This window comes from Metallosphaera yellowstonensis MK1, from assembly GCF_000243315.1.
GTDB lineage: Archaea > Thermoproteota > Thermoprotei_A > Sulfolobales > Sulfolobaceae > Metallosphaera > Metallosphaera yellowstonensis.
This window is the reverse complement of record NZ_JH597770.1, coordinates 244,217-292,639: the sequence shown is the minus strand read 5'-3', so window position 1 is coordinate 292,639 and position 48,423 is coordinate 244,217. Positions and strand designations below refer to the sequence as shown.

54 protein-coding genes, 4 tRNA genes and 3 pseudogenes (1 of these 61 running past the window's edge) are annotated in these 48,423 nt (G+C 44.6%); 15 read left to right on the top strand and 46 right to left on the bottom strand.

Annotated elements, in window-relative coordinates:
- The first annotated feature begins 87 nt into the window (after positions 1–87).
- Positions 88–176 (top strand) — tRNA-Thr (locus tag METMK1DRAFT_RS12325).
- On the opposite strand, the gene ccr1 is transcribed toward METMK1DRAFT_RS12325, so the two are convergent.
- Positions 158–295: an aCcr1 family cell cycle regulator gene (gene ccr1 / locus METMK1DRAFT_RS12320; RefSeq protein WP_048088102.1), complete on the bottom strand. Its 138-nt coding sequence runs from the start codon at positions 293–295 to the stop codon at positions 158–160. The two genes, METMK1DRAFT_RS12325 and ccr1, sit on opposite strands and share 19 nt — an antisense overlap.
- Positions 296–601: 306 nt before the next feature.
- Positions 602–674, bottom strand: a tRNA-Gln gene (locus tag METMK1DRAFT_RS12315).
- Positions 675–737: 63 nt separating this feature from the next.
- Here METMK1DRAFT_RS12315 and METMK1DRAFT_RS12310 point away from each other — a divergent pair.
- From METMK1DRAFT_RS12310 to METMK1DRAFT_RS12295, 4 genes are read left to right on the top strand one after another with little or no spacing between them, the layout of a single operon-like run.
- A complete protein-coding gene (locus METMK1DRAFT_RS12310) occupies positions 738–1,490 on the top strand; it encodes a hypothetical protein (protein ID WP_009074641.1) in 753 nt (250 codons plus the stop codon).
- Between the two features lie 42 nt (positions 1,491–1,532).
- Positions 1,533–2,774, top strand: a complete 1,242-nt coding sequence (locus METMK1DRAFT_RS12305) for a phosphoglycerate kinase (protein ID WP_172634159.1) — start codon at positions 1,533–1,535, stop codon at positions 2,772–2,774.
- Positions 2,771–3,793 (top strand): phosphorylating glyceraldehyde-3-phosphate dehydrogenase, encoded by a 1,023-nt coding sequence (locus tag METMK1DRAFT_RS12300; RefSeq protein ID WP_009074638.1) that lies wholly within the window; start codon positions 2,771–2,773, stop codon positions 3,791–3,793. Before METMK1DRAFT_RS12305 ends, METMK1DRAFT_RS12300 begins: the two co-directional genes overlap by 4 nt.
- A gap of 18 nt (positions 3,794–3,811) precedes the next feature.
- Positions 3,812–4,219 carry a universal stress protein gene (locus METMK1DRAFT_RS12295; RefSeq protein ID WP_082230067.1) on the top strand — a complete coding sequence of 136 codons (408 nt, stop codon included), beginning with the start codon at positions 3,812–3,814 and terminating at the stop codon, positions 4,217–4,219.
- On the opposite strand, the gene glyA is transcribed toward METMK1DRAFT_RS12295, so the two are convergent.
- From glyA to METMK1DRAFT_RS12260, 7 genes are all read right to left on the bottom strand, one after another.
- Entirely contained in the window at positions 4,212–5,507 is a 1,296-nt protein-coding gene (glyA, locus tag METMK1DRAFT_RS12290) for a serine hydroxymethyltransferase (RefSeq protein WP_009074634.1), read from the bottom strand. The genes METMK1DRAFT_RS12295 and glyA overlap by 8 nt on opposite strands.
- A gap of 25 nt (positions 5,508–5,532) precedes the next feature.
- Positions 5,533–6,768 carry a hydroxymethylglutaryl-CoA reductase (NADPH) gene (hmgA, locus tag METMK1DRAFT_RS12285; RefSeq protein WP_009074632.1) on the bottom strand — a complete coding sequence of 412 codons (1,236 nt, stop codon included), beginning with the start codon at positions 6,766–6,768 and terminating at the stop codon, positions 5,533–5,535.
- Entirely contained in the window at positions 6,752–7,162 is a 411-nt protein-coding gene (locus METMK1DRAFT_RS12280; protein ID WP_009074630.1) for a Zn-ribbon domain-containing OB-fold protein, read from the bottom strand. Before METMK1DRAFT_RS12280 ends, hmgA begins: the two co-directional genes overlap by 17 nt.
- Positions 7,163–7,167: 5 nt before the next feature.
- Positions 7,168–8,253: a thiolase family protein gene (locus METMK1DRAFT_RS12275; RefSeq protein ID WP_009074628.1), complete on the bottom strand. Its 1,086-nt coding sequence runs from the start codon at positions 8,251–8,253 to the stop codon at positions 7,168–7,170.
- Positions 8,254–8,263: 10 nt separating this feature from the next.
- Positions 8,264–9,310: a hydroxymethylglutaryl-CoA synthase gene (locus METMK1DRAFT_RS12270; RefSeq protein ID WP_009074626.1), complete on the bottom strand. Its 1,047-nt coding sequence runs from the start codon at positions 9,308–9,310 to the stop codon at positions 8,264–8,266.
- A gap of 90 nt (positions 9,311–9,400) precedes the next feature.
- Complete coding sequence (speD, locus tag METMK1DRAFT_RS12265) at positions 9,401–9,787, bottom strand: adenosylmethionine decarboxylase (RefSeq protein ID WP_048088101.1); 387 nt, start codon at positions 9,785–9,787, stop codon at positions 9,401–9,403.
- A 391-nt stretch (positions 9,788–10,178) separates the two neighbouring features.
- Positions 10,179–10,266: transfer RNA gene (locus METMK1DRAFT_RS12260), tRNA-Arg, on the bottom strand.
- 240 nt (positions 10,267–10,506) lie between these two features.
- Here METMK1DRAFT_RS12260 and METMK1DRAFT_RS17875 point away from each other — a divergent pair.
- Positions 10,507–11,531: pseudogene (locus METMK1DRAFT_RS17875) on the top strand (IS701 family transposase).
- 166 nt (positions 11,532–11,697) lie between these two features.
- Here the strand turns inward: METMK1DRAFT_RS17875 and METMK1DRAFT_RS12245 are convergent.
- From METMK1DRAFT_RS12245 to METMK1DRAFT_RS12170, 17 genes and pseudogenes are all read right to left on the bottom strand, one after another.
- Positions 11,698–12,144 carry a DUF5616 domain-containing protein gene (locus METMK1DRAFT_RS12245; protein WP_425357388.1) on the bottom strand — a complete coding sequence of 149 codons (447 nt, stop codon included), beginning with the start codon at positions 12,142–12,144 and terminating at the stop codon, positions 11,698–11,700.
- A gap of 48 nt (positions 12,145–12,192) precedes the next feature.
- Positions 12,193–12,264, bottom strand: a pseudogene (locus METMK1DRAFT_RS20160) (DUF434 domain-containing protein); the annotation flags it as partial.
- Between the two features lie 13 nt (positions 12,265–12,277).
- The gene (gene alaS, locus METMK1DRAFT_RS12240; protein ID WP_009074614.1) at positions 12,278–14,995 is read right to left on the bottom strand and encodes an alanine--tRNA ligase; all 2,718 of its coding nucleotides are present in this window, start codon (positions 14,993–14,995) and stop codon (positions 12,278–12,280) included.
- A gap of 53 nt (positions 14,996–15,048) precedes the next feature.
- Positions 15,049–15,363, bottom strand: coding sequence for a 50S ribosomal protein P1 (gene rpl12p, locus METMK1DRAFT_RS12235; protein ID WP_009074612.1), 315 nt, complete (start codon positions 15,361–15,363; stop codon positions 15,049–15,051).
- Between the two features lie 43 nt (positions 15,364–15,406).
- Entirely contained in the window at positions 15,407–16,411 is a 1,005-nt protein-coding gene (locus tag METMK1DRAFT_RS12230; protein WP_048088000.1) for a 50S ribosomal protein L10, read from the bottom strand.
- Positions 16,408–17,061 (bottom strand): annotated as a pseudogene (locus METMK1DRAFT_RS12225) (50S ribosomal protein L1); the annotation flags it as partial. The pseudogene METMK1DRAFT_RS12225 and the gene METMK1DRAFT_RS12230, both read right to left, overlap by 4 nt.
- A 14-nt stretch (positions 17,062–17,075) precedes the next feature.
- Positions 17,076–17,582, bottom strand: a complete 507-nt coding sequence (locus METMK1DRAFT_RS12220; protein WP_009074606.1) for a 50S ribosomal protein L11 — start codon at positions 17,580–17,582, stop codon at positions 17,076–17,078.
- A gap of 11 nt (positions 17,583–17,593) precedes the next feature.
- Positions 17,594–18,055 (bottom strand): transcription elongation factor Spt5, encoded by a 462-nt coding sequence (locus METMK1DRAFT_RS12215; RefSeq protein ID WP_009074604.1) that lies wholly within the window; start codon positions 18,053–18,055, stop codon positions 17,594–17,596.
- Between the two features lie 11 nt (positions 18,056–18,066).
- Positions 18,067–18,246, bottom strand: a complete 180-nt coding sequence (locus METMK1DRAFT_RS12210; RefSeq protein ID WP_009074602.1) for a SecE/sec61-gamma family protein translocase subunit — start codon at positions 18,244–18,246, stop codon at positions 18,067–18,069.
- Between the two features lie 31 nt (positions 18,247–18,277).
- Positions 18,278–19,183 (bottom strand): signal recognition particle-docking protein FtsY, encoded by a 906-nt coding sequence (ftsY, locus tag METMK1DRAFT_RS12205; protein WP_245544668.1) that lies wholly within the window; start codon positions 19,181–19,183, stop codon positions 18,278–18,280.
- A 182-nt stretch (positions 19,184–19,365) separates the two neighbouring features.
- The gene (pfdA, locus tag METMK1DRAFT_RS12200; RefSeq protein ID WP_009074599.1) at positions 19,366–19,809 is read right to left on the bottom strand and encodes a prefoldin subunit alpha; all 444 of its coding nucleotides are present in this window, start codon (positions 19,807–19,809) and stop codon (positions 19,366–19,368) included.
- 5 nt (positions 19,810–19,814) lie between these two features.
- Positions 19,815–20,075 (bottom strand): 50S ribosomal protein L18Ae, encoded by a 261-nt coding sequence (gene rpl18a, locus METMK1DRAFT_RS12195; RefSeq protein ID WP_009074597.1) that lies wholly within the window; start codon positions 20,073–20,075, stop codon positions 19,815–19,817.
- A 1-nt stretch (position 20,076) separates the two neighbouring features.
- Positions 20,077–20,748 carry a translation initiation factor IF-6 gene (locus METMK1DRAFT_RS12190; RefSeq protein WP_009074596.1) on the bottom strand — a complete coding sequence of 224 codons (672 nt, stop codon included), beginning with the start codon at positions 20,746–20,748 and terminating at the stop codon, positions 20,077–20,079.
- Positions 20,745–21,011: a 50S ribosomal protein L31e gene (locus METMK1DRAFT_RS12185; protein WP_009074593.1), complete on the bottom strand. Its 267-nt coding sequence runs from the start codon at positions 21,009–21,011 to the stop codon at positions 20,745–20,747. The genes METMK1DRAFT_RS12190 and METMK1DRAFT_RS12185 overlap by 4 nt, the downstream gene beginning before the upstream one ends.
- A gap of 5 nt (positions 21,012–21,016) precedes the next feature.
- The gene (locus tag METMK1DRAFT_RS12180) at positions 21,017–21,172 is read right to left on the bottom strand and encodes a 50S ribosomal protein L39e (protein ID WP_009074590.1); all 156 of its coding nucleotides are present in this window, start codon (positions 21,170–21,172) and stop codon (positions 21,017–21,019) included.
- Positions 21,169–21,522, bottom strand: coding sequence for a DNA-binding protein (locus METMK1DRAFT_RS12175; RefSeq protein WP_009074588.1), 354 nt, complete (start codon positions 21,520–21,522; stop codon positions 21,169–21,171). Before METMK1DRAFT_RS12175 ends, METMK1DRAFT_RS12180 begins: the two co-directional genes overlap by 4 nt.
- A gap of 6 nt (positions 21,523–21,528) precedes the next feature.
- Complete coding sequence (locus METMK1DRAFT_RS12170) at positions 21,529–21,999, bottom strand: 30S ribosomal protein S19e (protein WP_009074585.1); 471 nt, start codon at positions 21,997–21,999, stop codon at positions 21,529–21,531.
- Positions 22,000–22,057: 58 nt separating this feature from the next.
- Here METMK1DRAFT_RS12170 and METMK1DRAFT_RS12165 point away from each other — a divergent pair, with 58 nt between their 5' ends.
- Complete coding sequence (locus METMK1DRAFT_RS12165; RefSeq protein WP_009074582.1) at positions 22,058–23,230, top strand: nicotinate phosphoribosyltransferase; 1,173 nt, start codon at positions 22,058–22,060, stop codon at positions 23,228–23,230.
- Here METMK1DRAFT_RS12165 and METMK1DRAFT_RS12160 read toward each other — a convergent pair.
- The 7 genes from METMK1DRAFT_RS12160 to METMK1DRAFT_RS12130 form a co-directional block, all read right to left on the bottom strand.
- Positions 23,220–24,269, bottom strand: a complete 1,050-nt coding sequence (locus tag METMK1DRAFT_RS12160; protein WP_009074578.1) for a phosphate signaling complex PhoU family protein — start codon at positions 24,267–24,269, stop codon at positions 23,220–23,222. The genes METMK1DRAFT_RS12165 and METMK1DRAFT_RS12160 overlap by 11 nt on opposite strands.
- Before the next feature lie 49 nt (positions 24,270–24,318).
- Positions 24,319–25,317: a DUF711 family protein gene (locus METMK1DRAFT_RS12155; RefSeq protein ID WP_009074576.1), complete on the bottom strand. Its 999-nt coding sequence runs from the start codon at positions 25,315–25,317 to the stop codon at positions 24,319–24,321.
- Between the two features lie 70 nt (positions 25,318–25,387).
- Positions 25,388–26,239, bottom strand: a complete 852-nt coding sequence (gene xerA / locus METMK1DRAFT_RS12150) for a site-specific tyrosine recombinase/integron integrase (protein ID WP_048087997.1) — start codon at positions 26,237–26,239, stop codon at positions 25,388–25,390.
- A gap of 301 nt (positions 26,240–26,540) precedes the next feature.
- Positions 26,541–28,199, bottom strand: coding sequence for a hypothetical protein (locus METMK1DRAFT_RS12145; RefSeq protein ID WP_048087996.1), 1,659 nt, complete (start codon positions 28,197–28,199; stop codon positions 26,541–26,543).
- 47 nt (positions 28,200–28,246) lie between these two features.
- Positions 28,247–28,762, bottom strand: coding sequence for a gamma carbonic anhydrase family protein (locus tag METMK1DRAFT_RS12140; RefSeq protein ID WP_009074569.1), 516 nt, complete (start codon positions 28,760–28,762; stop codon positions 28,247–28,249).
- Between the two features lies 1 nt (position 28,763).
- Complete coding sequence (locus METMK1DRAFT_RS12135) at positions 28,764–29,762, bottom strand: RsmB/NOP family class I SAM-dependent RNA methyltransferase (RefSeq protein ID WP_172634158.1); 999 nt, start codon at positions 29,760–29,762, stop codon at positions 28,764–28,766.
- Positions 29,763–29,793: 31 nt separating this feature from the next.
- Complete coding sequence (locus METMK1DRAFT_RS12130; RefSeq protein ID WP_009074565.1) at positions 29,794–30,654, bottom strand: beta-ribofuranosylaminobenzene 5'-phosphate synthase family protein; 861 nt, start codon at positions 30,652–30,654, stop codon at positions 29,794–29,796.
- A gap of 47 nt (positions 30,655–30,701) precedes the next feature.
- Between METMK1DRAFT_RS12130 and METMK1DRAFT_RS12125 the strand changes: the two genes are divergently transcribed.
- From METMK1DRAFT_RS12125 to glnA, 4 genes are all read left to right on the top strand, one after another.
- Entirely contained in the window at positions 30,702–32,054 is a 1,353-nt protein-coding gene (locus METMK1DRAFT_RS12125) for a class I adenylate-forming enzyme family protein (RefSeq protein ID WP_009074564.1), read from the top strand.
- A complete protein-coding gene (trxA, locus tag METMK1DRAFT_RS12120; RefSeq protein WP_009074561.1) occupies positions 32,047–32,445 on the top strand; it encodes a thioredoxin in 399 nt (132 codons plus the stop codon). The genes METMK1DRAFT_RS12125 and trxA overlap by 8 nt, the downstream gene beginning before the upstream one ends.
- Positions 32,446–32,463: 18 nt before the next feature.
- A complete protein-coding gene (locus METMK1DRAFT_RS12115) occupies positions 32,464–33,081 on the top strand; it encodes an ATP-binding cassette domain-containing protein (RefSeq protein WP_009074559.1) in 618 nt (205 codons plus the stop codon).
- A gap of 121 nt (positions 33,082–33,202) precedes the next feature.
- Entirely contained in the window at positions 33,203–34,615 is a 1,413-nt protein-coding gene (glnA, locus tag METMK1DRAFT_RS12110) for a type I glutamate--ammonia ligase (RefSeq protein ID WP_009074557.1), read from the top strand.
- A gap of 32 nt (positions 34,616–34,647) precedes the next feature.
- Here glnA and folE read toward each other — a convergent pair whose 3' ends face one another.
- The 3 genes from folE to moaA are packed head-to-tail and all read right to left on the bottom strand — an operon-like array spanning position 34,648 to position 37,340.
- Positions 34,648–35,280: a GTP cyclohydrolase I gene (gene folE, locus METMK1DRAFT_RS12105; RefSeq protein WP_009074555.1), complete on the bottom strand. Its 633-nt coding sequence runs from the start codon at positions 35,278–35,280 to the stop codon at positions 34,648–34,650.
- A 55-nt stretch (positions 35,281–35,335) separates the two neighbouring features.
- A complete protein-coding gene (locus METMK1DRAFT_RS12100; RefSeq protein ID WP_245544667.1) occupies positions 35,336–36,346 on the bottom strand; it encodes an aminopeptidase P family protein in 1,011 nt (336 codons plus the stop codon).
- 46 nt (positions 36,347–36,392) lie between these two features.
- A complete protein-coding gene (gene moaA / locus METMK1DRAFT_RS12095; protein ID WP_009074552.1) occupies positions 36,393–37,340 on the bottom strand; it encodes a GTP 3',8-cyclase MoaA in 948 nt (315 codons plus the stop codon).
- A 37-nt stretch (positions 37,341–37,377) separates the two neighbouring features.
- On the opposite strand from moaA, the gene METMK1DRAFT_RS12090 reads away from it, so the two are divergent.
- Positions 37,378–37,563: a hypothetical protein gene (locus tag METMK1DRAFT_RS12090; protein ID WP_009074550.1), complete on the top strand. Its 186-nt coding sequence runs from the start codon at positions 37,378–37,380 to the stop codon at positions 37,561–37,563.
- Here the strand turns inward: METMK1DRAFT_RS12090 and METMK1DRAFT_RS12085 are convergent.
- From METMK1DRAFT_RS12085 to METMK1DRAFT_RS12045, 9 genes are all read right to left on the bottom strand, one after another.
- Entirely contained in the window at positions 37,547–38,209 is a 663-nt protein-coding gene (locus tag METMK1DRAFT_RS12085; RefSeq protein WP_009074549.1) for a BUD32 family EKC/KEOPS complex subunit, read from the bottom strand. The two genes, METMK1DRAFT_RS12090 and METMK1DRAFT_RS12085, sit on opposite strands and share 17 nt — an antisense overlap.
- A gap of 49 nt (positions 38,210–38,258) precedes the next feature.
- On the bottom strand, positions 38,259–39,164 hold the full coding sequence (locus METMK1DRAFT_RS12080; protein ID WP_009074547.1) for a cysteine synthase family protein: 906 nt from the start codon (positions 39,162–39,164) through the stop codon (positions 38,259–38,261).
- A 37-nt stretch (positions 39,165–39,201) separates the two neighbouring features.
- The gene (locus METMK1DRAFT_RS12075; protein WP_009074545.1) at positions 39,202–39,426 is read right to left on the bottom strand and encodes a sulfurtransferase TusA family protein; all 225 of its coding nucleotides are present in this window, start codon (positions 39,424–39,426) and stop codon (positions 39,202–39,204) included.
- A complete protein-coding gene (locus tag METMK1DRAFT_RS12070) occupies positions 39,423–39,824 on the bottom strand; it encodes a DsrE family protein (RefSeq protein ID WP_009074544.1) in 402 nt (133 codons plus the stop codon). Before METMK1DRAFT_RS12070 ends, METMK1DRAFT_RS12075 begins: the two co-directional genes overlap by 4 nt.
- Before the next feature lie 131 nt (positions 39,825–39,955).
- Positions 39,956–41,014 carry a nucleotidyltransferase family protein gene (locus METMK1DRAFT_RS12065; RefSeq protein WP_009074542.1) on the bottom strand — a complete coding sequence of 353 codons (1,059 nt, stop codon included), beginning with the start codon at positions 41,012–41,014 and terminating at the stop codon, positions 39,956–39,958.
- The gene (glmS, locus tag METMK1DRAFT_RS12060) at positions 41,011–42,804 is read right to left on the bottom strand and encodes a glutamine--fructose-6-phosphate transaminase (isomerizing) (RefSeq protein ID WP_009074540.1); all 1,794 of its coding nucleotides are present in this window, start codon (positions 42,802–42,804) and stop codon (positions 41,011–41,013) included. Before glmS ends, METMK1DRAFT_RS12065 begins: the two co-directional genes overlap by 4 nt.
- Positions 42,805–42,823: 19 nt before the next feature.
- Positions 42,824–43,771: a mevalonate kinase gene (mvk, locus tag METMK1DRAFT_RS12055; RefSeq protein ID WP_009074538.1), complete on the bottom strand. Its 948-nt coding sequence runs from the start codon at positions 43,769–43,771 to the stop codon at positions 42,824–42,826.
- A 7-nt stretch (positions 43,772–43,778) separates the two neighbouring features.
- Positions 43,779–44,930, bottom strand: a complete 1,152-nt coding sequence (locus tag METMK1DRAFT_RS12050) for a threonyl-tRNA synthetase editing domain-containing protein (protein WP_009074534.1) — start codon at positions 44,928–44,930, stop codon at positions 43,779–43,781.
- Positions 44,927–46,192, bottom strand: a complete 1,266-nt coding sequence (locus METMK1DRAFT_RS12045) for an MBL fold metallo-hydrolase (RefSeq protein ID WP_009074532.1) — start codon at positions 46,190–46,192, stop codon at positions 44,927–44,929. Before METMK1DRAFT_RS12045 ends, METMK1DRAFT_RS12050 begins: the two co-directional genes overlap by 4 nt.
- 55 nt (positions 46,193–46,247) lie before the next feature.
- Between METMK1DRAFT_RS12045 and METMK1DRAFT_RS12040 the strand changes: the two genes are divergently transcribed.
- Complete coding sequence (locus tag METMK1DRAFT_RS12040; RefSeq protein WP_048087995.1) at positions 46,248–46,592, top strand: nascent polypeptide-associated complex protein; 345 nt, start codon at positions 46,248–46,250, stop codon at positions 46,590–46,592.
- Here METMK1DRAFT_RS12040 and METMK1DRAFT_RS12035 read toward each other — a convergent pair.
- Positions 46,558–47,277: a helix-turn-helix domain-containing protein gene (locus METMK1DRAFT_RS12035; RefSeq protein WP_009074528.1), complete on the bottom strand. Its 720-nt coding sequence runs from the start codon at positions 47,275–47,277 to the stop codon at positions 46,558–46,560. The genes METMK1DRAFT_RS12040 and METMK1DRAFT_RS12035 overlap by 35 nt on opposite strands.
- Before the next feature lie 40 nt (positions 47,278–47,317).
- Here METMK1DRAFT_RS12035 and METMK1DRAFT_RS12030 point away from each other — a divergent pair.
- Together METMK1DRAFT_RS12030 and METMK1DRAFT_RS12025 are read left to right on the top strand one after the other, a co-directional pair.
- Positions 47,318–47,393, top strand: a tRNA-Pro gene (locus METMK1DRAFT_RS12030).
- 141 nt (positions 47,394–47,534) lie between these two features.
- On the top strand, positions 47,535–48,423 hold the 5' end (the start) of the coding sequence (locus METMK1DRAFT_RS12025; RefSeq protein WP_048088096.1) for a thiamine pyrophosphate-dependent enzyme. 929 nt of this gene lie beyond the right edge of the window; the window shows 889 of its 1,818 coding nt (coding positions 1–889); its start codon is at positions 47,535–47,537; its stop codon lies off the right edge, out of view.

Here is a 48,423-nt window from a genome sequence, read left to right as displayed (position 1 = left end):
CCTAGGATAACATCATCAGGAAGTTTGGGCACATCTATGTGAATCTTCTGGGAAAGACTTTAATGGCATATTTTCGATGATTATAACGCCGCTGTAGCTCAGCCTGGCCAGAGCGCCGGCCTTGTAAGGATCTCCTGGAGAGCCGGCGGTCGCGGGTTCAAATCCCGCCAGCGGCTTCTAAATATTTCTTAAGGGCATCCCTGATGATCTCGCTTCTGGAGACCTTCTTATTGGCAGCATAGAGGTCAAGCCTAAAGAGCAAATCCTCTTCTGCCTTGAATGTTATTACCCTCATGATCTCGGTATTACCTTTTTAACAGAATATATATGTTAAGATACTTCCGCAACTCCGTAGAGAGAGGGGTAAACGAAAGTAATATGTTACAACTCCTCTATTGTAGTCCGATGTAAAACAAAAGGGTTTTCTCAGATAACTCGCCTACAGTCTCAAAGTTTCCCCCAGAGAGTTTCCTTATGTATCGCTATAAAACCCTTTTAGATTAAATTTTTAATATAAATACTAATGTGTGTTTGTCATCTACGTCTTCAGACTCCTTTGTAATAATTCTGTTCGATATTTAGAGAACGGGACCATAAGAGGTAGCCGGGCTGGGATTCGAACCCAGGTCCCAGGGGCCAAAGCCCTGGATCCTTGGCCGCTAGACTACCCGGCTGATAATTGTTTCATCAGACGTCATTTTAAAGTTTTTATTGTGCCGAACGCTTATACCAATTAGATGTTCTGGCGTTTCTTCAGAGATTCTAGTGACGGTCCTAGCGTCATTAGGGACAGATATGGGGAGTGGATGCTCGTCAAGGGTAATAAGGAGCTATCCTTTGTAGCAGATCTCCTAGACAAGTCCTTATCCAAAGTGAAGGCTAAAAGGGGCGAGGTTTACGTACTCCAGTTCACTAAGGACGAGCTAGTTCCGAATTTGTTTTCAATAAAAGGAATGGTGCAGTTCCGAGAGAACGTGATTGAAGCTAACTTCCAAGAGGCCCTAAAGAAGGTGTTTGACGATGTCGGACACTTAGGTGAGATAAAGACGGTAAGACTCAGGCTCTGTAACGAATTGGTTATGTTCTTCTATTTTAACCTGGTTTTAAAGAGGACTAAGAAAGCTAGAGCAGGGGTGAAGCTTCTCCTTCCCCCCCTAGGAGTATCAGTTTCAGGGATACCTTACACGTTAGGGGGATTGTTTAACGCCATGGCGGGATCTGAGGGAAGGGAGCCCTGCATCGTCGAGGCCGACTTATCTGATTCCAGACTAGTGAAAGTTCTCCTGGCGTGCAGAAAGTTCAGCGTAGACAGTTTCAGGCTTAAGGAAGCTCTGCTTTACTTCCTGGAGGGAGACGACGATTTACGGCTCAGTAGGAGGACAGGAGATGGAGGAACAACTGAGTTAGAAATAACACTACTCAACTTCAAAAGAGATATGATGATACCACTCCTTTGGGACAACTACTTGAGTACCTACTCGTCCTGCTAAAGTTTAATTTGTGAGAGTTAGAAAGTCACACGGGGAGTCAGACTGATTAAGGTAAATGAGATGGTTATTCCCACACTGGATGACGTAAATTTCACCAACAGTAAAGTTCTCGTTAGAATAGACATCAACTCTCCTGTGGATTCGAAATCTGGCAAACTTTTGGACGACTCTAGAATAAGGGCCCATGTGGAGACCGTAAAGGAATTGGTGGAGAAGGGAAACGGAGTTGTCCTAGTTTCGCATCAGGGAAGACCTGGAGACAGTGACTTCATCGACTTGGAGGAGCACTCTAGGCTACTTCAAAAACACTTGGACATGGAGGTGGAGTTCGTGGGGGACGTGATGGGGCCTTACGCCAGGGAGAAGATAAAGAACATGAAGTTGGGGTCCGTTATACTTCTAGATAACGTAAGGTTCGTCTCTGAGGAATTGATCGAAGCTTCACCATTACAACACGCTAAAAGTTACCTAGTCAGACGACTTTCACCCTTGTTTCAAGGCTATGTGAACGATGCCTTTGCAGCATCTCACAGGAGTCAAGCTAGCCTCGTTGGGTTTCCTCTGGTTCTTAAGTCCAGTGCGGGAAGAGTGATGGAAAGGGAGGTATCAGCGTTAGCTAAGGTCTTCAATCCTGAAGACTCACCTAAGATATTCATAATGGGAGGTGGAAAGGTTCTGGATAGCCTGAGGATAATAGAGAATCTAGTGAAAAGGAGGCTAGCCGACAGAATCCTCACTGGCGGTCTTATCGCTGAACTCTTTGCAGTTGCCAAAGGTCTTGATCTGGGTAAGGAGAACCTGCAGGTGTTAGAGAAGGCAGGAGTTTTGGGTCTAATAAGTAGAGCAAGGAAGCTACTTCTTTCAGGTGCACCGGTGGAGATACCTGTAGACTTCAAGGTGGAGAAAGGGGGCCAGGTCCATGAGGAACCAGCAAATAAAGTAACGGGGATTATAAAGGATGTAGGCTCCACAACAGTGAACATTTACTCGTCATTCGTTAGAGACGCTAAGGTTATAGTGATGCGTGGGCCTATGGGTGTAATAGAGGACGAGAGGTTCAGGGAGTCCAGCAGAGCACTACTAAAGAACGCCCTTGAGAATCAAGGGTACGTGATAATAGGTGGAGGTCATATGATAAGCCTACTTGGAGGAGAGGGGCAGATAGATAAATCCAAGGTTCACGTTTCTACTGGGGGAGGTGCACTTCTGCTATTTTTGGCAGGAGAGAAGTTACCCGCACTTGAAGCACTGGACATGTCCGCAAAGGAGGCGATGAAGGCTTGATAAAAGTTTCTATTAACGGCTATGGTACGATAGGTAAGAGAGTAACCGATGCCGTACTCAATCAAGCCGATATGGCTCTAGTAGGAGTCTCTAAAACTACTCCCAACTTCGAGGCCTTCCAGGCTTATAAAAAGGGGATAAGGATATATGTCCCCAAGGAGTCTCAGAAAGAGTTTGAGGAGGCAGGAATAACCCCTTCGGGCTTCATTGAGGACATGATAAAGGAGTCTGATGTGGTTGTCGACGCGACTCCAAACGGAGTTGGAGCTCAATACAAGCAGCTCTACACTTCCATGAGGAAGAAGGCGATCTTTCAGGGTGGGGAGAAACCCAACGTCGCTGACGTCTCCTTTTCCGCTCTCTGTAATTACGATGAGGCTGTGGGAAAGAATTACGTTAGGGTAGTATCCTGCAACACTACATCCATGTTGAGGACGCTCTGCACACTAAACAAGGTAAGTAAAATACAGAAGGTCAGGGGAACTATAGTTAGGAGGGCTGCAGATCCCAAGGAAGTTAAGAGAGGTCCAATAAACGCCATAGTACCCGATCCACCAAGCGTCCCGAGCCACCACGCTAAAGACGTCAATACGGTGCTGAAGGACTTAGATATAGTGACCATGGCTGTCATCGCTCCTACAACTCTTATGCACGTTCATCTATTAGATGTGACTGTCTCTGATCCAGTGTCGAAAGAACAGGTTCTTGAAGTCCTCAGGAACACACCTAGGTTATCTCTGGTTAGCGGTAAATCTAAGGTAACGTCTACCGCAGAGATCATTGAACTATCAAGGGATATGGGAAGATATAGGAACGATATCTATGAGGTAGTCATATTCGAAGATTCAGTATCTACTAGGGGAAACGAGATATTCATTATGTACGCAGTTCATCAAGAGGCGGTGGTGGTTCCAGAGAACATAGATGCTATACGAGCTGTATCAGGGTTTTCAGACAAGACAAAATCCACAGAAATGACAAATGCTTCCTTAGGGATAAGGCCTGGCTATCTGGTGTAAACCCGAGGTGAGATGGATTTGGGCTCTCCAACCTATACAGTGAGCATGTGGTTTAGGAGAATATTGGTCCCCGTTGACGGATCTGAGAATAGCATGAGGGCGTTGGAGTTGGCTCTGGACTTCAGCATGAGGTATGGTTCCAAAGTGACAGTGATCTACGCGTGTAACAGATGTAGTGATGCAGAAGAAGTTAAGGCGAGGGTTAAGGAAAAACTTAACGAAAAGATAGAGTATGAGTACAGGACCGTAGACGTTCCTCAGGACAGTAGCATTTCCAACGAGATATTGAGAACACTTTCGGAGGGAGTGTTCGACGCAGTAATAATGGGAGCTAGAGGAAACACAACTAACAGCGACATAAACACCGGTTCCAATGCGCTTTCGATTGTAGTCAACGCTCCAATTACAGTCATTGTGGTTAGATGAGCATTGGAATTCTCTTTGACGAGATCGCGGAGAGGTCGTAGTCTAGGGCATATTTTATCTCGAGGAATTCGGACCTAATCTCAATAACTTTTTTCTTCACTTCCTTTATATCCTTCTTATCGACTAAAAGTTCCTTCATTAAGAGGGCTATTTCCTGCATTTCCCCCTCCTTCATTCCATATCTGGTCATCTCTTGAACTCCTATTCTGATACCGCTTGGATCTCCAACAGCCTCTGGCGGATCATCGGGTAAAAGGTTCTTGTTCACTATTATGTTAGCTTCCTCAAGGGTCTTAGCTACAAGTGTACCTCCACCTAAGTTCCTCACGTTGACTGCCACTTGGTGACTCTTAGTGTATCCTAGGTGTTCTCCAACCACATTGAATCCATAAGAAGCCAAACTGTTAGCGAGAGCCTTCGCGTTCTTAACGATCTGTGAGGCATATTCCTCCCCGTAAACTTTCATCTCCAGTGCAGTTAAAGCGGTGGATGGAAGCCTATGGAGGTGATGATTACTCACGAACCAGGGAAATATAGTCCTAGATACCATCTTAAATTCGGCCTCCTGGTTTGAGAAAACGGCTCCACCTTGAGGTCCGGGGAACGTCTTATGGGTTGATACGTTTAGAAAATCAGCTCCTTCAGCAAGCGGATTACTCCAGGCTTTTCCAACTATCAGACCATAGACGTGAGCCGCGTCGTAAACGAGCTTGGCGCCAACGGAGTGGGCCAATTCAGCTATTTCTTTAGTAGGATGAGGAAACAAGTAAAGACTTCCTCCAAGTACCACGAACTTGGGCCTAATAGTCTCCATCATCTTGGACGCTTTATCAATGTCTACATTCATGTTCTCCTTGTCGTAAGGCATCTCTATGTGTTCTATACCTAGAGCACCTAAAGTCCCAAACTTAGTGTGACTGACGTGGGCACCAGCCTGAACCGGTGCAATGAGAGCCTTATCTCCTGGATTTGCAAGGACCCTGAAAACTGCAGCGTTAGCTATTGTGCCACTGGTGGGCCTTAGGTCACAGAATTTGCTTTGGGTTATCTCGTTCATGAGCTCCATGGCCAATGTTTCAATTTCGTCCACATATTTCGTCCCCTGGTAGAATCTCTTGTAAGGCTTCCCCTCAGCATACCTGGACATGAAATCGCTCATGTATAAGGCCTCAGCGAGGGGACTCATCACGTTTTCCGAGGCTATCAGGTTTATCGTTTCAGTCCTTCTCCACTTGTTCTGGGTTTTAGTTATCTCGATTATCTTTTCTAGATCCTTTTGCACATCCATGCTCTACTAACGTCTCTGGTAAGAATTAAGTCTTTATGCCACGACCCAACTTTTTATGAGCCTTTCCTAGTTCTCTAGACGCCAGAGCCGCGAGAAGGTTCAATTCTCCTGCAAGCACGGCTGCGGCTATTATTTCTGCGAACTTTTTAGAGTTAGCTCCTGGTTTATCGGAGTTCCCATCCAGGCCCATTATACTTAACGCTTCTCTTTGTGTGGGAAGCCTTGTCCCTCCACCCACTGTACCTATCTCTAATGACGGGAGAGTGACAGAGATGTACAAATCTCCATTCCGGTTCTCCGTCCAAGTATACCCTGTGCTGCTCTCCACCACCTGCGCTACGTCCTGGCCGGTGGCAATGAAAATAGCGGCTATCACATTAGCGAAGTGTGCATTGAATTGAAAATGCGTCCCTGCTCTAGCCCCTCCCAACCAGTTCTTCCTCAGGTTAACCTCATGAATTGACTCGGAGTCGGTCTTCAGGTATTTTCTGATCACATCTCTAGGGATTACAGCTTCAGCTATAACGGTCTTTCCTCTCCCCATGAGCTCGTTGACCATAGATTGCTTCTTATCGCTACATACGTTTCCGCTTACAGCAACGAGTCTGGCTTCGGGAAACTGGCTCTCGATAAGCTCACACGCAGCTTCAGTGGCTATGGTTACCATATTCATCCCCATCGCATCTCCAGTTTCGAATTCGAACCTGAGCCATACGTTGTTACCCAGGATAAACGGGACTATTTGCTTCAATCTTGCGTGAGACGACGTGGACTCTGCTACCCTCTTTATTTCCTCAAAGTTCTTAGTGGCCCAATTTAAGAACTCCATAGCAGACTTAATTGACTGGAACTTAAAGACAGGGGCTCTAGTCATTCCGTCTCTCAAAACTCTACTTATTATAGGACCGGACTCCCTTAGTATCTTCATACCCCTGTTCACACTAGCTATCAACGCGCCTTCAGTTGTGGCCAAGGGAACATAAAACATGCCCTTAGCGTACTCACCCTCAATTCTGAGCGGTCCTGCTACCCCCAGCGGTATTTGGACAGCGCCTATAACGTTCTCAGCGTTTCTGTTCTTTATCTCCTCGTAATCTATTATCGTGGAGCCTATAGAGGGAAGTCCTTTACCAGTTATCTTTTCGATGGCTAGCCTCCTGGCCACCATGGCCGCATTAGCTTCCAAAATCTCGTCGATCTTATGAAGCTCTAGTTCACCTCTTGCCACCTTTTCCGCTACTTCCTCAATTTCGTTGTTCATTGTCTATCAGCCTAAATTTCGTTCCGTACTCTATGAGACCGTTATGAGAGTCTACCCTTAGCTTTCTAAATACAGCTTCGACTCTAGCTCCCTCCTTAGGTTCTTCGTCCACATCTACTAGTGGGGCTACTATCTCTATTCCCTCATCAAGCCGTATGAGACCGAAGTATATGGGAGCGTCTCTTTCGAATCCAGTCCTGACCTGGTGGGTATACGTGAATGTTATTAACGTTCCCTTTCCACTTAGCTTCTTTTTTGTGACTTTGAAGGAGCCACACTTATTACATACATGTCTAGGGGGAAACGTGTACGCTCCGCAGCTCTGGCACTGGGTTGCAGTGAGAGAATACTGGGTTTCCTTATTCCTCCATATTTTGGGTGGAAGGATCTTCACTTATATCACCTCGAAAGGCCTATAGTGTAAGCCACTTTTCCTAGGTCGTCTGTGGACACTACAGCTCCCCTCTCCGCGTTCTTAGCCCTCTTCCCCTTGAAGGTTCCAGTCAGTTGCATGTAGGCTTCAGCTAACTGATATACCCCTGTTGCCCCTCCTGGATAGCCACGCGCCTTAAGTCCTCCTGAGAGATTAACTTGAGAGTCCGCTATGTTATATAGAGATTTCCCTCTCTCGAAGCCTATCTCGTCAAGAATCATGGCAGCAATGACACTGTAAGAGTCGTGTATTTCAATGAAGTTTGGCTTAAAGTCCCTCCAGGGGAGCCACGCTTCTCTTACTGCAACAAGTTCTCTCATGCTATATCCAAAGGAAGAACCGTACACGTTCTCCACCTTCACTTTTGATTCGGAAAATTTCCTGGCTAGTTCACCGTTGGTAAGAAGGATCGCAGCTGCTCCATCAGCCCTTGCCGCTGTATCGAATAATCTAATTGGATCAGATATTATTTGAGATTTCATTATTGTATCCTTATCGACTTGAAACTTCAAATACGCGTAGTGATTCTCTGAGGCATTCTTATGCATTTGGTAGGGCCACTCCGCGAAATAGTCGTATCCAACACCATAGGTCTTCATGTAGAGTTTCATCTGAAGTGCAGCATAGCTGGACTGTGTCATCCCTATTCTATAGGAGTACTCCTCGTCCAAGTTCTCCGCTAAAATGTCGTTGAGATGGTTCGTCGGAAAGTCTGATAGCTTCTCTGCACCTACAATTAACACGCTTTTCGCTATTCCAGATTTCAGGAACGAATATGCAGTAAATATCGCAGATCCTCCGCTAGCGTCTCCTTGTTCTGTCCTAATTGCAGGAACCCTGAGGCCTAAGCTACTGGCTATTTTTTCGCTGAGTAAGACCTGCTCAGTAGTGCTCTCGCTGTACGCGTTAGCCAATATGAGAATATCAGGATGAACAATAGATATTTCTTCTGCAAGGCCGGAGATTGCGCCAATGGCCAAGTCGATAATGTTATTCTCGTAATACCTATCCACTTTCAGAATGGAGGCTCCAGTTACAAAGACTTCACTCATTCCATGACACCTAGTCGTATACCTTGAATTTATTTGTGGTCTTTGCGTAGTAAGCGTAACTCACATATTTCTTTCTCCCTATGTAGTAGTCAACTGTATGCGCTAGTTTCTGTCTCTCTACGATACTATCAGTGACTATGAAGCTATAGGCGTCACTTCCTGCACCGCTACCGAAGGGCGCGACCAATATTCTCTGTCCAGGTTTGGCCACGTCGAGGACTCTGGCAAATCCTAGGAGTGCCGAAGCATTATACGGATTTCCTATGAATGGGGAAATTAACCCCTGCTTTATTTTCTCAGTCGGTATGCCGAACTTCTTAGCAATCTGAAAGGGGAATTTGCCGTTGGGTTGGTGGAATATAAAATAATCAAAATCTGATACTCTAAGGCCTGTATCTTGCAGTAGCCTATCCACAGCTGCACTTATGTGGGCGAAGTAGGCGGGCTCTCCAGTGAAGGCTTCTCCGTGAAGGGGATAAGGGGATCCATCCCTCCTCCAAAAATCAGGAGTGTCCGTAACGAATGAAGTAGAGGCTTCTACAACGGCAGCTGACTCTTCAGCTCTTCCTACAACGAAGGCAACTGCTGCGGCTGCAGAACTGAGTTCTAATACGTCTCCTGGGTTAGACTGGGCTGTATCAGATCCAACTATGAGGGCATATGAAACTTGACCTGCATCTACCATGGAGAATGCCATCCGAAGGCCCGCAGAGGCAGCCCTACACGCGAACTCTAAGTCCGCTGTAAGGGAGTACTTAGACAGGCCCAATGCATCTATCAATATGGTAGAGGTGGACTTTACGGCATAAACTTTTGACTCAGAACCGAAGAGGGCCATCTCTATCTCTCTAGGATCTATCATAGCTCGTGCTATGGCGTCCCTGGAGGCCTCAATCGCCATTGTAGTCGAGTCCTCATCTGATGCTGGGACAGACTTCTCGCTTAGTCCCAATGATTTGACTATGCCCTCCTCCTTCCCCCAAAGTTTGGCTATCTCATCAACCTTTATTCTATATTTAGGAACATATGATCCCCAACCTATGATACCGCTTTGCATCTTACACATCTAATATGTCATCACTTAAAAGTTTTCGGTGATTGTCTATGGCATTATAGACAAAGAGCTATAGAATTAAAAAATTCAAAATTATCCAGAACTCCTGTCTGCGAAGAACATCTGATATCTCTTAGGCTTTAAGTTCTCTACAATATGATTGAAAGCCGCTTGAGGGTCGCTATCCTCGCCACACGTATACACATCTAGTGTAGCGTAGTTGTATTCGTTCCAGGTGTGCAAAGCGATGTGACTTTCCTCCACTAGTGCTATCACCGAAACCCCGCCTTTCTTCCCTCCGAAACTCCAAGATTTAGCCTCGACTAAGTTCATCTTAGCTATCCTCACCGCCTCTAGGACTATCTGTTTGAGTTTGGCCTCGTTCTTAAGATCCTCGGGGTTTATATCATATAAATTTCCAAAAACATGCTTACCTATAATTTTATCATCCGAGGATTGAAAGACAGCCTGTCTGGACATCTCTTTTTCTGGTGCCCTCCGGTTACACATAATCCCCTTTGAATTTATAAATGTAACTAGTCTATTCTCCTCCTCATTTCCCTTCTGGATACGGAAAGGAAGACGAAAATAGTGGTTTGGCTCTCATAGGGTTTCCCTGAATTCGTAATTAACGTCTGGCTCTCATAACTCTTCTACTCCCTATCCGGACACGAGAGCCCACTTCCTCGCACTGTTCATCGGGTTAACGGTGATACTCTTCAATACTAGTTCAATAGTGAATTTAATTATGATTAACTAGAAAATCTTTATATAATAGCTATATTATTGAATTTTATATTCTCTAGAGAATAATCAGCAAAACTTCCACAACTTCAATAATTGAAATTTTTCTGCTCGCTTAAGGATGTAGCGGACCCGGGGGGATTCGGACCCCCGACCCTCGGCTCACTCTGCCTCCTTAGGAGGCCGGCGCTCTATCCTGGCTGAGCTACGGGTCCACAACAAGTTCACGCAAATATTACTTAAAGAGTTTTCGGGGATAGGACTTCATGAATCTTTCATAATTTTACGCTCCTCTCTCGGTGGCTATTACCCAAAAGTTAAGATCATTATTAGCGATACACGGGAGATCGTTAGTCGATTTTAAGCCTCAGAATCTTATAATCAGAAGTTATGGGAATCTTAGGGAGGTAATACGAAAAGCCCGTATTAGCGAGAAGTTTTTCAGCGTCGTCCTGCTGAAAAGGTGCGGAAAGAGACAAATCGAGTTCGCTAGGGAGAGGCTGGTCAAGGCGGTAAACAGGCTGGGAGTGGTGAGGAGGAACGGGAGGAGCAGGAAGGTTAACTGACACTTATCCTGATGGCCTTGGTAGGTGGGAGGGCCAGCGTGAGGAACGCGGCCGAGACGTTCGGGTTGGACTACGCAAACCTGCTGGAGGCGTTGGGAGAACTCCACGACGCGTGGAGGGACTGGAGGTCCTGTCAGACTGGTGAAGGGTCGGGTCGTCATCGTGGACGACACCGTGGACCACGACGCTCCGGGTAGACGTGAGCCCCTGAGAACCACTGGACCTACTGCCACACCCAAGGGAGGTTCGAGAGGGCCAAGCTCCTCACGGTCGTGATAGTGGACCTCAAGCAGGACGTTCACGGTTTCCCCTACGCCGTGAGGAAGATGTTGGATTTGTGAGAGTCAACGAGTTCAAGACCAAGATCGACGTGGCCAGACGTTGGACGTGCTCAAGGAGCGCTTCCGCGTGTCCAGGGTCGTCTTCGACTCCCGTACCGTCCGAGAAGCTCGTGACGGACAACATGGTGTCAAGGCTCAAGTCCAACCGAGCTCAGGGTCTGCCCAGGACACCCTCTAGGAGGGGCACCTCCCAGTGGGATACCCCCGGAGTCTACTACGCCGACCTGACCCTGGGAGGCCGAGTGGTCATGGTGAAGTTGCTAGTCCGGGAACGTAAACGTGACTCCTCCGGGACACATGTGAGGTACCTCTACACCACCGACCTCTCGCTCAGCGAGGAGGAGGCCTGTCTGGCCGGAGATCGAGGAGCTCCACAGAGACGTCAAGGCCCTGGGACTCGTCCTTCTGGAGGAGGGAGAGGCTTCAGGGTTACCTCACGACCTTCACCATCAACAACGTCGTCAGGGAGCTGGTAGTGGAGCTAAACCTGAGGAGCGTGGAGGCGTTCCTCAGGCTCTCGAACGTAATTTAGGCGGACCGCCGGGGCTGATGAAAATCTTTAAGTTACGTTAAAATCCCATAACTGCTACTGCTTATTAGGTTTCGCATAGTGTTGAGGCTTATAGGATAAATTTCGGCAGTTAGTTTGACCCAAATGTGGAAAAATGAATTAACAAATTACTAATTAAAGTGAAGATTTTCCAGATGAGTATTGATATTATGGATTATTGTTACTGACTCAGGATATATCATCAGGCATTTTTATGGCCTTGAGGTTTGGGAACATCGCCTGGACAACATCATATACCCTTGATGCCTTCATGAGTACTACAAAATCACTAGTGACTGCAGTACCAGAGGATATAATCACCTCCTTGTCTGCCCTCTCTACAACTCTTACTGTTACTCTCTCTCCTGCAAGGGTTCTCTTGAGCTCTCCACTCTTGCTTATCTGAGAATCCAGTATAACGATAAAGTCTACCCCTTTTTCTTTAAGATAACTAGAAAGTAAGAGGAGCGCATCTATGATTCTAGGACTAGACTTCTTGGAGCCTGCATTCATATCCCTTATGAATCCATCATCGCATAGGAAAACTTGATCCTTCTCTAGAACGGATAAAACGGTCAATCCGACGTTATAACCATCGATGATCAAGGGCTCCTTTAGTTCCACCTTCTTTCTCACCTTCTCCACGTCACTATCTGAATGAACACATCTGTATAGGAGCGTCCTCTCCTCTCTGTTCAGTTTGTATCTTCCAGAGATCAGGTCTAGGGAGGATTTACTAGTGTATCCTCTGTTCAACAGATATTTGTAATCATAGGCCGCCTCTTTCAATTGTTTCCTTAATATAATCAATTATTTCTTCCCTCGACTTATTGGCTACAACCATAGACCCGAACGTACCTCTACCTCCCCCTTTCCCGCCCATTTCCTTCAATCTCTCAACGACTCCCTTTACGTCAATATCCCTAGAGGTTCCTAGGTCCACTCGCAATTCACCGTTGGTTTGAGTTATATGTACAACTAGAGTTTTAGATTGAGATGTAAGTCTTCTCATCAACTCTTTTTCCAGTTCCTGATCTTTTATTTGTGGAAGGATAATTAATCTTATCCCATTTATGCTTCTCTCCTGGATGCTCCTAGACAACAACTCTAGAGCCTCCTTCCTATAGTAGGCAATGAGGTTCTTGGCCTCTTGATGTTCCCTGAGGAGTTTCTCTACCTTCATTTCTAGTTGATCTGATGAAGTCTCAAGCTTCGATGAGACATTAACCAACTTATCCTCGAGTTCTCTGGCGTATCTTGACACCATGTCGCCTGCTACATACTCGAGCCTTATTATTCCGTCCTGGATCTTTTCCGTCTTTACTATCTTTATTGCCCCTATATCTCCAGTGTTCCATACGTGCGTACCGCCGCAACTCTCCACGTCCCATCCCTCGATCTCTAGAAGTCTTATGTTTGCCTTGTTGGGAACACCCCCTTCATAAATGGAGACCCCATATTTCATCTCAGCTTCTACTCTGTTGATTTCGAACGGCCTAACTGGTCTCCTGTCATTTATAACAGAGTTTGCCATATCCTCTATTTTTCTTATTTCCTCGGCAGTTAGCGGTTTGTAATGAGTTATATCTAGTCTCGCCTTTTGAGGCGTCTTTTCAGCTCCAGCTTGCCACACATGATCTCCCAGTAATTTCTTGGCAGCAGCAAGAACAACGTGAGTAGCGGTGTGATGTCTCATTAACCTAAAGCGCCTCTCCCAATCAATTTCTCCCTCGATCCTCATTCCCTTTTCAAGGTTTATTTCTCTATCTAGGATATGGACCACTATGTCCCCTACTTTCTGTGTATCCACCACTCTCACTCTATCCCCATTCAGTATTATCCAGCCTTGGTCTCCCAGTTGTCCCCCACCCTCTGGGTAAAAGAGCGTCCTATCCAAAACCAGGTATTTTGACTTCGAGAGAAGTACTGTCGCATCGAAGGACCTAGCATATTGGTCCTTATAGTATAGCGCTTCTGTAGCACGTATATCTTTGACCTCGTTGATTATGTGCTCAGGTAGTTTTAATGTATCCTTGTCCTTTTTGAGCGGGGCCACTTGATGGCGCTTAGCTACTATGGAATAGAAGTTGTGAGGAACTTCAATCTGAATACCCTTTTTCCTTAGCTCATCAGCAATAATATCTGGAGGAATCCCATTAGAGTCGTACAGTTCCACTAAATCCTCTAAGCCTATGCTGCGCTTAGATTTTGAGAGGAACTCTGAAAGGGACGACGTCTTAGAGATGAGTTCCTGAAACTTCTCCTGCTCGACGTCCACTACATCCAATATGTAGTCTCTGTTCCTGAGAAGTTGAGGGAAATCGTATCCCCAGAAATTGATTTGTAACTTCACTAGTTCAGATAATTTGACATCTGTTCCCAGGAACTTCAAGGTTCTTAGTGCTCTCCTTATGAGTAGTCGACCTAGATAACCCTCACCTGAACTTGATGGAACTAGGCCGTCCCCCAGCATTAGGGCAACGGTTTTAGTGTGGTCCAATACCTGGAAAATCCTCGCAGCACGATTGAGCTCGTCCTTCACTACGTCCACGGGAATACCTAACGCTTTAGCTACTAGGTTCCTGTGCTCTACTAACGTGGATATATTATCTGGATCTATCCTACCCGCGAATCTAGAAGCCACCCTCAATAACTCAGAGTCCACCCTAGGTTGTCCCAATTTGTCAAAGAAGGTATCCACTAAGTTACCGTAAATAGCGTGAAACGCAGTTGGTGTCTTCTGTGTGAACCAGGCTATTCTCTCTATGCCGTATCCGGTGTCAACTATTTTCAGTTTCAATGGGACGTAGTCTCCTGCAGAAATCTCGTATTGCATGAATACCAGGGTAGCTAACTCAAGCCCTCCTACCGTGACCTCAAAGGAAGGTCCAGCGTTTCCTCCCCCTTCCCACCACGATTCCTTGAAGTTCAGAAGGTCTTCGCTTATTCCCAGTTCCTTTGTGAAGAATTCCTTAGCGTAACTCACCGTCTCATCTTTCCAGTATACAAATTTGTCGGGATAGTTGAACGCATGATGTCCTCCCATTTCGAAGGTGGTGAGGTGTCTTCCGAACGTTATTCCGACGTTATCGACATCATCCATCCTTATGCAAGGCTGGGATATCACGAGTGGATTGGCAGGAGGGGGAACCAGCCCACTAGTGATGTAGGGTTGGAAATCCACTATACTGGCTATTGTTAGATACAAGTCTTCCCTCCACCTAGCCAGTACCGGTTTTGGTGGTATTATCTCATGACCTCTCTTCCTGAAGAACTCCAAGAACTTTTTCCTCGACTCGCTAACGCTCCAATTTAGAGAACCTTCCTTCATATCCAGGAAATGATAATCCGAGCATGGAATGTCTGCACAGTCCTCTCTAGTTCTGTCCAAAGTCCAGAAAGGAGTTTTACAGACTTTACACTCTTTTCTCTGAAACCCATTATCCAGGAAAAACTTCAGTCTGTACTCCATTTCACTGGCTTTCATGTTGGGGACACATTAAAAACACGGAGGATTAAAGTTCTTCTTGGAAAAACTATTTAGCCGAATAGAGAGGCTAGACCTCCAGCTATCTCCTCGTCGCTAGGTCCTTTCTTCTCTTCTTCTTCCTTCTTCTCTTCTTTCTTACTCTCCTGAGGAGCCGCCTGCCCTCCTGCAGGGACAGCAGCTACTGGCATCGCTGCGGCATTCTTTATAACCTCATCTATATTGACCTCCTTCAGTGCAGCAGCCACTGCCTTTACCCTTACCTCATCTACTTCAACGCCTGCAGCATTGAGCACTGCCTTTATTGCATCCTCCGTTATATCCTTCTTAGCTGCGTGTAGTAACAAGCTTGCGTATATGTACTCCATGTCTAGTCACCAACTCATCTGGTGGGATACTTTAAAAAACTATTTAGCCGAATAGAGAGGCTAGACCTCCAGCTATCTCCTCGTCGCTAGGTCCTTTCTTCTCTTCTTCTTCCTTCTTCTCTTCTTTCTTACTCTCCTGAGGAGCCGATTGTATAGCCTTAGGGACCTCAACTCCCAAGTCTACTTTCCCGCTTATTGCTGATAACACCGCATATGCCTTACTCATGGCCTTTGTAAGAACCATCTGTGCTGTCTCTGGAGTAATGTAACCGGCCTCTGCGGCAATGGCAAGTGCTCTAGTGTAGGCTCTACCTATAGTTATCTTTAATACGTCAGGTACCGGGTATGCTATCTCCACCCCTAGAGCTAACGAATCTCTCGCCGCCTCTGCGATCATTGATCTATACTGATCTACGTTGAGTTCAAGTTGATCTGAGGGAATAACTAGGTTCTCATGATATGCGGCTTTCAGCTTTAGTTTGACATAAACAGGCATTATTCCTAGCTTCTGTAATATCGGTGCCGCCTCTGGTGGTATTGGGTCACCAGGCTTAGCTATCAAGGTATCCTTTACAACATGAACCTTGCCGTCCTGGACCTTCGTTTGGACCTTGAGCTTTCCGAATGTGCTCAATATTGGTCCTGCCGTCATCCCGGTATCTCCAGCAGGTATCACTACCTCCTCATCCGCCTTGTCTCCAGGCATTGGATATCTCTTCAGCTTGAACTTGGAAAGGAGGATCGAGATGGAGAACGGATTTTCATTCGTGAATATAAAGGCATTAGTTCCTGAAATGTATTTTTCTAACTTCTCAACATCTAAGCCGGCCCTCTTGGCAGCTATGAGGAAGAGAGTATTCCTAGTGACTTTCATGTCAGCTATGTTTCTTAGTTTCTTTCTTATCTCGTGTAATTTGTCGGCGGGAAAACCTTGGACGTCAGCTATGATTACAGTCTTTGAATTCTTTAGTTTCTCTTCCAGAGAGGCGACTTCGTCTATCTTCCACTTTGGAATCTTTCTCTCTTCAATCACGCTCATTCTCATCACTTCAGGGTGACTCTAACTGGTTTTCCCATTGTGGTTTTAACGTATATAGCTTTGATGTAGGATGGACTCTTTATCTTCCCCTCTATCACATTCAACACTGCCATAGCGTTCTCTACCAAGTCCTCCACCTTCTGGTCTTCTGTGCCTATAAATGTCTGCGTGTGAGGTTGATCCTTAGTCTTCACCAAGGTGGAGCGTTTATACCTTATAATGTATTCTGATATATCTGGAGAGGAGGGTAAGGGGATAGGAAACTTTCCTCTTGGACCTAAGGCTGGACCGAATATCCTTCCGGCTAGAGCCATACTATCCTGGGTTATGAGGAACCAGTGATTCTTAGAGGCCATCTTCTTAATTGTTCTCTTGGCTCCTTGTAGTTTCTGAAGCTCCTCCTTTGTCAGTATGACGTTCGGCTCAGCTCTCTTGGCTGATTCCAGTTGCTCCAGGGAAGGAACTACAAGCACGTTTCTGGGCTTAGAAGGAGGTCTAGGCAACGTGACTGCGTCCCTCAATTTAATGTCTCCCCTTTTCATATCAACGTCCTTAAACGAGACTACTAATTCTACACTTTGGGCAAAAGACCTCTTTGGATTATTTTCAGAATCTAGAGCCTGGTTAATCGCATCGGAGATCTTTTCCTTAGGAACTAGCGTACTTCATCACCTCAATTTTCCTCCCATTTCTTCTCACCCGGATTTAATATGTCGTTATACTTTCCTTCCTCAACTTCTTTCACCACAGCTATAGGATCTTTGCCGTCTACCGTAAGACCTATACTCTTAGCTGTACCGAGTATGCTTTTCACTGCAGCCTTAAGACTTTTCGCTGTTAGCGAAGGTTTTTTTGATAAAGCTATCTCCACAACGTCCTGAATATTTAAATTGCCAACCTTCTTGTGCTCTGGATCCCCAGAAGGGGACTCGGCTCCAGCTTTCTTAAGTAGGAGAGAAGTAGTGGTAGGAACTCCCACACTTATGTCATACTTCTTTGTATCGGTATCCACATCGAGAGTTACTGGAACACTCATTCCTTTAAACTGTGCCGTAGCTTCGTTAATTTTCTTGACAACTTCTCCCACGTTAAGTCCCAACTGCGAGAGAGTTGGGGCGAGGGGAGGTCCTGGTTTAACATTGCCTCCCTCTACCACTACTTTTACGGACTTCTTGGCCATTTTTCCACCTTTTAACTCTTCTTAGCAGGTTTAACTTGATCTACGGGTATGGTTACCTGCAGTGGAAAGGCTGACTCTAGTATATTTAAAACTACTTCTCCCTTTCCTTCTCGGTATTCGATCACCTGGGCCTGCATTCCCCTAAAGGGACCAGAGATAACCTCTACCATATCTCCTATTTTCACCACGGGACCAACAGGTTTCTTAGAGACCATATTCATGATGTCATCCTTGGGCACTAGGCCTTGCGCTACTCCCTTAATGTGTCTTATACCAGCCACTATTGCCTTCACTGCATGTGGACCGTTGGTCTCTATGATAACATATCCCTTGAGACCTGGAGGAACAATTATGGAGAAAACGTCCTGAATCTTGTTGGTCTTGATCCTCTCTTCAAGAAGTAGAGCAACTCCCATCTCCTGTCCTCCAGTTACCTTTATCGCATAGTAGTTCCTGACCTTAGGCGTTTCCATGGTATGTGCACCTAACCCAGAAGTATTGCAAAGGCTAGCTGAACGAGGAAAGCCAATAAACCTACAAATAATAACACAATTAGCGTTACCCTCAAGTTCAGGTAAAACATGTCTTTATCAGGCTTCTTTGCCACACTGATTATCCTCTTCCAATCCTCCCTAAGCTTCTTTATCCTATCCACTAAGCCCATACAAACTGTATGGGCCCTCTGATTTTAAATTTTAGCTGAGGAGCCTCTCGGCAAACCATTCAGGGTCGAACTTCACGAGGCTCTCATAATCCTGACCTATACCCACGTATCCTACAGGCTTATTTAATTTGTAGGCTAGGGAGAGCACTATTCCACCCTTGGAGTCTGCATCTACCTTGGTAAGGATCACCATATCATATCCCACAATCTTCTCAAAATATGTGGCCTGCTCTAGCGCATCCTGTCCCGCTAAGGAATCTAGAACAAGAATCTTCATATTGGGCTTGGCCACCTTCACTACCCTCTTCAGCTCCTCAGTTAGGTTCTTATCGGTATGCATTCTTCCGGCCGTGTCTATTAGTACGACGTCGACCCTCCTGCTTTTCGCGGATTGAATGGCGTCGTAGGCGACAGACGCAGGATCGCCTCCATACTTTCCCTTAACTAACGGAACATCCAATTTACTTGCATGAAGTGCTAATTGTTCCTGTGCAGCAGCCCTGAAAGTGTCGGCAGCAGCTATAATAACTGAAAACCCGTTCCTCTTGAGCATCCACGCGAACTTTGCAATGGTAGTAGTTTTCCCTACTCCATTAACGCCAAAGAATATAATTATAAACGGCTTGTTGGAGTCCCGTATCAACCGAATCAAATCTGTTTCATTATAATTTTTTTTAAGTATCTCCCTCAGAGATCTCTTAAGGCTGTTTTTGACGAGACTCTCTAGATCCTCTCTCCTAGAGACCCTCCTTCCTATTAATTCTCTCTTGAGGTCCTCTAAGATCATGTCAGTGACCTCAAGAGACACATCGTCCTCAAGGAGTTCTATCCTAAGTTCCTCTATGATATCTGAGATATCGTCTTCTTTTATCTCCTTAGTTCTGAAGAAGCTTAGAAAACCACTTTTCTTTTCAGTGTCTTGGTTTCCTTGCGTGATGGGCTGATTTCTGGGTGTTATCTCGTTATCCTGTTCCCTTGTCCTCTGTTCCTGGACGTTCGGTTTCTGTTGAGCTTCGGGAACTTCCTCCTTATGCTCTGAGACCTCTTTCTGTTGCTCGGATTTCCCAGCAAGTTTCTCAGTGAAGTTAGAAAACGCCTTCTTTAACTTCTCGAAACAGCTTACTCACCTTTCTGGGCCTGTTCTTGTGCCCTGTTGATTATCTCTGAAATCTGCGCATAAGCATTTACCACGGTGTTAAGCCTGGAGCTCACTTCCTGAATTCCCTTATTCAATTGCTCCTCTCTAGAGTCAAGTATCTTTGTGGCAGCGTCGGGCTCAATTTCTGCATAATAGCCGAGACCTAAATTTACTAGGACCTTGGAGATTGGTATTTCTGTAACCCTCAACAGAATGAAGCCTCTCTTATCCACCGACAACATAAGATCCTTTGACTGAGTTTTTAAGGAGTTTATTGCTTCTTTTGCGTTCTTGACGGAATTGAGAGACTCTGTCAGCTCATCCCTGAGCTTCTGGAGAGCTTCAATTTCGCGTCTTAACGCCTCAGCCTGTGCCAAAAGATCCTCTAGTGTTACGACCGTCCTTTGCTCGCCAGTCTCTGACATATCAATCACGTTATAACTTTATCTAACTTAGCAAGGTCTTTTATCCTCTTATCTTTAACGCTCTCTAGAGGTACTTCCCTTATTTCCTTGAATACGATGTTGCACCTCTTTATTTTATTCTTACTTCCAAAGTGAGAATATACAACCTCCTTTGCTTGGGCCTCGTTGAGTGCCCTGACAAATTTAACAAACTTCTGCCTCACCGGGAATCGACTTTCGTTGAATAAGGCCTCCCCTTCTATCCTAAATGTTTTTATCTCCATCATCTCACTCACCAAAGGCTCTCTGCATTCTTAAAATCTCTGGCCCAGTTGTAGACGTCCCAACTAGTACTCCATTATCATTTGCCACCATACCGCTCCTTACTAAGGCGTTACCGAAATTTACAGTACCCACCTCGATCTTCGTTCCGAAGAGTTGGCCCAACTCCTTAACCTCGCTCTCTGTAGCGTCTATGTGAACTAATCCACCCTTGGATGTGACAACTCCAGCCGATCCTACGACAATGACCTGAGCTATAGTCCCCTTTTTTATTTCTTCAACTTCTAGTACTTCTTTCAATATTTTTACTTCTGCATCAGAGAATTCTGGATAGACTAGTGCAGCCTTGTCGTTTGCTAGAATCACGTTTCCTAATGCAGTAGCCCTCACATCAACCTTTTCTACTCTCACGTCTTTAGCGACCTCTTTTATCAGTCTAAATTCCTCTTCTTTGGCTATCCTAGGCATGACGATACAATTGTTGTTTCCTGCCAAAAATATACCTATTAAGAAACTATCTGCTATAGTAAATTCTATAATTTCAGTATTTAGATTTTCCTTTATTATCTCCTTGGCTTGCTTATCTAGATTTCTGGGAACTAAAGTGTACTTATTGTTTGAAAAGATATATACTCCTATATTATCAGTTCCGAAAACGCTCATTCTTTGGATGTTCATTCGGGCTTCACTGCTAGCTTCACGAGGAAGGTCTTTTCGCCTATCTTTGTAACCACCACTCTGACCTTCCTCTTTATTTTACTCCTAGAGTTAACGGATAAGTAACTAACAAGGAACTGATCTAGAACGACCTTCTCTGCTCCGAAGTGTCTCGTGACAACTTCCCTGATATAGTTTACTGCCTTTTTGAATTTCCTAGGCATTTTTGCCTCATGAGCAGGCCTGAGATTTATTATCATCTCAAAGTTGTCTTTCTCTTTCATGCTCATCACACCTTCAGATCATTTCTTCTCCAGTTTCTCCTCCTCGGATTGAGCCTGAATTTCCCGTTTGTCTTAAGGATCACCCAAGCAGGCACAGCAGAATTAGATTTAAGCGCTCTACTTAGCCTCTTCTTGAGCCCTGAGGGTCTATTCCTACTCATCGCCAACCTCTCTCCCTTATTTGTATCTTGAAGTCCCTTCTAGTCTGACCTGCTATCTGGGCTAAAATTTCCTTTAGCTCTTCATCAGTTATCGGTACCTTTATCCTTCCACTCTGGGCCAGTGCAATTAGTTGATCTTCTAGCGACTCCGCCAGTTCTGGTTTTATTAGCTTCACATTGGTTAACCTTTGTCTGGCCTCTTGCGTTAAGATAGTCCTCAATAAGGCCTCCTTTCTGGCTTCTAGCTCAGCCCTCTTCTGTCTCTCCTCAGTGACTCTCTTACTTTCAGCCTGGGCTCTCCTCCTCAGAAGTTCCTCAAGTTCTGGATCAGAGTAGCTGTCCTGTGACATAGAAGATCACTCCAGGTACTTTTTCAGAGAAGGGTTATTGTTTGCTAGGTCTATAAAGATTTCGTAGGATAACTTGTCTAGAAGAGACCTACCGGCCGGTGTTAGTGTTCTACCAAGTTTAGCTCCCTTCACCTTGGTCACTAAACCTGCCCTCTCCAATTGCTGAAATATTAGCCTCGTGGAGTGACCAGGAGCCTTCTCTGATATAGGAGGTCTGGTTCCCCTCCTCTTAAGCCCGCCATAAATCCTCCTGGATTCCGATACCCCAAAGTGATTCATTACGTAGAGTTTTCTCAGGATAGAGGCTGCCCTTATGTACCACCATTGCTCTGGTTCGTCTGGTATTCTCTCCTTGAAGGAAGTGGTCTTTGTTATCAGAGACCACTCAGGAACCTGGAGTTCCTTTACATTCTCCTTGAGATAGTCTGCTAGTCTTCTTACGAGGAGGTCAGGTGGTACCATCTTAGCTGTGATCATTACAAGTCACTACTACGTCATGTCTAAGGTTTAAAATTTAACCTATGAATTAGATGCCGTGAGGCTTTACATATCTTCGGAGAACGAGATAAAGTCTGGAAAGGTTACTGATGTATATTTTGAAAGAACTGTAAGAGCGCTCGAAGCGGCTGGAATGAGAGACGTGAAGGTCAGAATGGAATTTCACTCCTATGGTCTTCCGAAAGGTTACCAATGGGCAGTCTTCGCTGGTCTTGAAGAAGCGCTCTATCTCTTGGAAGGCAAGCCAGTTACTGTGTACTCGATGGATGAAGGAACACTATTCAAGGAGGTAGAGCCGGTCATGATCATCGAGGGAAACTACCTGGATTTTGGCGTTCTCGAAACTGCTCTGTTAGGAATCTTAAGGCACAGTAGTAGTATAGCCACTAAGGCTGCTAGGATAAAGTCGTTAGCAATGAATAGGCAGGTGATTTTCTTCGGATTGAGGGCTATCCATCCGAGTATAGCTCCGATGGTGGATCGCTCAGCGTACATAGGTGGAATGGACGGCGTTGCTGGGGCTTTCAGTAGGGAACTCTTGGGAATAGAACCCTCGGGAACAATGCCTCATGCTTTAATGTTGGCTTTCGGTGATAATGTGAAGGCTTGGAAGGCCTTCGATGAGGCTGTAGACCCTAAAGTTCCAAGAATAGCTCTGGTGGATACGTTTGAGGACGAAAGGACCGAGGCACTCAAAGCGGCTGAACTGCTGAAGGAGAAGCTTTACGGAGTGAGATTAGATACACCTTCGAGCAGGAGAGGTAATTTCAGGAAAATAATCCAAGAAGTTAGATGGACCTTAAATCTACACGGCTATGGTCACGTGAAGATATTCGTGAGCGGAGGGTTAGATGAGAGGAATATAGCAGAATTAAGGGATTACGTGGACGGGTTTGGGGTAGGTACCAGTGTAGCTTTCCCAGAGAGTGTAGACTTCAGTGCAGACATAGTGGAGAAGTGGGACGGTACTAAATGGATGCCCATAACTAAAAGGGGTAAATGGCCAGGTGCTAAGCAGGTGTATAGATGCAATTCCATGAACGATATAATAGTTCCCTGGGGCACGGAGGTTAAAAACGAGTGTAGAGCTCTTCTGACTAAGTATATGGAAAACGGGAAACTTATTAAGAAATTACCAAGCGTTCAGGAAATAAGGGACTACGTTCTCTCACAGTTAAGAGAGGCACCAAAGCCTGACGTTATTCAATGACTATTTCCTTGAGGTTCTCAACACCCCTGTTAAACGCTATTTCCGCTATAGGTTCCATTCTTCTTATGGCATTGTAGAGCCTGAGGTTCAGAGTCCTTATTGCAGTAGCCACCTTTGGCGCATTCATTCTCTGTATTCTCTCCTCCATTATTAGGGCATCAGAGAGCAGGACCCTCCTAAGAGTCCTTAACTCCTCTAATGCCTCATTGACTAGTTTTATGTCCTCCTTGTTCAGTACCTTTACTACATGATCTATTACAACTGCGGTCTGATCTATTAGCATGTCCATCTTATCCCAGGACATCTTAAGGAGACTCAGATCCTCTGGATGAAGGCTGAGGAGATCGTTTGCAGCTTCACTTATTTCGTCCGCAGCTTCCTCTGCAGCCTTCATCAGTATTCTGTTTCCGACTATTTGTATCCTCTTCACCCCTATCATGTAGGCAAGGCTTCTATTGACTTGGGCTAAGAGTAGTTGCCTCAGGGAGAGATAGTAAAGCCTATCTACTTCCTTCTCCAACTCTATTACCTCTTGAAGGAAGGTTCTACTAGCTTCCCTTATTCCCAGGCTCAGGTAGTGTAGCATTTGTTTCAACGTGTTTGTCAACCTGTTTATCAAACTCCCTATATTATACTTAGTAGGGTCTAAGAAAGACTGGATTTGAATTGAGGTGACGTCTTGAGACACTATCTCGAGTCCTATGAGACTCCTAGCGGTCTCCTTTATCTTTCTCAGCAAATCCTCTGTTAAAGGTCCATTTGTGGTCTCTATATAGACCCTGTCGAAACCTAGAATATATAGACTATGAATTATTCTAGTCACTAGCTCAGGGGAGGTCGTTGTGGATATCCTGACTCGCATTTCCTTGGGGGCGTTATCGGATTTAAGGTTAGGTGGGTAGACCTTTAAGCTACCGTCCTCGTCAACTTCCAGGTAAATACTTTCTCCAGGGTTTAATCCCACCTCTTTTACCCAATCGGCTGGAAGAGAAACCATCAGAGTCGACTTGCCAAATTTTTGAACTCTCCTAACTTCCATATAACACTCTATACAATTCAAGGGTATATAAAAGTAATTTAAATCCGGTCTATACTACTTTGACTACTGGTATAAAACCGAATAAAGGCGTATAGATCTTCTCTTCTCCTCTGCTAGGAATTATTCTAATTGCGTAAGGTCTCCTCTTGATTTTTTGTATCGACATAGCGTCCCTGAAGATATTCGTATAGGTCTCTCGATCATAGATAACTCCCACCATGTCTATCCCTGCAGCACATGCCGTACTCATGTACGCGAGATGGGTTAAAGTGAGACGACCTTCCAAGACTCTCTCCCTTAGAACGTTGTCTTCAGCTACTGGTAACATAACTTCAGAGAATCCTAAAGGTTCTAGCCCAGCAGAGAACGAATACTCTTCTATCTTTTGGTTGATCTCCCTTATTTTATGGAGGACTCCCATAGTGAACAATCTCGAATTACTAAGGCTCTCGAGGAACTCTCCAATGCTTTCATCCATCCATGGAGATAAGGATGGATCTATCCCTGCAAATTTAATACCTATGCTTTCTTGGATGCTCACCCCAATTTTCTTCGCTTCAAGAAGTGCATTTAGTCCCTTACCTTTCTGAAAGTCCTTTACATACAATAAGGAGAGTCCGATACTCTCTATGGGAAGAGTGCTAGACGACGTAGGGAAATAAGGTGTAGTTAGATATTCGTGATCAATGAGAACTGCAAACCGCGTCGACTCCTCTGGTTCTAGCATGTCGAGAAGCTTTATTACCTCTTCTATCCCCCTCTCATCGTCAAGGAGGACGTGCATAAAGAAATTTTTCCCACTCTTTAGTATATCACGTATATTCCTAATTCTAGGGTCGTTCCACCTTAATCCGCCTAAGCTGTAAAGTATTTCGTCACCCGAGGGAATAACGTCACTTAACTTATCTAAGGACGATGATCCTACTGGAGGCAGAGAGATTCTTTTCGATAACGTGGGGAACTTAATTGAGAGTAGTATATCTCGGTGCTGTAGAATTTTCTCCTTGTCGGCCGTCCTCAGGAAGGTCGTTATGGCTCTTATTTGCATCACGGATACACATTTGGAGAGAGATGACCAACAATAAAAGTGGAACGTATTTAAAGGCCAAGGCATTCAATTAAGAAAATGCACTCCTGTACGAACGTTCTAAGTCCTCTGTTATCAGATGAGTGTACACCTGAGTGGTCTTAATATCCCTATGGCCCAACATCCTCTGTACTGCAGGTAGAGGAACGCCCCTCCTTATCGCCATAGTGGCGAAAGTGTGGCGTAGTATGTGAGGTCTCAGCCACGGTATTCCGACTCTCTTGCCTATGCTTCTGACCAGTTTATATAAGGCTTGATAGCTCAAGTTGAATAAGGGTTGATCACTAGTAAGTCCTTCCCGATTAATATATTTCCTAAGAAGTTCGGCAGTTCTGGGGGTGAAGAATACGATTCTCTGTTCTCCATTCTTTGTTTCCTTTACAACTATGGTCATCCTAGTCATATCAACGTCCTTGACCTTTAACGATAGAAGCTCTGAAGATCGTAGGCCAGTATCAAGAAGAAGGGCTATTATGGCCTTGTCTCTTGTCCTTCTACAACTATCTATAACCAGCTGAACTGTCTTGTCGTCAAGGGCCATCCTCTCTGGATTTCTTACCTTAGGTATAGGTGGTCTCACATTTACACCTAACCATTTAAGGAATCTCCTAACAGCTAAGACGTATGTTCTTATTGTTGATGCTCTACCTCTCGTATCAACGTTTTGGTTCTTTCCCACTCTCGAGCTAAGGGAATATATCCAGTTAACCACGTCCTGAGTAGTTACAGTTCTAGGATCCTTTTTGATGAAATCAAGGAAGTCCCTTATAGCAGTACTATAAATCTTTACGGTTCCCCTACCCGCTCCAGAGACTTGTAGCAGTTGAACGAAATACGGATAGGGATCACCTTGAGATGGAGGCTCTCCTAACTCCAGTTTCATGTACAGATTGTTGTCTTGAAATGCGTTAAAAGGATTTGAACCCATGGAGGTTTAGTAATCCTTGGACGTGTATCGTTGGATGAGTAATATTGATCATTCTGAGGCTCATTTCTGAGTTCTCTTGTGACAGTCTTAACATTGTCGCGAGAAGCCATGGCTCTAAATACATTCCTTAGCCGCTAACGTTCTTTGAAGCACTATAATAAGAAAACGAAAATTTTTGTTAATATTAGTTTTGCAATAAAAATTTTTAATTCGTTTTAAGTCAAATTTTAAGACATTTTAGCGTGCTCTGGACAGTCTACTGATACGAAACAACTTCCAAGTTTATTGTTTCCCCGTTCGACAAAGGTATAGAGATATAATATGTAGATCCTGAAGAGAGCGAGGGCGTCACCAAGATTCCTCCACCATTTACATAGGAAGAAATGACACCGAAATAGAACGTATAAGAGTGAGTACCAGGATAGATGACCAATGGGACGTCATTAGGTGCAAAGGGAGTCCAGGTTCCTATATACAGCTCGTTACCCTCAAAGTTCACAGGTTCTGCTAATACTGGAACAGGAGACGTAGAATCGAGTGTCACGTTGACCTTATAGAAGTATAATGTACCTTCCGTATTAGGGCAAAATATGCCTGTATTAACTAAGGTTATCCCGCCCTTTCCCACCTGAAATATCATGCCAGAAGCACTTCCAGTTGATCTAGTTTGGTTATCTATGTTAAGTGATGATAGGGTCACCACTGGATTTCCGTCTACAGTGTAACAATCTGGAGTAAGACTAGACTTAGCGTACTGGCCTGCAGGAAGATTCAGTATTGCTATACCGTGATCTAAATGAGCCGGTATATAGGGGGTGTCTTGGGCTACGAGAGTGGGGCAACTATATGAGGCAGTCCTAGCTACTGTATTAAAGACGAGCGGGGCTCCGTTAACTAGAAATTCCAAACCTTTTGGGGTATCCTGTATTGTTAATAACATTGTTGAAGAGAAATTGTGAGCCTGTGCTATTCCTTGATATCCATTTACATCAACGGTGTAATATCCAATGTCCGCGTTGTCCATTAGGTTTGACGCTACACATGCATAGACATAAGGTAACGGAGTAAGGAAGTATTGTGAGTAACTATGATATTCAATCCATAAGTACTCGTTACCATACGGAGATATAATTACCAATGAGATTGGTAGTGTTGCATGCCCCAAGTCCACATTGCCTATTATCGTCCTTTCAGTATAGGAGAACGGTCTACTTTCTAAGATCTTTGATAATGTCCAGGAGAACTTCAGGGTTATGGAGGAGCCGTTTTGAAAGGGAAACATTATAGACGCATTATATATTGATCCGTAAAGATAATGCAACGGATACGTGTAAGTGAAGCCCTGTGTTTCATAGGGCTCAAAGTTTGTGAACGAAGAGGCTACGTATCCTTTGAGTGAATCGGGTATGTAATTCACAATATCGTATTGTCCAGGTATATAATAGAAAAGCTGACCGTTACTGGATTGGATCGAGTACCCACCAATAACCGATCCAGGAGGGAGCCAACCAATAAGCGATACACCATCTACCTTGGTAGTAGTGTTCTCTATATTGGAGAAGTTAAACACTTGGCCATTCTGTGTTACAAGAAGAGCCCATCCGTAGCCTCCCAATATGTAGGAAAGGCTCATTGGAGTAGAGCTCACGTGGATGTCTTCCTTATTTGTAGACCCATCAGGATAAATTACATACCTGATTGTTGTAGGATTGATTGAGTACACTTCATCTCCTGGTAGCTCTACTAGTGGAGAGTGAGAACTCCCTGCCTGATTGAGCGCTTCATTTATAACTTTAAAATACGAATTCTGTAGATACAGAATAACACTTACACTTGATATGAAAATAATTATAAGAATTATACTAGAGATGATTCCAGATATTGCTCTTCTCGTCCCCCCTTTTCCCATCCTCATTTCACTTAAACATGGCATTCGTGTTTAAGGGGGAGAGATGAGAGAATCTAATTTCCTGGCTTAACGAATCTCAAGGAGAGTTGGACATATTCCTCAGCGTTATTTATTATCGCTTCAATATCGGCTTCATTTAACCTTCTCACCACTTTGGCTGGCACCCCTAAAGCTAAACTGTATGGAGGGATCTCCTTCCCTTCTGTTACTACCGCGCCCGCACCTATGATGCAATTGTCGCCAACCTTAGCTCCATTTAATAAAATTGCTCCCATCCCTATTATCACGTTTGAGCCCACCTTAGCTCCGTGGACTATAGCATTATGACCTATGCTTACGCGATCCCCTATTTCCACAGCATATCCCTTATCCGTGTGAATGGAAGAGTTTTCCTGAATGTTACTCTTTCTTCCAATAACTATCTTCTCATTATCGCCTCTTATAACGGCGTAATGCCATACACTACTTAGGTCACCTATTTCTACGTCTCCGATTATATACGCAGTTTGATGAATGAAGGACGTAGTTGAAACTTTAGGTTTTCGTCCCATGAACTCTTCAATGGGCATGTCATCTCTTCCTTAATACCGCTATAAAAAACCCTGTGAGATCATGTAGATTAGGATGAAATCGTACAATGCGCTCTAACTCAAACCTGGGATCATTAACCACTTCTTCGTTTTCGGAGATAGTGACGGTACATGTGGAGTAGACTACTGTTCCTCCTTTTTTCAGTATTTTGTAAGCTGAGTTCAGAAACTGCTTTTGATACGACTTAAATGTGAATAAGTCTTCTCTTCTCTTTTGATCATAAACTTTAGGTCTTACACCTAGAGCTGAGCAGGGAGGATCTATTATTACTTTGTCTACATCTTTAATTCCGAAGTCTTCGTAGAGATACCTAGAGTCTCCTGGAAAGACTTCAGCTTTAATTCCCAAGAGTCTCAGATATTCCCTTAATCTTGAGACCTTCTTTTCTGTGTGATCAAACCCTATAACCCTCGCCCTGGGCTCTAATTGGTATACATGGCTTAGTTTGCCACCAGGAAAGGCGTTCATGTCAACTATCAATTCTCCTGGGGCAGGCTCTACAAACCTGGCTACATACATAGAGGCCTTGCCTTGAGAAATGATGTAACCTTCCTTAACTTCCTTGAGCTCTGAAACCTTAATGGTTTTATATAGAGATTCCGTTACATTAACTACGAGACTCGAGTAGGGGTTATACACTCCGTTAGCCACATGTACACCGTTTTCGCTGATTACCGAGACTTCTTTTCCCTTTGCCTGGATCCTCTTAACTCCGGGTCTATATACATTAGATCCGACCATGGCACTTTCTGCTGTCCTTTTGTCCACTATAATTCTCGAATCCAGTAGCTCCAACTTATTGGGTCCAGAGATATTGGTATAGAAGGCCTCCTCCAAGTCCTCATCTCGGTTTAGACCTAGGGAGTAGGCAATTCTCTCATCTCCCTTTACAGTATTTAGTCTAAAGTACAATCTACTGTTGGGTCTTCTTAAGGATTCGAGGAAAGAGTTCAGACAGGTCTTGTAAACCTCTCTCAGTTCGTTCATAACGTGCTCATCATAAATTAGCTCAATACCACTCAACCTTTGCCCCCTCATTGTTAGGCTCTGACACCCATCCGCCAAAAGTAGAGATCAACTCTTCACCCTCCCTTCTGCTCGAGATGAAAGTGAAGACGGTGGGCCCAAAGGATGAAAGTCCACAGGGGAAACCCCTTGAGTACATCCGTCTCATTACCTCTCTAACTTCTTGTGTCTGATGAGATACCTCTACTTTCTTAAATCCTAAGCTCTGGATTTTCCATAGTGCGTCTAAGACTCCCTCGAGATCCTTCTCCACAACCGATGGAATAAACTCTATCAAGACTACCCTGGCTAACTCGTCCGTCCCCTCTGGTTTGAAGTTCTCAAAAAGTCTTTTTTCTGGTTCACCAAACACTCTCTTTCCGTCAGGAATAACAGCATATATCATCCATGGAAAATCCTTCCTAATCAGGAGGGGGGGAGGAGGGGCATCAGAGTAGTCTGAAGGAAGAGCCTTCTTCTTAGTTTTAATAGAATGTCCTCCGTCAACAACGAAGCCTCCCCACTCGAATGCATATACGCCAACTCCAGAGGTGCTTCCTCTCCTAACCAATTTAGCCAGTTCAAAGGCATCGAGTCTTCTCATATGGTACTCTGCCCCCAACTTTGCTAGGGCCATATTGAATTGTGTGGTGTGCCCTAGGCCGACATGCGCCTCATAATCCTCCTCAATACAATACGAGACGGATCCCAAAGTTGGTATAGACGCAGTAGAGCAGTCCCCAGTCCTCAACACTATCCTAGGTTTCCTTAAACCAACGCCCATTCCCCCATCTATTCTGCCATGCTTACCTTCTAAGTCGAAGAGTGTTATATGAATCCTTGAGAGTCCTATAACCCTGAGCATTGTCCTTAACTTATAAGGGGGACTAGGAACAATAAAATCGACACTTTATGAGCTTAGCGTCTTTGCTGTATCGATGGGGCGTAAATAGACCTAACTCACCTTTCATTGGTTCACTCACCTACTCACAGGTATCCAAGAAAGTTGCGGGACTAGCTAGGTCACTTCCTACACACGGTGTAATTGCCCATTTCATGTTCAACTCTCCAGAGGCCATTATGGCGTATCTAGCAGGCTTTTGGGCCGGAACCAAGGTTATAGCTATCGATCCGCTCACCTCATCTGAGGACCTTGCATATATCTTAAATGATTCTAAACCTGATGTTATTCTTGTAGACGAGGAGATTGCGGAAAGAGAGAAGAGCGTACTCACAAGCTTTCGATTTATGATCCCAAAGTTCAATGAAGAAATCAATGCTAAACCCTATGAATATGATGAAGATGAGCCAGGACTATCATATTACTATGCGGGTATAGCTGGAAGGACTATGGAAGTCATTCATAGTGCTCAGAGAGTAGAACTTAACAGCAGGATCCTTTATCAATCGCTAGGTTTAAGCGAAATAAGAACCATTTTGACAGTACCCTTAGCTCACGTTTTAGGAGGCAGTGTTCTAGGAGTAACCCTAGAGGCCGGAGGACTGATAGTTCCGGTCAGGAAATTCTCGGCCTCAGGAGCTATCGAGATCATAAATACCTATAAAGTTAACTACTTGGCTACTGTTCCAATGGTTTATGATTCGCTCATTCAGCAAGGCGGCTCAATTAGTTCTCTTGAAGTATGTATCAGCACTGCAGCACCGCTCTTCCCGTCCACTGTAAATGAATTTAAGCAGAAGTTCGGAAAAAATATTATTCAGCAATACGGCTTTACTGAGGGGTTAGTAGTAACTCTTCAACCTAAGGAATTCTCCGATAGAATAACCATCGGAAGTCCATTGAAAGGGGCTGAGATTAAGATCATAAAGGAAGACGGATCTCTAGCTAGAGAAGGCGAAGTTGGCGAGCTATGGGTTAAGGCCCCGTGGTTGATGCTGGGATACAAAGACAGAAGTGAGACAGCCAGGGTTATGGAAGGAGACTGGCTTAAAACTGGGGACCTTGTTAGTGTTGACTCCGCTGGTCTTCTTTACTTCAAGGGTGTCAAGAAAAGGATGTTGAAGTACAAAGGTTACCCTATATTTCCAAGGGATTTAGAGATTATACTCGAGTCACATCCCGCAGTACAGAGTACAAGGGTCATCGGAGAGGACGCAGGTAATCTGGGACAGCAACCCGTGGCTTACGTAGTACTGAAGAAGGGATACAACATCTCCTCAGATGAGCTTCTTGAATACGTGAACCAGAAGGTAGCATTTTATAAGAGGTTAAAGAAGGTTTATATAGTGGAGAAGCTTGAGTGAGCTGGAAGAGCTAATTAAGGAAATATCTGCTAGGTTGGAGCATAGGGCAAAGTCGATAAACAAGACTAAGGAGGAGAATATAATTAATGCATCAGAATCCTCGTTTCAGGAGATAATCACGAAAAACAAAGTGGTAGTAGTGGATTTCTGGGCACAGTGGTGTGCTCCTTGCCATCTTTATGAACCAGTTTTTAAGAGGATCTCCTCTAAGTTAATGGGTAAAGCTACCTTCGTAAGGGTTAATGTGGACGAGAACCCAAAAATAGCTGATACTTATGGGATCATGAATATTCCTACTACATTAATTTTCGTTAACGGTGAAGTTAAGGAAACGTTGGTGGGGGCCATAGACGAGGAGACTCTGGAGGCTTCAGTTACAAAATACCTATAGTTCCTTGGGGCTCTAGGTTTGAGTGAAGAAGATCTAATAATTGAAGTTTCAAAGGGCCTCAGAGATTTCGCGATAAACGCGTCTATGAAGGAATCGGGAGTAATATGTATAACGGGACCTAATGGATCTGGAAAGACCACGTTTCTCGATATCATAGCAGGGCTCGTAAGGCCAGAGAAAGGAAGGATAGTTGTTAGGGGGAGAGATGTTACACTATTACCTCCAGAGAAGAGGGGCATTGCTTTAGTTACTCCAGAGAGTTACATTCCACACCTAGATGTGGATACCCACATAATTAAGGGAGCACGATTTAGAGGGATTAGATACAACCCAGAGATAATAAACAAGTATAAAGAGCTTTTAGGGGTAACTTTCTCAGGTAAGGTCGGTTCACTGAGCCTAGGCCAGAAGGAAAGGGTAGCTATATTGACCGCAATTTTAAGCAGTCCGCTACTTCTACTTCTAGATGAAGCTATCTCCAATATTAGTGATAGAGAAGATTTTCTAAAAAAATTAATAGAAATAGTTAAAAATAAGGGAATAAGCATGATATACGTCACTCAAGATGAGGATATTGCATCCGTTGCAGATCATCATTACGTAATGCAGAACGGAAGTCTAATGAAAAGGTATTAGATTGCTACATCATCGAATCAGGTAACGACTTATAGATTTTTCAGAAAAGGATATAAGTTCTAAAAAAGTATTCATGAAATCAAGAAATATACTTATATACCCTTTTAGGTAACCCTTCCCCATGCCAAAGACACCTGAGGAAGCAGTAGAATACGTCAGGAAAAATAAAGTTGAATGGATAGATCTGCAGTTTACCGATGTACCAGGTAGACTTCAACATGTTACAATTCCTGCATCAGACTTTACGGAGGAGGATATCAAAGTAGGTTTTGGGAAGTTAGACGGCAGTAGTATCAAGGGTTTCACTACCATATATGAGAGTGATATGGTTCTCTCCCCAGTGTTGGAGTCATTGAATGTCTTGCCTTGGTCCCCCAACGTGGCTAGAGTCCTCACGAAGGTTTACTGGGGGGGAGGAAGAGGAAGATTTGAAAGAGATCCAAGATATATTGGAGAGAGGGCTGAGGAACATTTAGCGGAAGCGGGGTATGTGTCTTACTATGGTCCGGAACTGGAGTTCTTCCTCTTCGATAGGGTGGATGTGGACGTCAAAACCCCTCAGAGTGGTACTGGTTATAAAATAACTGCGAGAGAGGCTCCATGGAATGGAGGAGGATATTTAATAAGGTATAAAGAGGGATATTATCCAGCCCCACCTGTAGATCAATTGATGGATGTGAGACTTGAAATAATACAAACACTAACAAAGTACTTCGGTTTTCATGTCGAGGCAGCTCACCATGAAGTGGCTACCGCTGGTCAGGGAGAGATAGACTATAGGTTTTCGACTTTAGTAGATTCTGCAGACAAACTACAGACCCTTAAGTACGTTATAAGGAACGTTGCATCGAAACACAACCTGGTTGCTACCTTTATGCCTAAGCCGATGTTTGGCGACAATGGAACTGGTATGCATACACACTTTAGTCTCTGGACCAAGGACGGAAAGAAGAACATGATGTATGATCCAAACGATGAATATGCTGAGATCAGTCAGTTCGGGAGATATGCGATAGGTGGCATATTAAGTCATGCAAGGGCTTTATCTGCAATAGTATCCCCAACAGTCAACAGTTACAGAAGACTTATACCTGGATTTGAGGCCCCAGTCTACATAGCGTGGAGTAAGGGTAATAGGAGCGCAGTGATAAGGGTACCTTCATATTATAAGGGAATGGAGAAGGCGAAAAGAATAGAGTACAGGGCACCAGACCCTTCAACTAACCCTTACTTAGCCTTTGCTGCAATTGCCGCAGCTGCCATGGATGGCGTCACTAAGAAAATAGACCCAGGAAATCCAGTGGATGAGAACATTTACCACCTGACTCCTGAGAAGAGGAGGGAGCTCGGAATAAGGGAGTTACCCAGATCCCTAGACGAGGCGCTAGATGAGCTGGAAAGTGATAACGAGTTCTTGAAGCCCATATTCAACCCCTCCATATTAGAAACCTTCATCGAACTAAAGAGAGAGGAAGCTAGAACCCTTCAGATGTATCCCCATCCCATGGAGATCTACTACTACCTGGACGTGTGACTTTATCGGTTATACTCCTTTTAGGTCATGACTTATAAAACATTTCCATTTTTACCTTTAGATATTTCTAGTAATCTAAAGACATGATTCCTAAGGCTCCTGTTGGTCTTAAATACTCCTCTCATAGCTGTGGAGACCAGCTTGGCCTCCTTGTCTTTAACCCCCCTCACATACGCACACATGTGAATTGCATCGCCTATTACCATTACACCCTTAGGTGCGACCTCACTGGCCATGAGAGCGTCTGCTATCTCCTCAACTAACCTTTCCTGAATTTGTGGTTTTGAAGCATAATAGTTCACTAATCGTATTAATTTGCTGAAGCCTGCCACCTTACCTTCTTTTCCTACAACGTATGCTATGTGTATCCTTCCCACGAAGGGGAGAAGATGATGTTCGCAGAGTGAAGAGAATTGAATGTCAGAGGCCAATACAACCTGATCCTCTACAGCACTCTCATCTCCATTTTCACTTATTCTGAAGGCCTTTATTTCAGGTTGAGGAGTTCTCAGTCCAGAAGTCATTTCTATAAAGGCCCTGGCCACCCTGGAAGGAGTATCCAGTAAGCCCTCCCTATCTGGGTTCTCTCCAAGTAACTCCAAAATTTCTCTAACGCGTCGTGCTATTTCTTCTTCCAATTTTTCCTTGCTTATTGAAGTTTCCATGTCCAAACAGGTGTAAGTGCAAAAGACGGATAAAAACCCTTTATGTCAAAAGGACTTAGATGAATTTATAAAGGGTCTCTAAGACTTCAGGCTTGCCCTTCTTAACTATTATAGTGTCCTCGATCCTGACTCCGACTCTGTCTTTGATGTATATTCCGGGCTCAACTGTAATGACCATGTTCTCCTTGAGAATATCCTTTGATTTCATGGAGACCAGCGGGGCCTCATGAACATCTATACCCACTCCGTGACCAGTAGAGTGGATAAAGAATCTCTCGTAACCAGCCCTCTGTATCCTCGATCTGGCCATTTTGTCCACCTCCGAGGCCTCAACACCATCTCTGACTAAATCGATGGCCTCTAGTTGTGCCTCCAAGACAGCTTCATAGACTTTTCTAAGCTCCTCGTAACTAAACTTAGGCAGAAAGGTTCTAGTGCTGTCAAAACAATACCCCTCGAATCTAGCCCCTATGTCGACCACCGCGTTATCACTGGCCTTTAACCGGCGGAGAGATGGTATGTGGTGCGGTTCGGCAGAGTTTTCCCCAAAGGCAACTATGGAGGGGAAGGCATACTCTTCAGCTCCCATTTCTTTCATTGTAAAGTCAATTAGCCCAGATATATTCAACTCCGTAACTCCACCCTTCGTGAACTCCTCCAAAGCTCTGTTCATGGCCTTAGCTGTTATTTCGTGGGCTTTCCTGATTTTATCCAATTCTTCCTCATCTTTTATAGATCTGATGGAACTAATCTCTGAGGAGATGTCTTTAATTTTCCATTTATCCCTTATACTGTTGTAAAGCTCGGCAGAGAGAGACCTTACGTCTAGGCCTACCTCAGATTCACTTATACCTTTACAAAGGGTCTCAATTGCTTCAAACATTCCTCCTTCAATTAAATCCTCGGCGATCCTCACTGGGAAATATGATCTGACTTCCAATCCTTTGGTTTTCTCAGCTCTGTTCCTTTCTAGGGCAGGCACCACTAAATAAGGAACTCTATCACAATAGAGTAATGTACCCATTCCCCTATAACCAGTGAAATAAAATAGGTTTGAATCTCCCATTATCACTATATTTTTAAGATTCGAGTTCTCTCGGATCTTCTCTAGTTTATCTAATCTCAAGTGGTCTCGAAAGAAACTTAAAGTTAGGCTCCCTAATAGCTATAACTATTTCATAAGCCCTCCTAAGAAGTTCCCGTTTCTCCCACAGGGGCAGACTAGACGTGAGAACGTTTCTTACATCCACGACCTTATCGTCTCTGTATAAGCAAGTTTTCAACTTGCCATCTACGGTAAGCCTAACCCTATTACATCCGGCACAAAAGATGGGATTAGCGTACGGTTTCACAACCTCGACCACAAGACCCGAAGGTAGAACATATCGTGGCCGAAAGTGTTTTTCTCTTATCTCAATCTTATTGGAGGTCTCGAAGAGTTTACGCTCTATTGAATCTAACCACTCGTGAGTGGAGAAGCTTTGTTTCCCTAAGCCTACGGGATGGAGTTCAATGAGGTGGAGTTCGTCCACTCCGACTGACTCAGCGAAGCTAATGATCTTTTCTACTTGATCTGTGTTCTTCTTGGTGAGGACGAAGTTCATCTTTACGGGCCTTAACCCTGCTGATACGGCTGCCCTAATTCCCTCGATAACCCTCCTTAGGCCATCAACTCCCGTTATCTCCTTAAATTTGTCCTCCTCCATGGCATGGAGGCTTATGTTGACTCTATTTAACCCGGCCTCCTTTAGTTTCACAGCCAGTCTATCTAAGAGGAAGCCGTTAGTTGTCATAGATATCTCCCTGACATCTGCCTCCTTTATTGCTCTTATCACGTTTATCAGATCTCTCCTTAGAGTAGGTTCTCCCCCAGTAAGTTTCACAGAGTTTATTCCAAACTCCCTCCCTACTTCGGACACCAAACCTATCTGCTCTGGGCTTAATACCTCACTCTGTTCCAGCCCTTCCCCTTCCATATGGCAGAAGAAGCAAGAGAAGTTGCAGACATGGGTGAGTGTGATCCTTAGATCCTCAAGAGGTCTCCCGTATCTGTCTATCATCAACACTTAATTACTTCCTTCGTTTATAAACTCGCATATGAACGACATGATATGTCCTAGGTGTGGAGTGAGGATGGAGTTCATATCAGAGGCAGAGAGTTCCGGTGAGAAGAAGACGATCAGGTACTTCTACAGATGCCCCGCTTGTGGAACGAAAATACTAGATTCCCAACTGACAATCTTGAGAGGCCAAGAGAAGATCCTCATCAGAATTCAGACATAGCCTTCCTCAGTATCGTTAAGTGAAGTGGAGGGAACATGGATAAAAGCTGTACGTTTCTGAGGCTCAGCGCCTTGAGGACAACTTCCCTGTCTGGTACGTAAATTGAAAGGAATTCTTTGACAACTCTTTCAAAACTTCTCACATCTTGGATGAACTTATATGAGATGAAAAGAAAGTATACAAGCAAGTCCCAGGCCTTTAACTCGTTTTCTTGGGTCCTCACAGCCTCCTCAGCGTCGATAACCCATACTCCATTATTTATGAGGAAGTTTTCATATTTTGTATCTCCTAGTGCAAAATCCTCCTCATGTATCTCTCTGAGGACATGTGCAACCTCTACGAAGTCCTCCACACTATTTGGAATCCTTCCATCTATATACTCCCTGACTATACACTTCTCATCAGTATCAAGATCAACTATAGTAGGCACCCTTACCTTTTTCCATGTGTAAGTCATGAAGTCGATCTCCCTAGACATTCTAGCCTTAGGACTCGCTACATACGGAAAAGAACGAAATACAGACGAGATGAAGTACCACTTCAAACCCACATTGGATCCGTAGCATTTCACAACATATTTCTTACCTCCGTCTTCGATAACCTTAGTCTGGAGATAGAGCGATCTTAGTACATTTTCTATGTTCATTTTCCAGGCAATATTATCCTCAATTGTTTAAATCTCTAAGCTTCGGTCATCAATAGGATTGACTGGATTCCATCAGTGTAGCCATTTCGTCTATGTACTTATAACCATCATCGGGGAAAATTAGGACCGTGGTCTTTGAATCTGCTAACTTTAAATAGGCGTTCACTGTGGCCCCTGAGCTTAACCCAACTAATATCCCTGTACTCCTAGCTACCTTCAGAACACCATCCATTGCCTCCCTCGAAGTGACCTCAATTACTCTGTCGATCTTGGCCTCTAAAGCTAAGGTGTCGCCGTTCTGTCTCTTTATCCCAGGTATCCTCTCCCCGTCGGCTGGCTGAACTCCCACTACCTCTACATCGTCTCCATATTTCTCCTTAAAGAATTTAGAGAGACCGGCCACATGTCCTCCCGTTCCCATGGTAGCTATAATTCTTTGGGGTATCTTACCCATCATCCCAAGCTGTCTATCTATCTCCTTGGCTGTAGTCTCGTAATGAGCTAGTATGTTGAATTGACTCTGAAATTGATTTAAGTGATACATACTAGAGCTCTTGGAGAACTCTTTAACCAACGGAATTAGATCGTTAGTAGATTTTCCCGCCTCAATAAGCGAAGCACCTAATATTTTCATTGCTATCTTGAAGGATTTGGGGGCCGTAGTCGGGATGAAAGCCACAAATTTTCTATCGAATATAGCTGAGAGAGAGGAGATAGCAATTCCTATGTTCCCTGAGGTAGCTTCTGTGATGTTTTCTGCACCCTTTCTTAGGGCATCTCTGAACAAGAACCACGCTGTCCTGTCTTTTATACTTCTACTGAAGGGGTTGAAGAACTCCAACTTCCCCCAGACATCTTCTCCTATAGATAGTTTTAGGAGTGGCGTTGGCCACATTCCTTCTAAAAGTTGAACTGGATCCTCAAATACCCTGAGTTCAGGGTACACAATACGCATCTACCCAACACTCATGCTAAGTCCAGATATAATAAACCTATCTCTTCAACCTAAGCTTGATCACTAGTTTATTACCGTCCCTACTGTATCCCAAAAACTCATTTCCAGTCTCATTGCACCATTTTTCCAATTCTTGGGCAACGGCCTCCCACGGCGATTTCACTATGATCTCCTCTTCAGAAGGGGGAGTTAGAGATCTCCATAAACGCATTACCTTCAATATCACTACGGGGCACACTTCGCTAGTTTCCAGGACCTTCATAACGTGACCACCACGTCAGAATCCTGTGCCTCTTTAAGGTATGTTATTCCTCCAGAAAGTTTCACCGAGTCGAGGAGATCTTCCTTAGATAGCCTAGCTATTTTTAGACCCACTTCATCCACGAAGAACTCCACCCCCTCCTTTATTGCCTCTTCGATTAATTCTTCAGCGTCAGGTATACCTATCCTTTTCATCTGGGTCGAGACAAATAATCTAGCTAAGAAGCCTAATCTAAGTTTGGCTCTCCCCTTGAACTTTTTGGTGAATAACAAAACCGCCTGTGAAGTCACGAAGAATTTTACAGTCCAGTCAAGCGATCTAGCGTCTAACGCGAGCACAAGTCCGTGATACAATTTGTCCATACTGTTATCAGCCAATAGTATAGTAAGCTTACCCATAGGGATACTCGTCTATCCCTAATTTATAAAGATGGGTTTGAGGAGACGGAAAACTTTGCCGTTCACGGAGGAGATGGATGGGATAAATGTCGGCTAACAAAAACGAAATAAAGAATGAATAGAGAAAACCCCTATTTCCTGAAGGCTGGTCCTACTAAGGATCCATGGCTTAATTCTCCACCTGGAGAAATTAAGGCACCAAACTTCCTCTCACCTTTCCTCTTTAATGCTGCAGGATAACTGATTGTCACGGCTGAGGCTCCTATTCGAGCCTCAGTTCCTATGACACTGTGGGTGATATAGGACTTAGAGCCTATTACTGCCCTCCTCCCAATTAGAGAGTGAGCGACCTCGCAATAGGCTCCAATCACTGCCCCCTCTTCAATCGAGGAGTAGTCCCTAATCAGGGAGAAGGAACCTACATAGGCATTTTTCCCTATGTAAGCTGGGCCTTTAAGTATTGCATAATCCTCTACAATTGCCCCCTCCTCAATGACTACGTTCTTTCCTATGATGGCCGTACTGGATATAGTGGCCCTATTTGAGATAAAGCTGTCTTTCCTATTGAGAAGATTTTCTATGGCACTTAATAGATCCTCTGGAAATCCTACGTCAACCCAAGGGCCTGACCATATGAAGTAAGCAGCTCTATCAGCTATACTTTCGAGATAGTCCAGAAACTCGCTGAACTCTCCCTTAGGTAATACATATGCTCCAGCCAAAGCTAACGTGGAGCCTTCTTTCACTATATGTAATCTCTCGTTTAATTTAACTAACCCATACGTATCCAATCCTTCGTACACTGGAACAGTAGACAGTACTGGTCTGCCACTCTCGTTATACCTTCCTATCAACTCGGAGTAGAAGTTGTCTGGTGCTATAATGTCTCCAAAAGCTAGGACGAAGTAATCGTCCACTCTCTCCATACCGTCCCTAATTGCACCGGAGATACCTGGAGTGACCTGCCTTATGAACTCCATTGAGGCATCTATGCCATCAAGGGCGTCCTCTATCTGTTTTCCCTTATCATTGACCACCACCACAAACTCCCTAATCCCTGCCTTCCATAGACCTTCTACCACATATCTTACTACTGCCTTGCCAGAGACCTGTATTGCTTCCTTCTGCTCCTTCTCCGTATACGGCAACAGGTTCTCTCCTCTGCCTGCGGCCAGGATTACTGCCTTCATTGTACTGTCACCGTCTTTGCAAGATTCCTAGGCCTGTCAGGATTTACTCCCTTACACTTTGCAGCATAGTACGCTATTGCTTGGATGAGTGGTGCCATAGCCAATGGGGCAAGTCTAGTATCGCTCACGCTAACACTCACTTCCCTCCATACCTTGAGCTCCTTGTTATCGCTGAGTCTGTTGTTGATGCTGAGAACTATGGTCTCCGCACCTCTAGCACTCATTTCCTTGATGTTATTTGATAGCTCCCCTACAAATTCTCCTAAGTTAATGAAGACAACAGGGAACCCCTTTTCCACGAGGGCTATAGGTCCATGTTTACTCTCGCCTGCGGGATAAGCCTCCGCGTGTATGTAGGCAATCTCTTTAATCTTTAGTGCACCTTCAAGGGCCATGGGAACACCTAAACCCCTGCCCAGATAATAGGCGTTACTCTTCTTGCACAGTTGGGTTCCTATTTCTAGGGCATACCCCATTGCCTGTAAGGAGTTCGTAACAGTTTGTTCGGCCTCTTTAAGGTATTCTACGTCCTCTCCAAGGAGGTTAGAGGAGAGAAACAGTAGAGCTGCAACCTGTGACGTGAACGTTTTAGTCGCAGCAACTCCTACTTCAGGTCCGGCCCTAGTATGGAGTGCGATGTCGCTTTCGTGGGATATACTGTTACCCAGAGTATTTGTAAGTGAGAGTATCCTGGCTCCATTAGCCCTATAATGCTTCGATGCAATTAAGGAATCCATCGTTTCCCCACTCTGACTGATCACCAGAACCGCATCATCTTCAGTTGCTCTGAAATAGTGATGCTCCGAGGCTATTACAGGTATGGAAGTGAGACCAGCCTTCTGAAGCCTTAAAGCAAACATGAGTCCAGCGTGATAACTAGTTCCCGCCCCCACAACGAATATTCTCCTAGCTTCACTCAAGCTCTTAATGGCCTTGGAGACGATCTCGGTCTCTCTCATCATTGACCTTAACGTCTCCCTCACTGCCAAATGACTCTCCAATATCTCCTTATGCATAAAGGACTCGTAGCCCTCGTGAGAAGAGGCTAGGGACTCTGTGTCCTCTGTGTATAACCTACTATTCGTATCCACTCTCTCTCCTGAAAATTTTTCAATATATCTCTCTCTAGCGGATATATATCCAAACTCTTCATCATTTATTGGAATTATCTTATTGGTTACCATGAACATACTCCACGAATCGCTGGAGATCAATGTCATCCCGTCAGCTACCCCGATCTTCAAGGGGTTATTCCTCTTAGAGAAGAATATTCGAGGGTCACCCTTAATCACAACTAGAATAGCATGGTCTCCCTCTATCGACAGAATTGCCCTCTTGAAGGCCGTGAAATTGTCCATTCCCAGTTTTCTATAGTGTTCAATTAGGTGGGCCACGACTTCTGTGTCCGTCTCGCTCTTGAATTCATGACCTTTCTGAATTAGGTCGTTCTTGAGTTCAGCGAAGTTCAGTATAGTTCCATTATGAACTACGGCGATTTCACCCGAGCAGTCCGTGTGCGGGTGGGCGTTGATATCACTTGGCTCACCGTGAGTCGCCCATCTAGTGTGACCAAGGAAGACTTTCCCCTTCATAGTTGAGGGTGATCTCTTCTTTACAAATTCTTCTACGCTCCCTTTTGCTTTTCTTACCTCTATTCTGTCTTCGCTCATTGATGCCATTCCAACGCTGTCGTAACCTCTGTACTCTAACCTCCTCAGTATCTCAACAGTCAGCTCAGCCAATTTTCTATCACTGAGCTTCTCTGAAGCTATCCCTATTATTCCGCACATGAATAGTGCATCTATATCACTAATTTATTTCCTTTGTCGTCACTCCCGTCGAATTAATTTCACTGTTCACGATTTTGAGTCCCTTAGACTCTAAAAGGATTTCACTCTTGGGCTCTCTCACGCATATCACTGATCCTCCTCCACCTCCTCCACTCATTTTACAACCCTTCATACCTAATGACCTTGCAGTGGAAACTAGTTCGTCGATTGTCGGGTGGGAGACGCCCAATGAGGACAGGAGGCCATGATTCACATACATCAACTCTCCTAGGAGACTATCATCCCCAGATTCTAGGGCTTTCCTAGCTAGCTCAGTGACTTCTCCTATTACGTCCATGATTTTGTCAACTATGTGACCTCTGTCCCTCAGTCGCTTCACTCTCCTAAGGATCTCAGCTGTAGATGTAGCTCTCCTTATATAGCCAGCTGCAATTTGCAGATTACCGTTTATTCTCATGACGTCATCAGAGTTCCTAGGGAAGTAGAGGAGGCCTCCTAAGCTAGTCGTGTAAGTGTCCATTCTGCTTCCCAATCCTTGTACGCTCCTCTCTATCTCCCTTGAGATTTTGGCTATTTCCTCAGGGCTGTAGTTCAGTCCAATATATCTCGAGTATGAAGCTACCACACCAACTATCACTGCAGCACTGGTTCCTAAGCCGACAGATGGTTCCACAGTAGACTCTACCGACACGTGTACAGGTCTCCTATCCTGAAAATAGTTTAGTGCAGCTATAACGTAGGAGAGAACCCTGTTCAATTGTGAACTCTCTGCCCTCATTTCATCAAGGTCTACTTTTATATTTCCTATCGTCAAGGTGTTTGAGGAAACTATAGTTTTGTCACTCTTCTCCACTCTCACCTTCATGGTCTCAGATATCGCCATGGCTATGGCCGGATATCCGTAAACCACTGCGTGTTCTCCAAAAAGTGTTAACTTCAGGGGAACTATGGCTTCTACTGACCTCATTTTTAGCTTACATCTCCTTTAGACTTAATGGGACGTTTTGGGGCAAGAGAAGATCGTCCCCAGCCTTCACGGCTTGTACCAACTCCTCCAACTTCATGGGTCTTTGCTCCCCCGTTTCCCTTATCTTAACTGTTAGAGTTCCAGTCTTTATCTCCCTCTCTCCAACAATGACGACGAAAGGTATCCAGTCAGTTCCAGCTCTCCTTATCTTATTACCTAAAGAATCATCTATGTCGTCCACTTGAACTCTAAGGCCACGTTTCATGATTTCCTCCCCTATTTTCCAAGCTTCAGGGTTTCCCTTTATCTGTAACACCCTCACATGGATAGGGCTAAGCCATAAGGGCAGTGAAGGCGTATTCATTTTTTTGGATTGTAAAAGAAAATAATATAGTAGTACCCCCAGGTCAATCCTCAATATGTTTTCATGCTTTCTCGTCCATAGAACGTACGTATTTGAAGAGTCTGAGAAGGTCTCTGGAAGGCCAAAATCGCCTTTCCCTCTATAATTGCAAAATAATTTCGGATCCTCATTGACACAGGGCAACAGCCTACCGGTGGGCCTCACATAGTTAACTACCAAGTATCCCTCAGGGACATCCTCCGTGTTACCATATATTACTCCCTTTGCGTTCAACAATTTCTTCAGTCTCTCTATTATCGCTGCCTTCATGAAGCTAGCGTTGGGAGAATAGGGAAAACCGAACTTATGACAGACATCGAGTTCCTTCGATTTCTGGTACTCCGTCTCGTTAGTGATCCTCTTTGAGAGTTCGCTCAAAGGATGGCCATAACAGGTTAAGCTAAAAGACTTATACCATCCGAATGGTGCCCTACTGACGTTTAGTCCGATTTCTCTCAACCTCTCATGGAGTTTTCTTAGCATTACTAAAGCGATCGATGGTTCGGCGAGGTTTTGGGACAGGTGTGCGTAGGGATATATGACCACGCTAGTAGCGTTTACCCTCTTCACCACGTCCATTATGGACTCCTTAGCTTTTTCTACTGTTGAATCATCGTCTCCCTTCTCAACCGACGTAAAGACTACTAGTACGTTTTCCAGTGATAGCTCCCTAACCTCGGGTTCCTCGGCTTTCTCTATAGCCTTCTCCTTTACTTGATAGGAAAACTGAGAGGCGTGTATCAATAATAGTATCATACTTGAATCTCTTGTCCGTTTTCTGGTACTAAAACTTCTACACCAAACCTCTCCTTAACTAGACTGGAGAAGGATTGTGCACTATCTGGAGATGCGTGTACAATTATCAGTTTCTCCAGATTCTCTGAGGTCTTTATTATATCTATAAGCTGATTCCTACCAGCGTGGCTTGAGAAGTCGAACATCTGTAACCTTGCCTTCAATAGGGGTGAACCTTCGTCAAACTTTCCGATCTCAAGCAACCTTCTTCCAGGCGTGTTCTCGGCCTGGTAACTAACGAGGAATATCGCATTCTTAGGATTGTCGGCTATTTTCTTATAGTAATACACTGCCGGTCCTCCCTTTAGCATGCCGGCGCTGGCTACTATAACGGCATTGTTCCGCCAGGCTCTACTCCTATCCTCCCAACCTTTAACGTAGTGGAACTCTTCGTAAGCCTTCCTGAGGGCATCAGTATCATTAATGTATTGCGGGTTATTCATCATTATCTCCATTATTGTTCTAGCCATACCGTCGTAATATACTGGATATGGTATCTTATATTTAGCAAGTACTGCCAATATTTCCTGACTTCTAGATAAACTAAAGGCCGGAACTAGAACAGTCCCTCCTCCCTCCAAGACTTCCATGACGGACTTGTAGAATTCCTCTTCTACTTCGCTTCGAGGAGGATGATTAAACTTCCCGTAGGTGGCTTCAGTTATAATCACCTTCGACTTCTTCATTATCTCAACTTCAGCTGGTCTTACCAGCTTAGCATTGGTTACGTTGATGTCACCGGTATAGGCTATGTCTCCCTTTTCAGTCTTTACAACAGTTATGGCACTTCCAGGTATGTGACCTGCACTGGAGGTAGAGACAGTAAAGGGTCCTATCTCGGTCTCTTGCCAGTAGTTGAAAGTTTCAAAGTTATCCATGGTTTTCTTCACCTCTACCCACTCAAACGGCACCTTCTGTCCTGAAAGCTTTATGAAGTCCTTCAGCATCAGCTCCGTAATGTATTTGGTGATCCCAGTGCCGTAAATCTTCTTGGTAGTCGAAATTTGATAAATAGGTAAAGCCCCTATATGGTCCAGGTGAGCGTGTGATATCACGAAGCCACTCACCTTAGAAGGAGACTCCTGAAGAGGAAAGTTGGGTTCATCCTTTTGATTGAAGTTGACCCCGTAATCTAGGATTATGCTTTCTGAAGAGTTGGAGATTTCAATCCCAGCTCTCCCCACCTCTTGGCCTCCACCAAGTATCTTCACTGTATACTGCATTTGTGACAACAACGGTAACCGCAAATATTAAGTTTGAGTTACAACATTATTCCTCATAATGAAGGTAAAACCTAAGGATCTAAAGAAATTGGAGAGACTTGGAGTCAAGGCCGAGAATATAAATGCTACAAGAGTAGTAATAGAGACCCCAGAAGAGAATATTATAGTGGACTCGCCCATTGTGACCAAAGCCAACGTAATGGGTCAGGAAGCTATCACGGTCATGGGTCAGATAAGAGTGGAGAAAAAGTCACAGCCCTCAACGTATAAGGACGAAGACGTCAGGTTTATCATGGAGCAGACAGGGAAATCCGAGGCTGAAGCTAAGGAGGCTTTAGCCAAGGCAGGGGGAGACATAGCGAAGGCTATTCTGCTTCTGACCGAAGGGCAAGGCCCTTAAGCCCCTTAATCAGCTCCTCCTCTGTCCTTTTAGTGGATACTATAACGTTTATTCCCTCCCTGTTCGCCATGAGTATGGCGAGAGGATCCATCCTTATTGGTCTATGAAGGACAACAAGCTTCGGCTTTATTGGTGCTATCTTAAGGGCTATCATCGGAGATCTTCCACTAGTCACTTTAGTGAACACAAGTATTCTGTTGAAGGTTATGGAGAGGAACTGATAGAACTCCATTCCGCTAAGTGACGTAATGGCTTTTACGCTGTCCGTAATAACGTAACCGTAGACCTGGATGTTGTCTATATCGGTGCATAGGGGAACTCCATCCACGGCGACAACGACATCCTGGAGTGTCATGGGAGAGACGAAGTCTTTCATGTCAACTATGAAAGGAAAGTTCAGCGAGAAGACCTTTCCGAGTTCATTGACTATTTTGAATCCCCTCTTGGAGTCAGCTTCGATGAGTCCTTCAACGAATTTCTTCACGAATGCGCTCCCTGGTTGTCTTCTGTTTCTTTCGTAGTCAGCTATCACAGACTGTGATACTCCGAGGATTCTCGCCAACTCAGACTGTGAGATTCCAAATGTTTCTCTCCACTTTCTCATCGCAGTGCCTGGGTTCTCACTCCACACTATGTCTCCCGAGATCCTCTTGGCAACACTTTCAACAATGTAGTCAATAGTCATTGAAAACATTTTTAAAACTGGAAATTATAAGCTGATGTAAGGGCCCGTAGTCTAGCTTGGTTCAGGATGCGACGTTCGGGTCGTCGTGGTCCCGGGTTCAAATCCCGGCGGGCCCATATTATGGGAAGGTAATCTGTAACGATAGAACGAAGAACCTCATATGCGGTTATGAGCCTATTTTAAATTTGACCCCAAGATTTTAAGATTATCAATATTCAGTCTTATTAGTTGAAATTCACAAAACTATAATGATAATCATGATAGAACTTCGGAGCACCCTTCTTTTGGGAAACCAGGCGATAGCTCTAGCGGCTTTAGCCTCGGGGGTATCTGTGGCCGCAGGTTATCCAGGTACTCCATCAACAGAGATAATAGAGACGCTCATGGAATATAAAGACATTTACGTAGAATGGAGCACCAACGAGAAGGTTGCCTTTGAGACAGCTTACGGTGCTGCGATCAGCGGAGCTAGAGCGATGGCGTGCATGAAACATGTTGGAGTAAACGTAGCATCGGATTCTCTAGTCTCATCCTCATACACGGGAGTTGATGGGGCCTTGGTCATAGTTTCTGCAGGGGATCCAGGTATGTGGTCATCCCAGAACGAGCAAGATAACAGATACTATGGTCTCATGGCCCTAATACCCATACTGGAGCCATATGATCCTCAATCGGCTCACGACTTTACTGTAAAAGCCTTTGAAATTAGTTCTAGGGTCGGTCATCCAGTCATCCTAAACACCACGACCAGAGTGAGCCACGTGAGGGCCCCAGTAAAGACACTCCCCAGATCTTCACCAGTGAAGGGAAGTCTTAGGAAGAGACCAGACCGATATTCACTAGTTCCCGATGTAGCCAGGAGAGACAGGGATCTACAACTGGAAAGATGGGAGAAAATAAAGGAGGAACTGGAATCTTTAGTTGTAGTTTCGGGATCAGGCAGAAAGGCAATAGTCGCTTCTGGGATTTCCTATCCTTACGTCAAAGAGGTCCTAGAGGACTGGAGACTACAGGACGAGGTCAAATTAATCGGAGTCTTCTCACCGGTGCCCCTACCTGATAAGGTTGGGAGGGAACTCATGGACGTTGAGGAAGTTCTTGTTGTAGAGGAACTGGAACCTATTGTGGAAAACCAGCTCAAGTCCT

Coding starts and splice junctions, on each gene's coding strand:
- METMK1DRAFT_RS12045 (WP_009074532.1), bottom strand. CDS start 46,192: ATGCAGTATACAGTGAAGATACTTGGTGGAGGCCAAGAGGTGGGGAGA.
- METMK1DRAFT_RS12190 (WP_009074596.1), bottom strand. CDS start 20,748: ATGAACATCCAAAGAATGAGCGTTTTCGGAACTGATAATATAGGAGTA.
- METMK1DRAFT_RS12210 (WP_009074602.1), bottom strand. CDS start 18,246: ATGGGCTTAGTGGATAGGATAAAGAAGCTTAGGGAGGATTGGAAGAGG.
- moaA (WP_009074552.1), bottom strand. CDS start 37,340: ATGATAGACAGATACGGGAGACCTCTTGAGGATCTAAGGATCACACTC.
- METMK1DRAFT_RS12080 (WP_009074547.1), bottom strand. CDS start 39,164: ATGCGTATTGTGTACCCTGAACTCAGGGTATTTGAGGATCCAGTTCAA.
- glyA (WP_009074634.1), bottom strand. CDS start 5,507: ATGGATGTGCAAAAGGATCTAGAAAAGATAATCGAGATAACTAAAACC.
- ccr1 (WP_048088102.1), bottom strand. CDS start 295: ATGAGGGTAATAACATTCAAGGCAGAAGAGGATTTGCTCTTTAGGCTT.
- hmgA (WP_009074632.1), bottom strand. CDS start 6,768: ATGAACAACGAAATTGAGGAAGTAGCGGAAAAGGTGGCAAGAGGTGAA.
- speD (WP_048088101.1), bottom strand. CDS start 9,787: ATGTCCAGACAGGCTGTCTTTCAATCCTCGGATGATAAAATTATAGGT.
- METMK1DRAFT_RS12170 (WP_009074585.1), bottom strand. CDS start 21,999: ATGATCACAGCTAAGATGGTACCACCTGACCTCCTCGTAAGAAGACTA.
- mvk (WP_009074538.1), bottom strand. CDS start 43,771: ATGAGGTCAGTAGAAGCCATAGTTCCCCTGAAGTTAACACTTTTTGGA.
- METMK1DRAFT_RS12035 (WP_009074528.1), bottom strand. CDS start 47,277: ATGACTATTGACTACATTGTTGAAAGTGTTGCCAAGAGGATCTCGGGA.
- glnA (WP_009074557.1), top strand. CDS start 33,203: ATGCCAAAGACACCTGAGGAAGCAGTAGAATACGTCAGGAAAAATAAA.
- METMK1DRAFT_RS12145 (WP_048087996.1), bottom strand. CDS start 28,199: ATGAGGATGGGAAAAGGGGGGACGAGAAGAGCAATATCTGGAATCATC.
- METMK1DRAFT_RS12130 (WP_009074565.1), bottom strand. CDS start 30,654: ATGCTCAGGGTTATAGGACTCTCAAGGATTCATATAACACTCTTCGAC.
- METMK1DRAFT_RS12155 (WP_009074576.1), bottom strand. CDS start 25,317: ATGCAAATAAGAGCCATAACGACCTTCCTGAGGACGGCCGACAAGGAG.
- rpl12p (WP_009074612.1), bottom strand. CDS start 15,363: ATGGAGTACATATACGCAAGCTTGTTACTACACGCAGCTAAGAAGGAT.
- METMK1DRAFT_RS12075 (WP_009074545.1), bottom strand. CDS start 39,426: ATGAAGGTCCTGGAAACTAGCGAAGTGTGCCCCGTAGTGATATTGAAG.
- METMK1DRAFT_RS12215 (WP_009074604.1), bottom strand. CDS start 18,055: ATGGAAACGCCTAAGGTCAGGAACTACTATGCGATAAAGGTAACTGGA.
- METMK1DRAFT_RS12090 (WP_009074550.1), top strand. CDS start 37,378: ATGAACGACATGATATGTCCTAGGTGTGGAGTGAGGATGGAGTTCATA.
- METMK1DRAFT_RS12275 (WP_009074628.1), bottom strand. CDS start 8,253: ATGAGTGAAGTCTTTGTAACTGGAGCCTCCATTCTGAAAGTGGATAGG.
- METMK1DRAFT_RS12140 (WP_009074569.1), bottom strand. CDS start 28,762: ATGCCCATTGAAGAGTTCATGGGACGAAAACCTAAAGTTTCAACTACG.
- METMK1DRAFT_RS12070 (WP_009074544.1), bottom strand. CDS start 39,824: ATGGGTAAGCTTACTATACTATTGGCTGATAACAGTATGGACAAATTG.
- METMK1DRAFT_RS12185 (WP_009074593.1), bottom strand. CDS start 21,011: ATGAAAGAGAAAGACAACTTTGAGATGATAATAAATCTCAGGCCTGCT.
- METMK1DRAFT_RS12160 (WP_009074578.1), bottom strand. CDS start 24,269: ATGGAAGTTAGGAGAGTTCAAAAATTTGGCAAGTCGACTCTGATGGTT.
- xerA (WP_048087997.1), bottom strand. CDS start 26,239: ATGAAACTGGAGTTAGGAGAGCCTCCATCTCAAGGTGATCCCTATCCG.
- alaS (WP_009074614.1), bottom strand. CDS start 14,995: ATGAAAGCCAGTGAAATGGAGTACAGACTGAAGTTTTTCCTGGATAAT.
- METMK1DRAFT_RS12065 (WP_009074542.1), bottom strand. CDS start 41,014: ATGAAGGCAGTAATCCTGGCCGCAGGCAGAGGAGAGAACCTGTTGCCG.
- folE (WP_009074555.1), bottom strand. CDS start 35,280: ATGGAAACTTCAATAAGCAAGGAAAAATTGGAAGAAGAAATAGCACGA.
- glmS (WP_009074540.1), bottom strand. CDS start 42,804: ATGTGCGGAATAATAGGGATAGCTTCAGAGAAGCTCAGTGATAGAAAA.
- METMK1DRAFT_RS12175 (WP_009074588.1), bottom strand. CDS start 21,522: ATGTCACAGGACAGCTACTCTGATCCAGAACTTGAGGAACTTCTGAGG.
- METMK1DRAFT_RS12085 (WP_009074549.1), bottom strand. CDS start 38,209: ATGAACATAGAAAATGTACTAAGATCGCTCTATCTCCAGACTAAGGTT.
- METMK1DRAFT_RS12310 (WP_009074641.1), top strand. CDS start 738: ATGTTCTGGCGTTTCTTCAGAGATTCTAGTGACGGTCCTAGCGTCATT.
- METMK1DRAFT_RS12220 (WP_009074606.1), bottom strand. CDS start 17,582: ATGGCCAAGAAGTCCGTAAAAGTAGTGGTAGAGGGAGGCAATGTTAAA.
- METMK1DRAFT_RS12270 (WP_009074626.1), bottom strand. CDS start 9,310: ATGCAAAGCGGTATCATAGGTTGGGGATCATATGTTCCTAAATATAGA.
- METMK1DRAFT_RS12050 (WP_009074534.1), bottom strand. CDS start 44,930: ATGATACTATTATTGATACACGCCTCTCAGTTTTCCTATCAAGTAAAG.
- rpl18a (WP_009074597.1), bottom strand. CDS start 20,075: ATGATGGAGATAAAAACATTTAGGATAGAAGGGGAGGCCTTATTCAAC.
- METMK1DRAFT_RS12125 (WP_009074564.1), top strand. CDS start 30,702: ATGAGCTTAGCGTCTTTGCTGTATCGATGGGGCGTAAATAGACCTAAC.
- METMK1DRAFT_RS12100 (WP_245544667.1), bottom strand. CDS start 36,346: ATGGGAGATTCAAACCTATTTTATTTCACTGGTTATAGGGGAATGGGT.
- pfdA (WP_009074599.1), bottom strand. CDS start 19,809: ATGTCAGAGACTGGCGAGCAAAGGACGGTCGTAACACTAGAGGATCTT.
- METMK1DRAFT_RS12180 (WP_009074590.1), bottom strand. CDS start 21,172: ATGAGTAGGAATAGACCCTCAGGGCTCAAGAAGAGGCTAAGTAGAGCG.